At 62.6% G+C, this 57671-nt stretch carries 45 protein-coding genes and 2 pseudogenes (1 of these 47 running past the window's edge); 12 read left to right on the plus strand and 35 right to left on the minus strand.

Features of this window, described 5'->3' with window-relative positions:
* Positions 1-124 (plus strand): annotated as a pseudogene (locus X743_RS1000000173575) (IS630 family transposase); the annotation flags it as partial.
* Between the two features lie 12 nt (positions 125-136).
* On the opposite strand, the gene X743_RS145945 reads toward X743_RS1000000173575, so the two are convergent.
* Complete coding sequence (locus tag X743_RS145945) at positions 137-712, minus strand: hypothetical protein (protein ID WP_031258181.1); 576 nt, start codon at positions 710-712, stop codon at positions 137-139.
* Positions 713-902: 190 nt separating this feature from the next.
* Between X743_RS145945 and X743_RS145940 the strand changes: the two genes are divergently transcribed.
* On the plus strand, positions 903-1439 hold the full coding sequence (locus tag X743_RS145940; RefSeq protein WP_023767722.1) for an OmpA family protein: 537 nt from the start codon (positions 903-905) through the stop codon (positions 1437-1439).
* 12 nt (positions 1440-1451) lie between these two features.
* On the opposite strand, the gene X743_RS145935 is transcribed toward X743_RS145940, so the two are convergent.
* From X743_RS145935 to tagH (X743_RS145900), 8 genes are all read right to left on the minus strand, one after another.
* Positions 1452-3077 carry a caspase family protein gene (locus X743_RS145935; RefSeq protein ID WP_023767723.1) on the minus strand — a complete coding sequence of 542 codons (1626 nt, stop codon included), beginning with the start codon at positions 3075-3077 and terminating at the stop codon, positions 1452-1454.
* A 162-nt stretch (positions 3078-3239) separates the two neighbouring features.
* Positions 3240-5663, minus strand: coding sequence for a M23 family metallopeptidase (locus X743_RS145930; RefSeq protein WP_023767724.1), 2424 nt, complete (start codon positions 5661-5663; stop codon positions 3240-3242).
* Positions 5660-6070 carry a DUF1036 domain-containing protein gene (locus X743_RS145925; RefSeq protein WP_023767725.1) on the minus strand — a complete coding sequence of 137 codons (411 nt, stop codon included), beginning with the start codon at positions 6068-6070 and terminating at the stop codon, positions 5660-5662. The genes X743_RS145930 and X743_RS145925 overlap by 4 nt, the downstream gene beginning before the upstream one ends.
* A gap of 108 nt (positions 6071-6178) precedes the next feature.
* Complete coding sequence (locus tag X743_RS145920; RefSeq protein WP_023767726.1) at positions 6179-8746, minus strand: serine/threonine-protein kinase; 2568 nt, start codon at positions 8744-8746, stop codon at positions 6179-6181.
* Entirely contained in the window at positions 8746-9525 is a 780-nt protein-coding gene (locus X743_RS145915; RefSeq protein WP_023767727.1) for a protein phosphatase 2C domain-containing protein, read from the minus strand. The genes X743_RS145920 and X743_RS145915 overlap by 1 nt, the downstream gene beginning before the upstream one ends.
* A gap of 159 nt (positions 9526-9684) precedes the next feature.
* Complete coding sequence (tssM, locus tag X743_RS145910; protein ID WP_031258185.1) at positions 9685-13233, minus strand: type VI secretion system membrane subunit TssM; 3549 nt, start codon at positions 13231-13233, stop codon at positions 9685-9687.
* A 22-nt stretch (positions 13234-13255) separates the two neighbouring features.
* Positions 13256-14743: a type VI secretion system protein TssL, long form gene (gene tssL / locus X743_RS145905; protein ID WP_023767730.1), complete on the minus strand. Its 1488-nt coding sequence runs from the start codon at positions 14741-14743 to the stop codon at positions 13256-13258.
* Between the two features lie 300 nt (positions 14744-15043).
* Complete coding sequence (gene tagH / locus X743_RS145900) at positions 15044-16096, minus strand: type VI secretion system-associated FHA domain protein TagH (RefSeq protein WP_023767731.1); 1053 nt, start codon at positions 16094-16096, stop codon at positions 15044-15046.
* A gap of 249 nt (positions 16097-16345) precedes the next feature.
* Here tagH (X743_RS145900) and tssI point away from each other — a divergent pair, with 249 nt between their 5' ends.
* The 3 genes from tssI to X743_RS145885 are packed head-to-tail and all read left to right on the plus strand — an operon-like array spanning position 16346 to position 20275.
* Positions 16346-18670, plus strand: coding sequence for a type VI secretion system tip protein TssI/VgrG (tssI, locus tag X743_RS145895; RefSeq protein ID WP_023767732.1), 2325 nt, complete (start codon positions 16346-16348; stop codon positions 18668-18670).
* 7 nt (positions 18671-18677) lie between these two features.
* Positions 18678-19103, plus strand: coding sequence for a DUF6484 domain-containing protein (locus X743_RS145890; RefSeq protein WP_031258186.1), 426 nt, complete (start codon positions 18678-18680; stop codon positions 19101-19103).
* An 11-nt stretch (positions 19104-19114) separates the two neighbouring features.
* Entirely contained in the window at positions 19115-20275 is a 1161-nt protein-coding gene (locus X743_RS145885) for a hypothetical protein (RefSeq protein WP_023767734.1), read from the plus strand.
* Positions 20276-20278: 3 nt separating this feature from the next.
* Here X743_RS145885 and X743_RS145880 read toward each other — a convergent pair whose 3' ends face one another.
* From X743_RS145880 to tssA, 18 genes are read right to left on the minus strand one after another with little or no spacing between them, the layout of a single operon-like run.
* Entirely contained in the window at positions 20279-21322 is a 1044-nt protein-coding gene (locus X743_RS145880) for a hypothetical protein (protein WP_156934489.1), read from the minus strand.
* Positions 21319-22407: a DUF2169 domain-containing protein gene (locus X743_RS145875; protein WP_023767736.1), complete on the minus strand. Its 1089-nt coding sequence runs from the start codon at positions 22405-22407 to the stop codon at positions 21319-21321. Before X743_RS145875 ends, X743_RS145880 begins: the two co-directional genes overlap by 4 nt.
* 3 nt (positions 22408-22410) lie before the next feature.
* Positions 22411-22902 carry a hypothetical protein gene (locus tag X743_RS1000000169935; RefSeq protein ID WP_023767737.1) on the minus strand — a complete coding sequence of 164 codons (492 nt, stop codon included), beginning with the start codon at positions 22900-22902 and terminating at the stop codon, positions 22411-22413.
* A complete protein-coding gene (locus X743_RS145870; protein WP_023767738.1) occupies positions 22903-23331 on the minus strand; it encodes a hypothetical protein in 429 nt (142 codons plus the stop codon).
* A gap of 24 nt (positions 23332-23355) precedes the next feature.
* A complete protein-coding gene (locus tag X743_RS1000000169940) occupies positions 23356-24255 on the minus strand; it encodes a DUF4150 domain-containing protein (protein WP_084555599.1) in 900 nt (299 codons plus the stop codon).
* 3 nt (positions 24256-24258) lie between these two features.
* Positions 24259-24798, minus strand: coding sequence for a type VI secretion system-associated protein TagF (gene tagF / locus X743_RS1000000169945; protein WP_023767740.1), 540 nt, complete (start codon positions 24796-24798; stop codon positions 24259-24261).
* Positions 24780-28316, minus strand: coding sequence for a type VI secretion system membrane subunit TssM (gene tssM, locus X743_RS145865; RefSeq protein WP_023767741.1), 3537 nt, complete (start codon positions 28314-28316; stop codon positions 24780-24782). Before tssM (X743_RS145865) ends, tagF begins: the two co-directional genes overlap by 19 nt.
* Before the next feature lies 1 nt (position 28317).
* Positions 28318-29640, minus strand: a complete 1323-nt coding sequence (gene icmH / locus X743_RS145860) for a type IVB secretion system protein IcmH/DotU (RefSeq protein ID WP_023767742.1) — start codon at positions 29638-29640, stop codon at positions 28318-28320.
* A gap of 4 nt (positions 29641-29644) precedes the next feature.
* A complete protein-coding gene (gene tssK / locus X743_RS145855) occupies positions 29645-30979 on the minus strand; it encodes a type VI secretion system baseplate subunit TssK (protein WP_023767743.1) in 1335 nt (444 codons plus the stop codon).
* A 41-nt stretch (positions 30980-31020) separates the two neighbouring features.
* Positions 31021-31473, minus strand: coding sequence for a type VI secretion system lipoprotein TssJ (gene tssJ, locus X743_RS145850; RefSeq protein ID WP_031258195.1), 453 nt, complete (start codon positions 31471-31473; stop codon positions 31021-31023).
* A gap of 3 nt (positions 31474-31476) precedes the next feature.
* Positions 31477-32949 (minus strand): type VI secretion system-associated FHA domain protein TagH, encoded by a 1473-nt coding sequence (tagH, locus tag X743_RS145845; protein WP_031258196.1) that lies wholly within the window; start codon positions 32947-32949, stop codon positions 31477-31479.
* The gene (gene tssG, locus X743_RS145840) at positions 32946-34034 is read right to left on the minus strand and encodes a type VI secretion system baseplate subunit TssG (RefSeq protein WP_031258197.1); all 1089 of its coding nucleotides are present in this window, start codon (positions 34032-34034) and stop codon (positions 32946-32948) included. Before tssG ends, tagH (X743_RS145845) begins: the two co-directional genes overlap by 4 nt.
* Positions 33998-35872, minus strand: coding sequence for a type VI secretion system baseplate subunit TssF (gene tssF / locus X743_RS145835; RefSeq protein ID WP_023767748.1), 1875 nt, complete (start codon positions 35870-35872; stop codon positions 33998-34000). Before tssF ends, tssG begins: the two co-directional genes overlap by 37 nt.
* A gap of 1 nt (position 35873) precedes the next feature.
* On the minus strand, positions 35874-36629 hold the full coding sequence (tssE, locus tag X743_RS145830) for a type VI secretion system baseplate subunit TssE (RefSeq protein ID WP_023767749.1): 756 nt from the start codon (positions 36627-36629) through the stop codon (positions 35874-35876).
* On the minus strand, positions 36616-37071 hold the full coding sequence (locus X743_RS145825; protein WP_023767750.1) for an Hcp family type VI secretion system effector: 456 nt from the start codon (positions 37069-37071) through the stop codon (positions 36616-36618). The genes tssE and X743_RS145825 overlap by 14 nt, the downstream gene beginning before the upstream one ends.
* Before the next feature lie 48 nt (positions 37072-37119).
* Positions 37120-38625 carry a type VI secretion system contractile sheath large subunit gene (tssC, locus tag X743_RS145820; RefSeq protein ID WP_023767751.1) on the minus strand — a complete coding sequence of 502 codons (1506 nt, stop codon included), beginning with the start codon at positions 38623-38625 and terminating at the stop codon, positions 37120-37122.
* A gap of 3 nt (positions 38626-38628) precedes the next feature.
* On the minus strand, positions 38629-39168 hold the full coding sequence (tssB, locus tag X743_RS145815; RefSeq protein WP_023767752.1) for a type VI secretion system contractile sheath small subunit: 540 nt from the start codon (positions 39166-39168) through the stop codon (positions 38629-38631).
* Between the two features lie 6 nt (positions 39169-39174).
* Positions 39175-40347 (minus strand): type VI secretion system protein TssA, encoded by a 1173-nt coding sequence (gene tssA, locus X743_RS145810; RefSeq protein WP_023767753.1) that lies wholly within the window; start codon positions 40345-40347, stop codon positions 39175-39177.
* A 337-nt stretch (positions 40348-40684) separates the two neighbouring features.
* On the opposite strand from tssA, the gene tssH reads away from it, so the two are divergent.
* On the plus strand, positions 40685-43501 hold the full coding sequence (gene tssH / locus X743_RS145805) for a type VI secretion system ATPase TssH (protein WP_023767754.1): 2817 nt from the start codon (positions 40685-40687) through the stop codon (positions 43499-43501).
* 597 nt (positions 43502-44098) lie between these two features.
* Here tssH and X743_RS145800 read toward each other — a convergent pair.
* The 7 genes and pseudogenes from X743_RS145800 to X743_RS145770 all read right to left on the minus strand — a co-directional run.
* Positions 44099-44377, minus strand: a pseudogene (locus tag X743_RS145800) (SDR family oxidoreductase); the annotation flags it as partial.
* 52 nt (positions 44378-44429) lie between these two features.
* The gene (locus X743_RS145795) at positions 44430-45104 is read right to left on the minus strand and encodes a GntR family transcriptional regulator (protein ID WP_013893750.1); all 675 of its coding nucleotides are present in this window, start codon (positions 45102-45104) and stop codon (positions 44430-44432) included.
* Between the two features lie 323 nt (positions 45105-45427).
* Positions 45428-46624 (minus strand): mandelate racemase/muconate lactonizing enzyme family protein, encoded by a 1197-nt coding sequence (locus X743_RS145790; protein ID WP_023767758.1) that lies wholly within the window; start codon positions 46622-46624, stop codon positions 45428-45430.
* Between the two features lie 8 nt (positions 46625-46632).
* Positions 46633-46959, minus strand: a complete 327-nt coding sequence (locus tag X743_RS145785; protein ID WP_023767759.1) for an NIPSNAP family protein — start codon at positions 46957-46959, stop codon at positions 46633-46635.
* Positions 46960-47004: 45 nt separating this feature from the next.
* Entirely contained in the window at positions 47005-48363 is a 1359-nt protein-coding gene (locus X743_RS145780; RefSeq protein WP_023767760.1) for a mandelate racemase/muconate lactonizing enzyme family protein, read from the minus strand.
* A 60-nt stretch (positions 48364-48423) separates the two neighbouring features.
* Positions 48424-49590: a mandelate racemase/muconate lactonizing enzyme family protein gene (locus tag X743_RS145775; protein WP_023767761.1), complete on the minus strand. Its 1167-nt coding sequence runs from the start codon at positions 49588-49590 to the stop codon at positions 48424-48426.
* A gap of 57 nt (positions 49591-49647) precedes the next feature.
* Positions 49648-50358, minus strand: a complete 711-nt coding sequence (locus tag X743_RS145770; RefSeq protein WP_023767762.1) for a GntR family transcriptional regulator — start codon at positions 50356-50358, stop codon at positions 49648-49650.
* A gap of 185 nt (positions 50359-50543) precedes the next feature.
* Here X743_RS145770 and X743_RS145765 point away from each other — a divergent pair, with 185 nt between their 5' ends.
* From X743_RS145765 to X743_RS145740, 6 genes are all read left to right on the plus strand, one after another.
* Positions 50544-52025: a sugar ABC transporter substrate-binding protein gene (locus tag X743_RS145765; protein WP_023767763.1), complete on the plus strand. Its 1482-nt coding sequence runs from the start codon at positions 50544-50546 to the stop codon at positions 52023-52025.
* Between the two features lie 76 nt (positions 52026-52101).
* Positions 52102-53049 carry a sugar ABC transporter permease gene (locus X743_RS145760; protein WP_013893757.1) on the plus strand — a complete coding sequence of 316 codons (948 nt, stop codon included), beginning with the start codon at positions 52102-52104 and terminating at the stop codon, positions 53047-53049.
* The gene (locus tag X743_RS145755) at positions 53046-53936 is read left to right on the plus strand and encodes a carbohydrate ABC transporter permease (RefSeq protein WP_023767765.1); all 891 of its coding nucleotides are present in this window, start codon (positions 53046-53048) and stop codon (positions 53934-53936) included. The genes X743_RS145760 and X743_RS145755 overlap by 4 nt, the downstream gene beginning before the upstream one ends.
* Before the next feature lie 10 nt (positions 53937-53946).
* A complete protein-coding gene (locus X743_RS145750; RefSeq protein ID WP_023767766.1) occupies positions 53947-55044 on the plus strand; it encodes an ABC transporter ATP-binding protein in 1098 nt (365 codons plus the stop codon).
* Between the two features lie 42 nt (positions 55045-55086).
* Positions 55087-56250 carry a mandelate racemase/muconate lactonizing enzyme family protein gene (locus tag X743_RS145745; RefSeq protein WP_023767767.1) on the plus strand — a complete coding sequence of 388 codons (1164 nt, stop codon included), beginning with the start codon at positions 55087-55089 and terminating at the stop codon, positions 56248-56250.
* Positions 56251-56273: 23 nt separating this feature from the next.
* Positions 56274-57017: a ribonuclease activity regulator RraA gene (locus X743_RS145740; protein WP_023767768.1), complete on the plus strand. Its 744-nt coding sequence runs from the start codon at positions 56274-56276 to the stop codon at positions 57015-57017.
* Positions 57018-57205: 188 nt separating this feature from the next.
* On the opposite strand, the gene X743_RS145735 is transcribed toward X743_RS145740, so the two are convergent.
* Positions 57206-57671 carry the final stretch of an NADH-quinone oxidoreductase subunit D gene (locus X743_RS145735; RefSeq protein ID WP_023767769.1) on the minus strand. It continues 725 nt past the right edge of the window, so 466 of the gene's 1191 nt are visible here — the last part of the coding sequence; the start codon falls outside the window, past its right edge; its stop codon occupies positions 57206-57208.

The following is a 57671-nucleotide window of genomic DNA, read 5'->3' on the forward strand; positions in this document are numbered from 1 at the left end:
CCTGCGAAAGAAGGCGGCCAGAACCTTCGACACGCTTTGCGAGGCTCTCGGCGATATCTGCCACCTGTTCGAGCCGGCCGAATGCAGAAACTTCTTCAAAGCGGCCGGATATGAGGCCAATTAATCGCGACACGCTTTAGTAGGCATCTGCCGATTGGCGCGCCTCGATTTCGGCCATCTGGATGCCCATTTCGACAAATGCGGAAAGAACCGCAAACCGGTCTGCGAGAGCGACACGCGCCAGGCCGGCCAGAATCCCGGCATTGACGGCGTGGGCAGCAGGTAATGGCTGCAAGGCCGGTGTTATCGTCGCGTCCATGGCCGAACCATTGTCCCGCCATCCGGCAGCCAGCAGAATCCAGCCGACCGGCGTTGTTGCTGGTCTCGTCGCGGCCGTGCGGACGGCTGCCTGAAGGCGGGGATTGTCCGGTTCAGCCACCCAGTCGCGAACATGCGCAAGCAATTCCTGATCGGTTCCATCGAACAGCTCCGTCAGATGGCTCAGGCATTCATGCGCCCACCAGACCGCGGCCCGCTCGGCAAGCAGGTAGGCACAGAATGTGATCGCTTCCTCGGGAACGCGCCCGGCGAGCAGGTGGCGGCAAAACGCGATGGAGTTTTGGTCGGTTGGAAGGGTTCTCATGTCCTCGGCAATAGCCGGACAAGCCGTGAAAAGATCTCGTGCCGTCTTGAATCGGAGCCCATTGGACATGACCGCCACGCTTTCATCGAGAAGCCTTGGTCACTCAAGCCTCAGGCGCGGCGCGGGTCAAGTCTCGACCTATGATCCGGCAACAGCCAACGGCACTTTCGTGTCGCCGGCGTTTATCGACAGACAATTGCACTGGAATTTGGTATGATCGCCATCATCGAAATCGGATGCTCAGATAGGAGTAACCGTTATGCAGTGGGGCAGTTCAACTTTTGTCTTGGCGGTCGTGTTTTTCTCGACCCACGCTGTCGCCGATCCTGTTCAGAAATCAGAAGACATCGTGAAGTTTTTTGCCGGCGCGGCCGATCTCGGCAAGTCGCGGGGAATTTGCGTCGGCACCGAGGAGGAATGCAAGAGCAAGACCAAGGCAAAAGACGCGCCGGGAGGAAAGTCCAGTCTCGATATGCTGATCAATTTCGGCCTGGATTCGGCCGCACTCGACACCACTGCGCGCTCTGAACTCGACGAGTTCGCCAAGGCGCTGAAGGACAGCCGGCTGAGCACGTTCAGCTTCGTCGTCGAAGGCTACACCGACGCCACTGGCACGGTGCATTACAATGAGGGCCTTTCGCAACGACGAGCGAAATCGGTGGCAGCCTTCCTGACGGCTAGCGGCGTCGAGGCTTCCCGTATCAACGCGATTGGGATGGGTGAAAAGAATCCGCGCAGCCCCAACCCGTACGATCCCGTCAACCGCCGCGTGGAAATGCGGATAAAGACGCAGTAGCGTGCGTGGCTATCACTGCTTGAGCACGCTACCCACGGCGACACCGGCGCCGAAGATCAGTGCCCTTGTCAGGAAGTCGTTGTTGCGCCGGCGCGGCGGAGGATTATCCAGCCGCACCATGGTCTCGCGGTTGCGCCACTTCGAAACGACCTGCTGCTGCTTGCGGGTTTTCTGTGCCACCAGCCTCATCGTGCGGGCTTTCTGCACCACCTGCTTCTTCGGCTGCGCCGTACGGGCTTGATCGGCGGCATATCCGGCACGCACGGCTTCCATCATCGGATCTGACTGGATCACGAGGAACGCCAGTTGCTCGCGCGTCAGATAGGTGGTTTGCGGCAGTCCGTTGTCGGCTTGCCAGATGCCGATCGCCTCACGGGTTTGAGAGCCCAGGGTTCCGTCGATGTGCCCAATCACGTTGCCCAACGCTTCGAGCCGCAACTGCAGATCGATGCGACCCTGGCGGTCGAGGCCGATCGCACTTTCGGACAATTCGGTGCCCGGCGTCTGCTTCACCTCGTCCGGAACGCTGACAGAGGTGCGCACGGCGGAGCTGGAACTGGCGTTCGCCTGGTTCGTATCCAGTGCCGCGACCTGCCGGTTTTGAGCGTTCGGGCCGTTCAATTCGTCGATGTTCAACCGCGCCACGGTGGCGAAGCGACCGTTCGGAAACTGGTCGAGATAGGCTTGGTAGAACGGCCCGGAATTGTGCTTCGAAGCCTCATCCCAAAGACGTTGCTCGACTTCCCAGGAAGGAGAGACACTGGCGACAGGGGCAGGGGCGGATGGGGCGGATGCGTTCGATGTTTCAGCCGCGGGATTTGTGACCGTCGCCGCGGCGACGGGTTTTCCCAGGAAAACCTCGCGTCCCAGCGATGCGTTGTGCCACGGCCTCTGGCGGCCTTGCGTGGTTTCAGTCACTTCGCCGCGCACGCGCGTCAGCGCGTTCTGGATTTCGACCCCAGTTTCGGTCAGATGCTTGGCTAGCGCGGTGGAGTAAGGACTGTCGGCCCCGTCGCCGTCGAAGGCGATGGCGCCCGGATCCGTTGCATAGGCAATAAGCAGGCCACCAGTACCGACGCCGTCCGATCTTGCTTCGACCGGCGCCAGGCCGGTGCCCAACGAGGTGGATCGGCTTTTCGGCAGCGAGGCCGCCAGCGTCCTTGCCAGCGGATTGTCGCGGCAAGCGTCGAGGATGATGACGCCGATCGCCGGGTCGGGCGGCAGCGCGGCCATGAAGTCGTCGATCTGAATGGTGCGCGTCTTGAGATAGGCCGGCGATGTCAAATCGGCGTCGACCGGTATCAGGTAGTTCTTGCCGTCGACCTGCATGCCGTGACCGGCATAGAAAATGACCGCCAGGTCGGCGTCGTAGGCTTGCTCGGTGAACCGGCTGATGAGGCTGTGCATGCCTGCATTGTCCTGATCGACCCCTTCGATCACCTCGAAGCCGGCATTGCGCAGCGTCGATGCGATAAGGCGGGCATCGTTGGCGGGGTTGGGCAAGGTAACCGCATGGACATAGTTGCTGTTGCCGATCACCAGCGCGACGCGCTTGGCGTCAGGCGCGGCGGCCTCGGCGCCAAAGGCGGCAAGGAAAGCCAGGATAATCCCGCTCAGAAAGACTATGATCGTTTTCATGGACCAGCCCTCTACCCACCAGGGTGCTAATTTCGTCGGCGACTGGGTCGCCTGTGCCAAAAAATGGCTCCTGGACGTGTGTGGTTCTGACCGCTTCTTTGGTTCACAAAGGTCCGACAATAGTGACACCGATAGCCTGAGCGACTGATGCCGCAGGCAGGCTTAAAGCATTTTCTGAATCGAGCTGATGAGGGCGGTGACGGCCTGCTTGTATTTTTCGAACTCCGGCGATGTCTGGCGGATCTCCGTGGTCGTCGGCGGTGGGGTGGCGTCGGTGGCTACGCGGCTCAGCTTCTGGCCCATCTTCCTTTCGGCCCAGTCCACCACATAGCTGGCTGTCTTGCCGGTGAGAAACGGGTTGGCCTGGATGACGGCCGACCCCAGCACGGCGCTCAGTTGCGCCGAACCTGGCGCCGACAGCACCTGATGGGCGCCTTCCATTCCCAGGAAATGACAGAGATAGAGCCGGCCGGCCGTGATCTGGTGACCGCGCGCGCGAAGATACGCTTCGCCCTCGCGCGCCAGGTTGCGCACCATCTCACGCGAGATCGTGGCGTCATAGCGCAGGGCGAGCAGGTCGGCGGTCGACAGCGAGCGCGCGAGGTCCGGACGGTAGGTATTCATCATCCGAATCCAGGTCTTCGTTATGAACTGGCCGGCGCCGGTCGCCGAGGAATTCGGGTTCTTGGCGCGGGCGCTGCCGCCACTCTCGACATGAACGATCCGCTCGGTCAGGGTTTCGACGGCGACATCGCCGGAATTGCCAGAATTGCCGGAATTGCCAGTCTCGTAGGTGGCGACCGTGGTGATCGTCCCTAGCGGATCGATCGCCTCGCCGTTCTGGTAGAGCTCGAAATGCAGATGCGGGCCGGTCGAAAGCCCAGTGGTGCCGATGTAGCCAATGATGTCGCCGGCCTTCACCTTGGTGCCGACGCCGCTCGCGATGGCAAATTTTTGCATATGCGCGTAGCGCGTCTCGCGCCCGTTCGCATGCGAGATCTTCACCAGATTGCCATAGCTGCCGCCATCGCCCTGGAAGCTGATCTCGCCGTCGAAGGCCGCCATGATCGGCGTGCCGACAGGGGCTGCCCAATCGACACCCTTGTGGATACGAACGACGCCCAGGATCGGGTGCTTGCGTGGGCCGAAGGTCGAGGTCATGACCCCGTTCACCGGCATGACCATGCCGTTGGCGACATTCAGCGAGCGCACCTCGTCATTGCCGGTAACGCAGGCGAACTGGCCGTCGCTTTGCTGGAAGACGAAACAGTCGATGGTCTTCTCACCGCCCTGGACGCCGACATAAAGGACCCGCCCGGACGTTTCTTCTTTGCCGCGCGGCGTCTGCGAGTAGATCAGCACCAGGCGCTGGTCCTCGCTGGCGAAAGCGTCGAGGTCCTGTCCTCGCGACAGGTACATGATCGCCTCGCCGATGACGCCGGTCGGAACCTTGTTGCGCGCAGCCGTCGAATAGATCGCATCGAGCAGGCGGTATTGACGCTTGGGCCCGCCTTGATCGGCACCGGAGTAGTTGAACAGGTCCTCACGCACCCAGGGATCGACACCCGACACGAAGGCGCCCGCGGCGTTGCGCGTCAGCGTGCCGACAAAGACATTCTTGGCGTAGATCGAGACCTGCATGAGCGACATTGTCGTCGTCTCGCGGTTCGGCCGGAATCCGCGCATGGCGACGACATAACCCGCTTCCAGGCCGTCCCGGTTGAAGAGCGCCTTCAAGGCTTCGCCCGCCAGCTTGGCATCGTCGGCGGAGAAATGCGCATCGAGCGCAACGCTGTCCAGGCTGCGGTCGTTGAGGATTTTCACGAAGGTGTCTTCGGTCGCCTCGAAGCGCTGGTACTCGCTGGTCGCGGTTGCGACGGTCGTATTGTTCTCGATCTGGGTCTTCTTGAAGGCGGGCAGCGCTGCCTCGCCCTGATCGATGGTCTCTCCCCAGCCCGCCTCCGGGTCGTCGGCATCGGCCTTGGGCGCCGAACCGGCCGGGGCTTCGCTCTCATCAGGTACCGCCAGGTCATTTTCCAGGTCGCCCTGCTGGTCGTTCGGTGCCACCGGCGGGGCAGGCGGAGCGGCCTCCTCGGTGGGTGCGGCAGCCGGCGATGTCGGTGCGGTCCGCCGCTGTGCCTGGAAGAAGGCGAAGTCCTCCTGCGTCGACGGGATCGTCGTCATGAACTTTTCGCTGGCACTCAGCATGACGTCGGAGAGGATCTCGATCTGCGGTGAGGCGCCGGAACTGTCGAGCTCGGCCGGGCGCGCCACCGCATGACCCTTGCTTGCCGTGTCGGCATCGGGCGCTAGCGTAATCCACATCGGGTCTCCGGCCAGGTCGATAATGGCAGGCACATAGACGGATGCATCGGCCGGCACATCGTCGGCGCCTTCGACCGCGTGCAGCTCCTCGTCTTCGTCGCCGAACGACCAATAGTCCGCGGTGAGATAGAAGCCGGCGGCGATCGACAGCAGGACAATTACGGCGAGGCCGGCAATGAGCCGGCGCCAAAGCGTGCGCCTGCGCAGCGCGGCGCGCGCCTGCTTTTTCTCCCTGAAGCTGGTGTCGATACTGTGCGTCACGGATTGCTTCCGGTCAGGAAGAAGGTCCACCGCGCCTGTTCAAGCGTATCGACTTCGAGAAATTGCGCCGCGATATGGCCGCGCTGCCAGCACTCATCGATGCCGCGGATCGAAAAACGCCGCCGCTCGATGCACATCTCGGTCGACCCGGCCAGGATTGCATGGCCAAAGACATCCGTCGCATAGATGTAGATGTAGCGGTTCGTCAGTTCCTCGCGGATGACGTTCACGCATTGATTTGCGCCGATGGTCCACCAGCCGTCAGTCTGGTCCGCATTGTCGACCTTCTGGCCGACCGCGAGATTGACAACGTCGAGCGTCTGGTTGCAGACCGTGAATTCGGCGCGCGCTTCGCTGGACGACAGCACAGCCAGCAGTGCCGCTCCTGCCATGACCGCAAGCTTCATGCGGCCTGTCAGGGCAACCAGGGCTCGAGCCGGCTCACGCTGCCCCGAGGGCTGGTCGGCGGAGGAGTTGGGCAAACACGAGCGGCAGCGTTCCATCGGGCGCCCATGCTATCCGCCGAGCCGGAAATATTTGGCAGTGGCTGAAAATTGCGATCCATCGGTCTCGATCTCTTCGAGAATCTTGGGCAGCAGCACCGAGGCCGGCGTCGGCGTCGCGAAGGCTGCCGCCTGGATATCCTGCGGGCCAGTGATCACCATTATGATCTGCGGCACGGCCTTCCCGGCTGCCTTGTCGGCGGCGCCGAGGCCAATCGGAATGCTGAAGGTGGCCTTGTCGGATTGTGCGACGATGCGGTCGTCGAGATTAAACACCATGCCCTTGTGATCGATCAGCAGGACGCTGGAAATGAGCCCGCCATGCGTCACCAGCGTGCCGCTGATCGGCGTACCATCAGGCACCGAAGTCCGGTCGAGAACAAGCTGCGGCTTGTCGGTTCCAGTCTGCCCGAGAAAGCGCAGAAAGTTGGTGACCTCGCATTGGCTCGGCTCGATGAGGCGAACGCTGATGTCCGGCTCGACATGGAATTCTGCCTGGAAATCGCCCAGCATCCGTTCGAATGGCTGGACCGCTGTGCCAAAGCCCTCGATCACGGCGGCCTTGTCGGTCGATGACGTCATGGCCGCATAGAAACAGTCGCCACCACCGAAGTCGCGAACCCAGGAGACACGTTGCGCGCTATCGTCAAGGACCGGGGGGATCGCCGGTTTGGGCACGTTCAACGCGACGACTGGTAGGTCAGGCTGTTTGGCCGGCGGTGGCGAAGCGTCTTGGTCCTCGGCGTTCGCGGCATCCGTCTGGCTCGCGGTGGGCGCCGGCACCCTCGTCTTGGGCGCTGGCGGCTGGCTGATCCGCGGCTCGGGCTTTGGGGTCTCGACAACCCTTGGCGCGACCGGCGGCGGTATTGCGGTCTTCTCGGCAGGTGGGGCCGGAGTTGTCGCCTCAGGCGCTGGAACTGCCGTTTGACTGTTGCTGGCCATCGTATCTGGCTGGGTTGCCGGCGATGCCGTTTCGGACGGCTGCTTCACCTTCGTTACGGATGGCTTCGATGGTTCATCAGTTTGCGCGGAGGCAGTGGGCCTCACCGGCTCCGGCGCTTGCACAGCCTTGGCATCTGCCTGGCTTTCAGCTGGCGGCGCGCTCGCCTCTGTTTGTGGTTGCGCTGCCATTGCCGGCGGCTTCACGGGTTCCTCGGCCTGCGCGGGGATTTCGGCGGGCTTGGCCGGCAGAGGCTTTTGAGCCGCCGCGGCATCTGGCTGTTTTTCGGCCGGCGCGACGCTGGCCTCCGGCTGCGCGGGCGGAACCGTCTTTGCCGGTTCCGGGGCGTTCGCGACCTTGTCCGTCGGGGTCGGCTTCGACGTTTCCGCTACAGGCTTTGACGGTTCGGGCGAAAGCGACGTCTTGCCGGCAGTCGGCTTCGCCGGGGTCATGAAGCCACTCAGATACAGGCCCGTGCCCGAAGCGACGGCCAGCGCCGCCAGGGCAGCGATCGCGATGGTTCGGCTCTTCGCGGATTTTCCGGGGGGATTGCTCCCGGCTGTGCGCGGCGGGCTGGGGACGGCCTGAGGCTGCGGCTCCGACAAATGCGCGGGCCGGACATGCGGGACGAAGCGCTGTTCGCCCGGACCCGTTGCCGCCGGCGCGTCGTGCCCCGCGACATTGGAGGGCTGGGGCTGGGGATCAGGAACAAGGGTATGTCCCGCCGCTGGCAAAGCCGGACGGTCGCGGGGTGTCCTGGATGGCGGCGGTGTTGTCGCTTCGTCTTCGCCGCGCGTCATCCTGGCGATGTCAGCCATGCTGACTGGCCGGTCTTGCGGATCCGGCTGCAGCATGGCTTCGACGATGCCCCGAAAGTCGTCGCTGATATCGGAGAGATCAGGCACGGTCCGGCGCTTTTCGATGATCTCGTACTGTGATCCGCTCATGTCGATCGGCTTGCCGCGCAGGGCGGCAGCCAGCACCAGCCCAAGGCTGTAGATGTCGGATTGCTCGCTGACGTCGCCGCTGTACAGCCCGAGCTGTTCGGGTGAAACGTAGTTGTATTTTCCCGCGAACTTGCCGCCGATCAGGGTCTCGCCACCTACGGTCGCCGATCGCGCGATGCCGAAATCGATGATCTTTGCGCGGTCGACCCGGCCCCCCGGCAGGATGATATTATCGGGCGAGAGGTCGCGATGGATCGCGCCGGCCTGATGCACGGCGGCCAGGCCGGATGCGAGGCGATGACAGAGCTTGCGCACCTCTTCCGTCGGCATCGGCCCACGCCGCATGATGTCGAACAGCGACTCGCCATCGACGAATTCCATGGCGAGGTAGGGACGGCCGATCCCGGGATCGATGGTGAAGACGTGGTATCGCACGACCGCGTCATGCGACAAATGATTAAGGATCGAGGCCTCCTTGCGGAACAAGGACAGGATCGTCTGGTCGCGGGCAAACTCGGGCAGCACGATCTTGATCGCGACGTGGTCTCCGGTCTGGATGTTGTGGCCGCGGTAGACCTCGCCCATGCCGCCGAATGCGATCCGCTCGTCCAGTTCGTAGATGCCGCTGAGCTGCGTTCCGACTGCGGTGTTGGCCACCTGCGGCGATATTCGCGTCTTGTCGTCGGCGCTCATTAGCCTCGGCCCTCCGCTCTGGACAGATCAGGGTGAAGCGATTGTCCATTGCGCCCGTTTCCGATCTTTACCAGCACAATGGTGACATTGTCCGTTCCGCCCCGCGTCAGCACCGTTTGCAAAAGATTTTCGCAGGCCGCCTGAGGCGTTGCCGACACCACCGCGGCCTCGATCTCCGCATCGGTGACATGTGCCGTTAGCCCATCGGTGGCTAGCACGAAAATGTCCCCCGGCATCAGTTCGCCCTGCTGGAAATCGATGACGAAGTCGTCGCTGACGCCGACCGCGTGCGTGATGACGTTGCGGCGCGGCCAGGTCAGCGCCTCGGCCGCGCTGATCATCCCTCGATCCAATAGTTCCTGCACTTCGGTGTGGTCTTTCGAAATCTGCGAGATCGCGGCGTTGCGGATCAGATAGACCCGGCTGTCGCCAGCCCACAGGCAGGCAAACCGTCCGTCCATCGCCAACAGGGCGGCGACAGTGGAGCCGATGGTGATGCCGCGCGATTCCGATATGCTGCGGATCTCGGCATTGGCCCGGCTCAGCCTGTCCTCGAAGCGCGCCCGCAGGTCCGGAGCGGAGCTTGCGATGCCCATCGTGGCCAGGTGGTCGACAATGCTGGCCGAGGCGACCTCGCCGGCCTCATGCCCGCCCATTCCGTCGGCCACCACCCAAAGCCCGGTTCGTGGCTCGAGCAGGTAGTTGTCCTCATTGTGCTCGCGGACACAGCCCTTGTGGCTCACGCCGAAACTGTCAAAGGGAAGGGCGACATCGCTCACCTTGCCACCAAACGCTTCTCAAGCGTCCTCTGCGGCGCACTCCCGGGCGCCCGCTCACGACAGTCTGCCACAGGCTCGACCATTAAAGTATCGAAATTAAGGTCCGGGCGCCTGAGGCTCCCAAAGGGAGTCACCGCATTGAAAAGTTCGAAGCCCATCTCAAAACGCCTTCGGACAGCTGAATCCGGAAAGTGCCGGAAGCAGGAACGGGTTGGGGCCGGAGCCGGTCTGGATCGTATAGGTGACGTCGCGCCCACCAATGACGAAGCGCGCTTCGACATTGCTGTCGGTGCCGGTGATGGTCGCCTTGTCCATGAGCCGCCTCAGCGCCCACGGCCCTTCGAACTTGATGCTGGAGTCGCGACCCGGCATTTCCGGCGACAGGCTCAGGCTGGCGGATCCGGAAGCCGCGCCGCTCGGCCAGGTCACGATGCTCGGCGCGTTGCCCGCCTGGTTGCTTTGGACGGTCTGACCGTCGACATCGAGCACCGCCGCATCGGCATCGCCATGCAGTGAGAACGGCGTGAAGGTGACGCTGATCGAAGGCGTCGAACCGCCCTGGGGAAAGAAGGCGCTACGGATTTCGGCCGCCAACTGGAAGTTTTTCAGCGTCGATTTCGACAGGTCGCGGCCGAAACGCGCATCCTGTTTCCAGCTCCAGTCCTGGCCACTCATGTCAATCAGCGATGCGAGGTTTTGCGCGAAGAACCGGTCAAGCAGCCCGCCCGGCGCGAACAGTTTCGTGAAATCCGCCATCGCCATGTCCTCGGTGCCATCGCTGGAGAAAGGATAACGGCCGTTGATCGCCGCCTCGCAAGGAGCCGTGACCGCCTGGTCGAGCATCTGGTTCAAGTTCGCCACCGAGGTCTCCGTCGCGTTGCTTTCGAACTCGTCCGCCGTCGCATTGACCATTTTGGCGAGTTGCTTTGGCAGTCGCGAGGAATTGGCGCGAAGGGTGGCTATCTGCAGCTGCAGATTGGCGTTGACGCGTTCCGTCTGCGACGGCACGTCGGTCGCCAGTTGCAGGCTCTGGTAGATGTCGCGGAAATTCTGGGTCAAGGCATCGATCGGTCGGCGTCCGGCAGGGCCGCTCACCAAGGCCTGGAACGACCTGAACTGCGCTTCGATATTCGTCCCGGGATTCTGGTTTGTTGCGGATCCTGCGCCGGCACGGCTTTGCGATTTTCCGGTGGCGATTTGTATGCCGATGCGAGCCAGCCCCTTGGCCATCTTTGCTGCTTCCTGCGGCTGGCCTTGAACGGTGCCGGCCTCAACCCCGGTGCCTGAGTCTCTGGCGTCCCGCGTCAGGGCTGTTTCGTCGGCGATCGCCGTAAACAGCTGTTCGATCGGCGAGGTTGGCGATGCGACGGCGGAAAGCGCGATATAGTGCGGCTTGTCCTTCAGCATCGCTTTGAGTTTCAACCCATCGAGAACGCTGTTCCACGCGGTTGCGAACTCCTTGCCATAGCGATCGAGGAGCTCGGGGCCGAGCTTCAGCAACTCCTGATCGATGCCGCCCTGTTCGCCGCCGCCGCCAAGCACCCACTGGTCGTCGACGAGCATCTGCGCAATGCGCGAGAGCTGTCCGAGATAAAAACGGTTGAAGCCGGCATAGGTATAGAGGCCGGGAACACGAAGGCCTGACAGGTCGCCGCCGTCGACACGCTCGAATACCAGCGGCGTTTCCGGTCCGCCCTTCGCTGAAGCGGAGAAATCGTCCAGCGCCGCCGCGTATACGGCAGACCTGATCAGCGCGGAGGCACGGTCGGCAAGGCTCATCCGCCCAAGCGAGCGTTGAGCCGCCTCGACGAGTGGTTGGTTGAGTTGGAAAACCGGATCATAGGCGTCGTCCAGCGCAAGCATGGCGCGCAAGTGCTTTTCAAGTTGCTCACGTCCTGCGCGGTTGCTTTCGCCTGGATACCGGTTCTGCTCCCAATCCTGCTTCATCCAGGAGACGATCAACGCGTCGTCGACCTTCGGCGCCTTGCCGCCCAGCATCAGATAGATTTTCAACGGCTCGTAGAGCGCGGCGGGATCGGCCATCTTGGCCTGGATCGTCCGCTCGGCCTGGATCAGCAGGCGCGATCGGAACATTCGTTCGAGCGCTTGTCGGTAGGCCGTCCTGGACGCCGAAAGCAGTCTGTCCCGCTGGCTGAGGCCGAACGTCTCTTCGATCGGTGTCGGCACGTCGCCGGTTTCGAACCCAGCCGGCAGATCGCGCAACTGGTCGAGCGGGCCAATGACGTTCTCGAGGTCGACATCGGTCACCTCGGTGCTTTTGAGCAGCGCGTCCGCCGTCGTACGATACTGGCCCATGGCCTGCGTGGTGGAGGCGATGAGCGACCTGTTGGCGGTGAAGCTCAAGGCAAGGGTGCCGAAGGCCGCCGCGGCGATCAACCCGATGGCGCAAACCCCGGCAAATCTGGCGATCGCCGCACGCCTTGCAGCCGATTTGTCGTACGAGACCCATCCGGATTCGGCAAAAATGACGCCCGTCAGCAGATCATGCAAAAAGAAGCTTTTGCCGGTTCCCGACAGATGGGCGCGGGCATTGCTGCCGAAGCTGCGACCGATCGCAGCCAACACCTGATCGATGGGCGTCCCCTCTTGCGTGCCTGACGAGAAATAGAGTCCACGCAGGCTGACATTCACTTGGCTGCGAGCCGGATCGAACAGGCCGGCGACAAAATTCGCAATTCGACCCTTTAGCGCGCCAAACTGCGCCGGAAAACCAAAGACGGATATGCGCGCGACCGGGTCAGCCTCTTCCTGAAGGCGGTCAGGCATCTCTTCGACCAGCCGTCTTGCCAAGGCATCGAACTCAGCCGGAGCCTCGGCGGCCATGTTCTTCGTGCGATCGCTGGTCTGGAATGTCGCGCCCCAGACCTTGCGCCGGCGCGTCTCGTCGAAACCGCCGAAATAGTCCATGAACCCGACAACAAGATCGGCCTTGGTGAAAAGCAGATACACCGGAAACTGGATTTTCAGCGTCTCGTGGATTTCGCGCAGACGGCTGCGTATCTCGACGACGTGAGCGTCAAGCTGCTGGTCGTCGAGGCCGATGAGATCGGCAAGGCTGATCGCCAGGATGACGCCGTTTATCGGCTGCCGTGTGCGGTATTTCTTAAGCAGCGACAGGAAGGAGAGCCAGCTCTTCTTGTCGTTCTTGGCATTGGAATCCTGTGTCGTGTAACGTCCGGCGGTGTCGATCAGCACGGCCTCGTCGGTAAACCACCAGTCGCAGGCGCGTGTTCCGCCAACACCGGCGATTGGCTGGGCATTACCCGAACCGGCCAGCGGAAAATTCAGGCCCGAATTGACCAGTGCCGTTGTCTTGCCTGCGCCCGGCGGACCGATGATGATGTACCAGGGGATCTCATAGAGGAAGTTACGCTTGCCGCTCGACCGTTTGAGCGCGGCGATCGCCTCGTTCATGCGCGCCTCGAGCACTTGCGAGTCGTCATCCCTGTCGTCGTTGCGGGCAACGGCCGTCTCCAGCGCCTTTTGCGCCTTGCGCATCCGCCAGAAACGCAATCCGTAGAAGAGCGCTACGGCCGCCACGATCACGCCGACGATTGCCGTACGCAGCCAGACAGGCCCGAGAGGACGGCTATCGGCGAAGCGGATCAATGGTCCGGCAAACCACACCGCCGCCGAAAAACCGGCCAGCGCGATCATGCTGAAGATCCGCAGCAGCCAACGCGTCATCGGCGCTTCCAACCGGCCGTGCTCACAATGTTTCCTCCTTCGCGATCATCACATCGACACGGCGGTTCGTGGCGCGGCCTTCCGGTGTTGCATTGTCGGCGATCGGCTCGTCCTCGCCCTTGCCGTCGACGGTCAGTCGCGAAGGATCGCTGAACTTCGGCGCCATCATCGTTTCGACGGCCTTCGCCCTGGCGACGGACAGGTCGAAGTTGGACTTGAACGGGCTTGATTTTCGCGGCTTCACATTGTCCGTATGGCCGACGATCCTGATTGGCCCGCGCTCGGGTTCCAGGGCGGCTGCGATATCAGCGGCTATTGGCTGGAACTCCGGTTTCGCATCGGCTCGGCCGGACTGGAACAGCAGGAGATTGTTGATTTCCACGACGATGAAGTCGCCCTTCGTGCCGATGGTCAGCCCGCCGGCTTCGACTTCCTTGGCCAGCGCCGAGCGGATGCGATCGATCTGCGTGGTTGTGGCAGGAGGCGGGGTGACTTTAGCCGGCTCGGCCAACGGCGCCACGCTGGCCCGTTCGATGGCGATCGGCGTCGATGGGTTGAGTGCCAGCAATTCACCCGCGGCGGCGTCGGCTTCATTGGTGATGAAGACCCGCAACGCGAAGAATGCGGCAGTCACCAGCGCTGATGCCGCTGCCGCAACGACCCAGAGCGGCAGGCGTGTCGACGACTGCGTCACCGTCGCCGCCAGGCCCTGCCAGCGGGGCGAGATGTCTTCGTTCGCGCGGGGCTTGAAATAGCGAAGCGTTTCGAAGACGTCGCGCCGAACACGTTCGAAATTGGTGTCCTCGCGTGTCAGACCGCGATACTGGCCCTCGAACCCCAGCGACAGGCAGACATGCATCAGTTCGAGCAGATCGTAATGTGCCTCCGGGCTGGCCAGGATCTTGTTCAGCGCTTCGAAAAAGCCCGTACCGTTGGGCTCGACGTGGAAGAACTGCAACAGCATGCTGTGCTGCGCCCAGGTGTCTTTGTGTGGCCAGGGCAGGTTGCCGATGAGATCGTCGGCTGTTTCGCACAGCACAAATTTCGCAATCCGCGCATCCTCTTCGGGAATGCCTGATTTCTCCAGTGCCCTGTCGAATTTATCAATCGTCTCAGCGACATGTTCGGCCAACGGCTCCGCCTGTCTCTCGACGGGAACAAGCCTGAGCTGGCCGAACAGCATCAGCAACGGTGCGGCCGCGGCAAGGATCGGGTTTGCCGCGGAATATCGGACACTGTCGGTGACGTTAAGCAGGATCTCCTGCCGCAGGGCCGGCGCCGGCGCGGCCGCGGGAGCCGTTCCCTGATAGATCACCGTCCCGGATGTCCAACCCACCGGCGTATGCCGGCCGACGCCGGGGTCGAACACGGTCGAGTCCTTGACCTGCGACGGTTGCCCGCCATCCTTGGCGGGCTCCTGAGGGGGCGGCGCCGGCTTTCGCTCACGCCGTGGCGTGGCGCGAATGACGGTCTTGCCCGCCGGTCCGAAAGGATCGTCTTTCGAGCTCATGGCCAATCGTCCGTCCGCGCCTGACGCTCGCACTCCTGCCGGACAGGCGCAAAGCTTTTCGCGGTCAGGCAAAGCAAAGGCAGGCCCTGCAGGGCAGGGCTCTGTCTTGAGGAAGGTTGGCTATATCTTGCTATCCCGCCGTAAGAAGACATTTGCCGTAGACACCCAGGTCGATCAGCCTTACCCGCTTGGCGAATTGTCGTATGCGATCGTAATCTCGGAAACTCTCGATTGGAACCGGATGCCACGCACCGAAGAGTTGTCTTCGTTGGCTGCAACGCCGCGGCTCCCCTGAAACGCCTATTTCTGCTTGTCGGCTTTTGCATAGGCTTCGCTGAAATAGGCCAGGAATATGTCCAGCATGCCGTTCTCGTGTGCTTCCTCCATGGTTCGCCAGGTCGCGACAAAAGCGTCCCATGCCTGTCTCTTCTTCGACGAGAACGATGTCGGCGGAAGCTTTCTTCCGATCGCCTCCGGAGACAGGTCGTCAAGCAGCCGCGACAGCGCGGCCTGCATGGCGGCATAGGTGGCGAATTCGTGGGTCTTGAGATCGCGGAATGCATCTTCGATGCTGCGCCTGGCATCGAGATAGCCGGCCCGGCGCCGTGCGAACATGATTTCGAGGATGTCGTCGGTTCCCGGAACGAACTTCAGCGGGTTGTTGTCGGCGGCACTGATCATCGTTCGCTGTGTGCTCTTGGCCAGCATCTTCGCCGCCGCGCGTGCCTTCAGCAGCAAGGTCAGCTCCTCGACCACCGTTCGCAGCACCGCACCGATTTCGGCGGCAACCTCATGCGGGTCGCGCGATTGCAGCAATTCCGGCGAAATGCCGGCTCCGATGGCGATTTCCCTCAGCACTTCATCCCTGGTCGAGGGCAGGGGCGGTTGCGACGGGAACGTCGACACCGCAACGCGCTGACCGGACCGTTGCTCCGAGGAATCGAAAAACGGCCCATCTCCGAATTCCAGCGAGCGGCCTGTCGCGACCGGCATTTCGCGCTGCGTCGAACTTTGGCTGGGGTGACCGGTCGCAGCGCGCTCCTCATCGATCGACACGAAGACGACATAGCGGCCGATGAGCATCTGGTCGCCGTTGGCCAGCCGATGCGGACCGGTCATGCGCTGGGTTGAACCGTTGATGTAGGTTCCGTTGCGCGAGACGTCGTGCAGCCAGAACGCGCCTGCCTCGTAGCGGATCTCGCAATGCCGGCCCGAGATGAACTTGTCGGGGTCCGACAAGGTCCAGTCGCAAGCATCGCGTCCGATTTCGAAGCTGCGATCCCGCGCCGCGTAGCCGGTCGAGATGCCCTGAGCCAAGGCGTCGACATTGTTGATTTGGAGACTGATGTACATCCAGGATCGCCATCGAACACTGACCGATACTCCACATTCTAGCAGTTTGCACATACAACAGCACAGCAGCGTTTCGAGGGGATGCATCGACAGGGTCAGGTTTTCCGCCGTGTGTCCTCTTTGGTCGGCGGGACAACATGTGGTAGGCTCAACATGGCCTGGTGCGGCGGGTCCTGACAAGTTCCTGGGTAGATGGCGGGAACTTCAAATCCACCGCGCCGGCGGCCGCGTCCAGGAGGGGCACGACCCATGCCGAACGAACGTGCCACGGTTGTGCAGACACCGGTCGGCGCCGAGCTGACCTTCACGCATCTTGTCGGGCGCGACGAGATCAGCCGCTGCTTTGCCTATACGGTCGGGTTCGTCGGGCCCAGTTCCGAGATCGATCCGCTTAAGATGCTGGGTGGCATGGTTTCGGTCGAAGGCGAATCCGATCCGAAACGGTGGTTCAGCGGCTTGGTGTCCGAATTTCGCCTGACCCGCATCGAGGATCGGCTGGCCTACTACGAAGCGGTCGTCAGGCCGTGGCTCTGGTTCCTCGGCAATGCGACCGATTGCCGGATCTTTCAAAACATGACCGCCGTCGAGATCGTCGAAAAGATCTTCTCGAAATACGGAACGGCGAAATTCGAGAAGCGGCTGCAGGGCTCGTACCCCTCGCGTGAATATTGCGTGCAGTACGACGAGAGCGATCTGGATTTCGTGCAACGCCTGCTCGAGCACGAAGGCATCTTCTATTTCTTCGAGCATGACGAGGGCAAGCACACGCTCGTGCTGTGCGACGCGATGAGCAAGCTGAAGCCGGCGCCGGGCTACGAGAAGATACCCTATAATTTCGAGGGACAGGGCTCGCGGCGCGACGTCGAATATATCACCGAATGGATTCCGGGCAGTTCGGTGCGGCCGGGGGCCTATGCCCACACCGACTATGATTTCCAGAAGCCTGGCGCCGATCTGATGGCGAAGTCCGCCCAGCCGTTCAGCCACAAGGAAGCCTCCGGCGAGAATTATCGCCAGCCCGGCGCGCACCTTGATGTCGGGCGCGGCGACACCCTGGCCGGTATCCGGCGCGAGGAACTCCAGGCCCTGCACCAGCGCATTACTGCGGTCGGAACCGTGCGCGGCCTCCATTCCGGCTGTACTTTCAAGCTGGAGAGCTTTCCGCGCGATGACCAGAACCAAGAGTATCTGGTCATCAGCGCCGAATACAGATTGTTCGATCCGGGCTACCGAACCCAGAACGAGGCCCACAGCGAGAATTACAAGATCGTGCTGGGCGTCGCGCCGACTGCCTTGCCCTATCGACCGCTGCGGATCACGGCGCGGCCGATCATGCGCGGGCCGCAGACGGCGACGGTGGTCGGCCCTTCCGGCGAGGAGATATTCACCGACAAATATGCCCGTGTGAAGGTGCAGTTCCACTGGGACCGCCTGGGCAAGAAGAACGAAAACAGTTCCTGCTTCGTCCGTGTTTCGCAGACCTGGGCCGGCAGCGGCTGGGGCTTCATCCAGATACCGCGCATTGGCCAGGAAGTGATCGTCGACTTTCTCGAAGGCGACCCCGACCTGCCGATCATCACCGGCAGGGTCTACAATGCCTCGCAGATGCCGCCCTACGGCTTGCCGGGCAACGCAACGCAATCGGGCTGGAAATCCAACTCGTCGAAAGGCGGCGGCGGTTACAACGAGCTGATGTTCGAGGACAAGGCCGGCTCCGAACTGGTCAACTTCCAGGCGCAGAAGGATCATAACCTTCTCATCAAGCACGACCGCACCAAGTTGGTGCAGCACGACCAGTCCGACCGCATCGACCACGACGCCAAGCACTCCGTCGGCCACAACCTCGACGAGGACGTCGGCAACAACAAGACGGTCAAGGTCGGCGTCGACCAGACCACGAATATCGGCTCGAACGACACCGAGACGGTGGGCAAGAACCGCTCACTGACGGTGGGGGCGAATGAGACGATCGGCATCGGTTCGAATTCGACGGAGACGATCGGCTCCAACCACTCGCAGACCGTGGGGATTGTCCAGACGGTGACTGTTGGCGCTGCCCGTATCGACACGGTCGGGGCGTCCGAGACACGAAGCGTTGGCGGGCCGCAGACAAACACCATTGGCGCGACACGGTCGGTCACGGTTGGGGCTGGGCAGAGCCACGACATTGGCGCAGCGGACAGCTGGAATATCGCGGCGGCGCAGACCGTCAATGTCGGCGCCGATCAGAGTTTCTCTGTCGGCGGGGCGCTGTCGTCGTCGATAGGCAAGGCACGGACCGCCAATATCAGCGACGACGACGCCACTGAAATCGGCGGGGGCCATGCTCTTAAGGTCGGCAAGGGCAGCGGCATCGACATTGCCGAAGATAGTTCAATCAAGGTCGGCAAGAACCTGATGATCGAAGCCGGTGACTCTATCACACTCAAATGCGGCGATGCTTCGATCACGCTGAAAAAGGACGGCACCATCACTGCCGACGGCAAGGACATCACGATCAAGGGCAGCGGCAAGATCACCGTCAAGGCCGACAGCGATGTGATTATCAAGGGCAGCACGATCAACAACAATTGAGGACGTCATCATGGAAGTGCTGGAGCGTATCGACGGCGTTGTGATCGGACTCCTGATCGGTTTCGAAGGCGGAGCGCCGTTGGTTGTCTTCGTCGGCAATCCGCGTGAAACGGCGATTGCCGCACGCAGTTTGACCGAGTTGGATACTTCGGCGATCGGATCCGAACTGGCCCTGCTGTTCGAGGGTGGCAACCCGATGCGTCCGCTGGTGGTTGGGCGCATCGTCGATCCGGCGGCCCGCAATAGGAACCTTGAAGTCATCCGCGACGGCGACCGTGTCGTGATCACCGGCAATGAACGCATGGAACTGCGCTGCGGGCTTGCATCAATCATTCTGGAGAAGAATGGCCGGGTGGTAATTCGCGGCACCCAGCTGACCAGTCAGGCCAGTGGCACCAACCGCATTCGCGGCGGGGCGGTGCATCTGAACTGAGGCGTTGCCGAATGCACAGCATCGCGACCATCGCGACCATCGTGGACCAGCACGCAGAGGACGCCGCGTTCCTATGGCTTCGTCGACGTCGGGAGATCGACGGTCCCATTCTCGATGAAACCGACATCGGTCGTATCGATCAGCGCCTTGAAGCCAATCTCGAGGGCCTCATGGCGGCCGGCAAAGCGGGTTGGGAGGCTGCTTATGCCCGTTTTGCGGACTACGCCGAACCAGGCGAACTTTTCGTGCTCGGCACTCTGGCAATGCGTTGGAGCGATGCCAAACTGGTGACCGCCGCAATGGACGCCGGCGCTGGCCTGGGCGAAGCCGGCATTTCGAGCCTGTCCGCCGCGATCGCGCGAACGCCGCGCGAAAACCTCCGGCCGTTTGTGGCGCAATGGCTCGACACCCGCGATGCGCGACTTCGCTGCCTTGGGCTGTCTGCGCTCTGGCACCATCGCGTCGATCCTGGACAGCGCCTGAATGACCTGATCAGTCATTCCGACTGGAACGTACGCTGGCGTGCGGTTCGGCTCGCCGGCGCGCTCAGGCGGCGCGACCTCCTGCCGGCCGTGTTGTCCGGCCTGGATGGCGAGATCACGAAAGAACGCCTTGCGGCCGTTTTCGCCGCTTGCCTGCTCGGCGACGCGCGGTCCGCGCATCCCGTGATCGACAAGATAGTGCTGACGGAAACGGACCAGGCGGCGGCGATCGAGTTGCGTCTACTGACGACGCCGTCGAAATCCGGCAAGGCCTGGCTGCAATCTGGTCTTGGACGGCCAGCCTCGCGTGTCGCGGCCACGGCATCAGTCGGCCTCTTCGGCGACCGTGCGGTGTTGCCGTGGTTGATCGAGAAGATGCGCGAGCCGGAGTTGGCCTCCGCTGCCGGTGCGGCACTTCGCGATCTCTTCGAGGTGGATTTTGGTGACACTGACCTCTTCGTCACCGATCCTGCCGTCCTTGGAGAGGACTTTGCCCATCTCGACGACAGCTCGTTGCCGGCGGCCGATCGCGTCGAAGCGTGGTGGAACGAAGGGCGTGGCGGCCGCAACCATCGTCCGTTCCGCTCGATGCGCCGGCTGCGGCTCGATGCCTTGCGCAAGGCGATGACCACGCCCGACGCTCCGTTGGTCGATTGGCGCACCACACGCCGCTTTCCGGCCTGGATGTGATTTTCAGCGCCGTGTCATGCGAGCCATCACCGCAGCAGCGCGCAGGCCGTTTTCGGAGGTTAGTTCGCATACAGCGGTCGGCCCGGGGGCGTAGCCCCTGAGAAGACTATCGGCGGTCAGCATCAGCGCCAAGCCCCCACCGGCAGCTCCGATATCGCCGATCGTCATGGCAGGATAGGCGGTGGGCAGCTTTTCGCGGCGCGTGCGATAAAAGCGTGGCCGCGCAATCAACTCCTCCCAGCCGCTGTAGCGCTCGCCATTGCTGTTGCTGACGACGAAATCGATGTCGGCTTCGGAGGGGCCCGATCCGGTCACCGCCTCTCGCAGGGCGCCGAGCAAAGCACGGCCCTGGCTGTAGCGGTCCGAGAGAACGCTGTCCGGTTCCTGTCCGGTTCCGACCCCGTGGATGGCGGCATGGACCGGTGCATCACCTTCCGGTTCGCGAGTTAGCCGTACGAAAGCCGCCGCCTCGCCCGGAACAAGCCCTTGCGCATTGTCTGCGGATTTCAGTCGTCGAGCCTTGCCGAGGCGGCCCAGGTCGGTGTCGTTGACGAGGCTGTCGACGCCACCGAGCAGTACCTGTCGGACCCCATGCTGCTCCATCACGTCGAGCGCGCGTTCCAGCCCCGCGATGCTCGCGGCCGCGCCGCCGTCGATCGCCCTCGATGTGGCGTGGAATTTCTGGCCGGTAGCCTTGATCACCTCGGCGACGAACTCCGGCGGTGCGATATCGCGATAGGCGGGGTGATTGCGAAAGCCTTCAGGCGGGGCAACCAGGATCGCGGTCGCCTCGGCAGCAATCGTTCCTGTCCGCAGCGCCTCGCCTATGGCGCGTGCCGCCATGTTGATCAGCCATTCGCCCTCGCTGCGGCGGAGTTGATAGTGCGTGGGAATGCGCGCGACGATCTGGACGGCGCCAAAGGGCTCGGCCAGAATCTTTTCCTCGAAGGCTGAAAGGCTCGCCCTGATCGCTGCAATGGTTTGCGGCGCATTGAGCCCGGCGGCGGTCACCGCGCCGGCACCGGCAACGAAGAGTGGCCGCCTCACGGCAGCCACACGGGCTGATTTCGCAAAGTACCGTCACCACCTCTTTGGCTGAAATAGACCTTGCGTTTGCGCCTCGCCACCAGAACGGCCGGTGAAACGTGGCCGAAAACGATTTCGCGCAGGGCCGGGGCATTGCGCTTTGTCACAAAGGAAAGGCGCGCCTTAAGCGTTACACGCCAGGTATCGGGCTCGATGATCACGGTATCGGCGCGAAAGGCGCTATCCTCGATGCGGTCTTCGTAGATCAGCCGCAAGGGCGCCACGATATGCGGCAATCGAAAATCCCAACGGCCGCTTGGGGTGAGACCGACCAACGACACTTGTTCGCGACCGCTGAACTGCACCAATTGCTGGTCCGCAGGAGCACATAGACGATATCGGGGATCGAAATCCTTTGGCGGCAACGGCCACTGCGTGTCGATCCATCCTTGGTCGTAGGTCCCGGCATAGCCGATGCGCGGCTGCCAGCTGCGGCCGAGCGCACCAAAACCGGCAGGCTTCGGCCGATCGGAAGGGCTGAGAAAAGGTTCGCCCGGATACGTGATGTTGGGTGCCTGCGTCCTGACGGCCGGATCGGCCGATCGCGCATGATGGAAGCCGACGCCAACGGGATTTCGCGGGTCCATCCTGCCGTCCGCCGTGGTGCCGCCAAAGGCGCGCTCATAGACGACAGGCATGGTCATGAAGGGATGCGGCGCGCTGTAGTTGCCGGCGTCATAGATGCGGTCACCGGCGACGTTGAGCACCTTGCGAACGCTGCCGATGCCCAGGCCGACCTGCATTTCGCGAACCGGCTTGCCGTTCGGCGCATAAGCGGTCCCGTTGACGATCACTTCGGCGGCTGGCTTTTCCGCGACGATGTCGGCTTCGTAGCGGTTCGACGACAAAGCCGGATCGCCGAAAGGCACGTCACCAAAAGTGATCGGCAGTTGCTCATCGGCTGGCCTCAACTCGGCGCTTTGCTCAGGAGCCTCGAAGCTTGCCGAGAACATGGCGACGAGCACCTCCTGCCCTTCCGCGTCTGGCTGCACATGCGTGGCGGCTGCGAAAGGAGTACGGTTTTCGAGCCAGACATCGAATGCCATGGTTCAGCACCAATTGCCGTTCTCGTCGAGCCCGATAGGCCAATAGGGCATGCAAGCGATCAAACGGACAAGTTCCGTCTCGCCGGCGTCGACCAGCCATTGAAGCAGCAGGTACTCTGGCCGAATTTTCTCCTTGTCCGGCATCATCGCGTTGCGATTTGCGCATTCCAGCCAGATAACACGAACGATCCACACGACGCGCGGATCCGATGCCGGGCCGGCCATCCGGTTGTTGAAAGCTGCTTCTAAGGCGTCTTCCTGCGAAAGCCCTTTGTTCCGCTCTGCCTCGACCGTGCCCTCCCACCAGGGCGCGGCTTCGTTGTACGCTTGTTGAATGAGCTGGCGATAAGCGTCGAACAACTGCCGATAGTCGGCGGCGGCTTCGTCATGCGGTTTGTCCGCTGTGTACCAGCTGGAATGCCCGCCCACATCGAGCATCGCGGTGAGCAGGCGCCTGATGCCGGTCTGGGGATCGTGAAGCGTGAGCAGAGCCATCTAGACCGCCTCCTCGAACTGATTGAGGCCAACAGGGATATAGACGATGCCGGCGACCAACTTGTGCAGGTCGGGGGCCTTGGTCTTGATGTCCAAGATCAGCAGATCGACCGGGCGGCGATAGTCGATCGGCTCGCCATTGTCATGGGTTCCCCAAAGCTCCTCCGGAGGTTTCTCGAGAGCCGGCTGTTCGGCGGTTTTAAGAGCGTCGTGGTTGAGATCGTCGATTTCCAGATAATAGTTTCGAAAGACCGCCAGTACGCGCGGATGACCCGAATAACCGGTCGGCCACCGGCCAGAAACCTCGGCCGGAACCGGATCGCCCAACTTTTCGATGCTGGCCACCTTCTTCCACCATTCCACCAGTTCCGGTTGCAGAAGCCTGAGCTCCTCGATGTAAGCCTGTTGGATCTCCTCAAAGGATCGCATCACATCTCCTTTTGATCGGCTTGCCTATGCCCCGGGATATTTCGACCGGGCATAGGCATCGGCTTGGCTGCCCTGGCTTTGCGCATGCTTGCGGCAATGGGGTTTAACGCGATCTGTTTCGCCCATGTGCTTGAGAAACGCATCCGGCGACTTTTCCATATGGCACCCGCCCATCGCCCAGGCGACGGACAATGGAGGCTGATGGTCTGGTGTAAAGGCTTCTTGTTCCACACTGCCATCTTCGGCGATTTTTGATTCCTGATGCACCCTGCCACGCTTGCGGTCCACGACGATCAACGTGCCGTTGGAGTACTGGTTCGCGCCGTTGACCTTGGAGATCAACGTATCCCAGACCCCGGGATTGCTCGGAAGCTTAGCGCATTCCCAGCAAGGCCCGCCCATGGTCTTGTCATAGTGTGGCTTGTTCAGCGGCGCCCGGTGTTTCTCCTGGTCGTAGGGTACCGTGCAAGGTACCCCGGCCTTGTCCCCCAGCACCTTGTTGAAATCCACGATTGCCTGCGCATCGACGCAGTTTGGCGGGTCGCTCATCTCGTTCTGACCCATCGTGTCGCCATGCCGTGCGACGCCCTTGCCTTCAACTTTGACGACAAACGACCAAAGCTTGAACGTGCCCTTGCCTTTTGTCTTGTGCGTGATGACGCCTCCACCCTGAGTGCCGGCTTCGTCGCCGGTGCTGGTGGCGACTTCGGAGGCATTCTCGAGTGCCGTAGGATTGCCTTCTATCTTGACGCTCTTGCTGCCTTTGGTCAGATCGCTGGCAGAAAGCATGTTGACATAAGGGACGGGCACAGGACCGGTTGGCGGGGGCGGCGGACTGAGACAAACGTCGCCAGGCGCGACGCCTTGACCGCCGCTTCCCTTGTGGAAAAATCCCATACCTTCCGCATAGACGCTGTTGCCCATCGCCTAGTGCGCCTCAGTTTCGCGTCTTGCAGCGCGCATTGACTGCAATCCGTTCGCGGCCAGGTCGTGAATATCGGCAAATCTGAACTCGTTGACCTCCCAATCCTCGCACCAGAAGACTATTTCGTTCGGAATGGCTCCGGTAATTGGCTGCGTCACATCGGCAAGACGCTCAAGCAGCCGCGCCTGAAGCCATTGCCTTTCCACGCATCCGTCTATGAGATTGACCAGTGCATCGAACCAAGCATCGCCGGGATCGGGCGCCAGGCCCAGGCGCACGATGGCGAACGGGTAGCGGCGCCCGACGCGGTCCTCGCTCATGCGCCATACGCCAGCGCAAGGCTGTTCACAGAAAATCGCCGCCGGCACGGTGAAACGCCAGACGCGCGAGTCCAACTCGCCTTCGTCCGGCCGCGCGCGCAGCTCCATCGACATCCAGCGGTCCCAGCGGTCGATGAAAGTCCGCGGCAGGTTGGCGGCGACGAAATCTCCGGTCGCCGGGATCTTGCCGAAGAATCCGATGTTTATATCTGCGGCGGACATGAGAATTTCTTGAACATCTGCAGATTGTAGGGGTTCTCGACGCTGGCAGCCTTGAGCTCGAAATCGGCCCACATTCCCTTCGTGCCCAGGCGCAGGCTGTAGACATCGGACAGTGACGTGCCGGCGAAACGGCCGTTGCGCAGCATCCTCAGCCACGCCCAGCTGCCAGTCTCGTTGAGCATGATTTCGGGCGAACCGTCGATCGGCTGGAAGGCGAGCGAAATGACCCCGGTGCCGTCCTTGCCCGGCCAGGTCATCGGTTGCGGCCGCGTCGCATTGTTGAAATAGACGAGGGTCTGACCATCGAGATTGAGCGTGACGCGCGTGACGTTGGGAGACAGGTCCTTCGGTTCGAGCGTGAAGCTCATCACCGGTCCGGTGCCTCCGGGAAAGAGATCGTCGCGGATATGCCTGGCCTGCTCGAACGCCGCCAGCGCCGAAGGATCGAGGCCGAAATCGGCGCGCCATTTCCACGGCTGGCTGGTGGTGTCGACATAGTTGATCAAATGGTCGTTGATGAAACCGTCGATCAGTCCGGCCGGTCCGAATAGGCGGGCGAAATCACGCACATTGACGTCCACCGCGCTGTCGGCGCTGAACGGATAGCGGTCGTTGAGCGCGGCCTGGCAGAAGGGCAGTATGTCCGCCCTCCAGATGGCGTTGAGCTCCGAAGTGACCGCCTTCTGCGTCAGATTGCTGGTGTCCCCGGCAATGCCGCCGAGCCAGCTGTTGATCGGGTCGGGCAGGATCTGCGCCTGCCTGGCCACCGCGCCGGTCAGTTCGGCAAGGCCGCCTTGCTTCTTGATGGCATCCTGCGGACTGGGGTTGGCGCTGACCGTCTGCAGCACGTTCGACAGCGCGGTCAGCGCGACAACGGCGGCATCCAGTGCCGGCGGCTGGCCGTCGACCTCGGCAATGGTGCTCTTCAGCGGTTTGAAATGTTCGGCCACCAGATTGCCGGTCAGGTCCACCTCGCTGGCTGACCCGGCGCGGGGCAGCAGCTTCGCACCGCTCGTCGCCAGCTTGCCGAGCTTGCCGAGCTTGCCGAGCAGTTTCGAGGCGCCCTTGGCCGCCGCCTTGTCGTCGGCGGGCGCGTCGTCGGAACGCGTCAGTTCTGTTTCCTGAACGACTGCGGTCAGCAGCCGCTTCAGCGCTGAATCGGCACTCGATAGGTCCTTCAGGTTTTCGCTGGCGACATTGAGATCGGTCAATGGCGCGAGCCGCATGTCGCGTAGGAAGCTGTCCCATTGCGCGATGTAGTCGTCATAGTAGAGCTTCAGAATATCCTCGGACAGAGCCGAGACCGAGGTCTCGGAATTCTCCGAGCAGCCGCCGGCGAAAACCGCACGATCGAGCGCCGCCTGGGCAGCGACATCGTCGATGCGGTCGAGAATGGCGTCGTGGAAGCCGGCATAGGTGAAGGCTCCGGAAATGCCGACGCGAAGTGTCTTGTCGGACCGCCGCGCAAACACCTTGCCACCATTGGGGCCGGCGAAATTGGCCGGGATCCACTCCTTGAGCCCGGCCACCTCCGGATCGGCCAGCAACTGCTTGTAGGCCCGCGCCGGCAACGAGATCGTGCACACTGTTTTCAGTGCTTCGGCAACCAGCGCCTGGTCGGGCGCGACATAGCTTTCGTCGACCGCCATGCGGCGGATGGCGGCAAGTTGATGCTCTTCGGCATCGGCGGTCGGAAAGGGTGCCGCGGCCGCGAATTCCGGCAGGCTGTTCACCCACCAGTTCTGGGCGAAGTCGGGGTCCATCTGCGACAGGCCCGTCATCATGCGATAGGTCTTCAGCGCTCCGAGCATAAAATCCGGATCACGGATCTGCCGCCACATGGTCGCCTCGAGCAACGCGACCATTCGCGGCTCGAGTACGTTGCGCAGGGCGTGGTCATAAGTGTCGGTCTGTGCCCGTACCAGTTCGGCTGAGGCCGACGGTCCCAGCAGATCCTGGGGCGCGCCTTGCGGTGCTGTCCGGGCGCTTGCGACCGCGTCCATCGCCTCGAGCGCGCCATCGATGGCAGGCTGCCGCACCGACGCCGGATTTGCGGCGGTAGCGGTCAGCGGCGCTTGCAGCGCTTCGAACTGGCCTGCCTGGGCCGTGATCGCGTTGCGGTTGTCAAAATAGGACCAGGTAAACAGCCCGCCGGCCAGCAAGGCTGCCGCCGCGCATGCAGCCGCAGCACCGCGCCAGATCCAGGCGCGGCGGCGCTGCGCCAGCGGATCGAACGTTCCGAGGCCGGCTTCCCTGAAGATGACCTCGGTGAGCAGGTTCTTCAGGAAGAAGCTGCGTTTCTCGACCCTCGGTGCGGGCAGGGCCCGCCGTGGTGGCAGGCCGAAGGACGACGACAGCGCCGCGGTCAGCCGGTCGATGGGCGCCCCTTCCTGCGTCGCCGACGTCAGATAGAGGCCACGCAGCCAGGCGGCCTCTTCATACCGGCTTTCGCCGAACATCGCTTCGATCAGCACCTGGATCGGTTCGGACAGGCTGGACAGCTGGGCGGGAAACCTGAAGATCTCGGCACGGGCGGCCAGTTTGTCCTCATCCTCCAGGCGCGGCACCAGCCGCCGCTCGAGTTCCGTCGAGAGCGTCGAAATTTCGCGTTCAATGGTCTTGGCGTCCACACGCGCATCCAGCGCGAAGGTCGTTCCCCAGACCTGCTCGCGCGCGGCGGTGGACAGGCTGCCGAAGAAAGCCTCGAAACCCTTGATCAGATCGGCCTTGGTCAGCATCAGATAGACCGGAAGGCGGATTTCGAGCCGGTCGTTGAGCTCGGCCAGCCGGCGGCGGATCTTGCGGCCGTGTGCCTTGACCGCTTCGTCGCCCTCCGAAAGCACGTCGATCGAAAGCGCGACGATCACGCCGTTGAGCGCGCGGCGGCCGCGATGCTTTTTCAAAAGGTCGAGGAAGCCCAGCCATTCCGCCGCGTCGACGTCGGGCTGGCTCTCTTGCTGGACATAGCGGCCGGCGGTGTCGATCAGTACCGCGTTCTCGGAAAAGAACCAGTCGCAATTGCGCGTGCCACCGACCCCTTGCAGATCGTCCGTGAGGTCGATCGGAAAATTCAGCCCGGACTGCCGCAAGGCCGTGGTCTTACCGGTGGCCGGCGGCCCAACGATCACATACCATGGTATCTCGCGCAGGAACTTGCGTCCGCCGAGCTTGCGGCGCTTCAGTTCGGCCATCACCTCGGCGAACTTGGCACCGACGGCCGCGACGTTCTCTTCGCCAGGGCTGAGCGGCTTTTCCGCCACGGGTGCTGCGATCTCGGCGACGAACATGCGGTTGGCGCGGATCGCCCGGCGCTGGGCGACGATCAGCCAGATCAGCCAGAAGATGACCAGCAGCGCGATGATGACGATGCGCACATTTTCCGAGGCGAAGGGTTCGTAGGGTCCGACCCTGACGATCGGACCGAACACCCAGATGACCAGGGAAAGCAGCGTGATGCCGATCAGCGTCCACAGCCAACGCGACGTCAGGACCGCCCAGAGGAAGCGCAGGATGAACATCTCACAGCCTCTTTTCGACGAGCACCTCGACGCGGCGGTTCAAGGCTCGCCCCTCGCGCGTGCTGTCGCTGGCCACCGGGTCGGTGGCCGCACGGCCTTCGGAATGAACGCGGTCCTGCGGCACCCCGTTCTGCACCAGCATGTCGGCGATCGTCTGGGCTCGCGCCTCCGACAGTCGCTGGTTGGTCGACAGAGGATTGCTCTTTTGCAGGGGAACGCCGTCCGTATGACCGATCACGGTGATGTTTCCGATCAGCTCCTGATTGGCGAGGATCACCTTGGCCATCGAACCGATCAGCGGCTCGAAGCCGTCGCTCAGTTGGGGCCGCGACGACTGGAACAGTTCGGGGTTGGAGGCCTGGATGATCAGCTTGGCCAGCGAAACGCTCTCAGTGCCGCTGAGCGCCGATTTGAGGTCGGCTGGCGCTCCCGCCTGGAATTCCGGCAACAGCGCAAAATCCACTTTTTCAGGGGGCGGGGCATCGACCTTGGGCGACGTACGGCTGATATCGCCGCGTGTGGGCGGCGGCAGAGCGCGCACAAGCGCGGATAGTTCGACCGCCTGGCTGCTCAGTCCCATCGACAGCCCGATATGGATGGCCGTGGCAACGACCGCCGCGCTGAGCGCCATGACCCAAATCGGCACAATGAAGCGTTGCGGCTCGTCGGATGCGATGACGCCCTTCCAGTTTGGCGACAGTGGCGCGCCTTCGGCGTCGGCGTCGCGCAGGAAGCGTGCCGCCGCCACGCGAACCGCATTGAGCGAGCGGTCGCCTGAGCGGCCGGGCACGCGATATTTGCCGCGGAAGCCGAGGGCCATGCAATTATACTGCAGCTCCAGCAACTCGCGGTCACGGTTGGGATGGCGCTCGAGTTCGTCGAGACGCGTGAAGAACTGCGTGCCGGCATCGACATCACCGCGCAGCATAACTACGAGCGGCTGGCGCGGCCAGGCGCTGGCCCCGCCCCAGGGCGTGTTCAAAGCGAGATCGTCGAGCAACGCCGCCACCACCCAGGCTGCCTGATCGGCCCGCTCAAGCGAGGACCCCGTCGCCATTGCCGTGTCGCGTGCCCGAACCAGTTCCTCAAGCAGCCGGGTGCGCAGCGTTTCCGGGTTCTCCGGCGCCAGTGCGCTTTCAAGCTCGGGTGCGAATTCGAGCAAGGGCGCGAATGCGTTGACAAGTGCGTTCGGGTGGGTGCGAGACCGCTTTACCGCCGCGCCCGCCAACAGCGGCGCCATCGGCCGCGGCATCGGCGCGCCGGTCAGCCTTATGCGGGTGCGCTCGCGATCCTCCGACAGTCCGAAAGGATCATCGCGGCTCATCATCTCACCTGTTCACCGAGTAGCAGTCCACCTGCGGCTCGCTTGGCAACACGCCCGAAACGCCGATGACGAAGCCGGGGGCATCGAGCAACGATGTCCAGTGCTCGCTTTTCTGGTCCAGCTCGAGACACAGCCGATCGCCGTCGTAAGGGATTTCGCGCGGCTGGGAATGCAGCGGTTTCAACGGAATGCCGGGCAAGCGCGATTTCCACAGGCCTTCGAACTGATCGGCCGAGCCGACAGTCGCCTGATTGACGAAAATCTTGCGCAGCGCGTCTTCCGACAGCTCCGAACCAACCCGGATGACGATGCGGCTGGCCACCAGCAGCTTCGGATTGTCGATGCGGATTTTCCAGACATTGGTCGAATGTCGCATGACCGGCAGCGCCCGCGATTTCGGCTCGATGTAGCGCAGGCTGAGGATGAGCGAGCGCAGCGCATCCGCCAGCGCCATGTAGGCTGGGCCTGGCGCCATGTGGTCGTAAGCCGGCAACTCACCCAGCCGCCGCGCGCTCGATCCGTAAGTTGCCATCGACCCGGCCAGCCCGGCAAGTTCCAGGTAGAGCTCGGCCGGATGGAAGACATCCTGCGCCAGCATGTGGGCCAGCCGTGGCCGCGCCGCATTGGCGAGGTTCAGCATCAGCAGGTCTTCGACGCTGCGGCCCGGTCCGCCCATGACCATCTTGCCATGCGCCTCGGCGATCTGCTCGAGCCCCGTGACGACTTCCTGCAGCAATTGCCGGTACCAGGCCACCGCCCCGGTCACCAGGGTCGGCGGCAGGAAGGTCTCGTCCAGCGACACGCCGCCATCGGCTCGAATCCCCTTGAGGTCGGCGATCGGCAAGGCGGTGTAGCCGCCGACCGACTTGCCAGGTCCGAGCAGCAGCGCCTGCGGACGGGCGATTTCGATTTCTTCAGGGTCTGAACCGCCCTGGACGGAGTCACGGACGGAGACGATCCGCCCATGATAGCGTGCTCCCGAGGAGGCAGCATGTGCCGGATCGAAGCCGACACCGCCGGCCGACTCGAGCGGCAAGGCGACCAGCACCAGTCCGGCGCCCGTGTCCGGGGTGACCGGCAAGGGTCGCGGTGCGTCCATCATCTCGGGGATGGCGAACGGTGTCCCGTCCGGGAAGATGCCGCGAGCCGACAGGATCGAGATCTGGCCGGCCTCGAGCAACGCCTGGTCCAGCGTCAGCTGTTGAAAGCCGAACGTGTGCAACTGCCCGGCCTGCAAAGCGCCGCGCACCGTCGCCTCGAAAAAGCGATCCTGCTGCTGGAAATGCTGGGTCCGCAGGAAAAGCCCTTCGGACCACAGCACTCTGTTTGCATCGCTCATGCCGCTACTCTCTGCATCGAGCTCCCCTTGCCCCCTGGCCGCTAGGCGGAAATGCCGCCGCTGCCAAGCGAGACATTGATCGTGAATTTTGATCCCGGCGACACGGACTTGGTCGTACGCCAGTTCCTGCCGGTCGGCTCACGGATCAGCGCAACGAAGCCCAGCGCCGCCGCGTCCGGCTCGACGGTGATGGTTTTCGACGCGGATTTTCCGGGCCCGACGGCGATCTGGTCGGATCCGATGAGATCGCCTGCAAGCGCCGAGCCGGCATCGCCCTGCAGGGCAAAGTAGTCGGCGGAATTGAATTTGCCGGTGCTGCGCAGCCGCATGACGAGAACTGTCACCGGCCGGTCGCCGCCGCCTGGTCCCGGGTTCATGCCGGCCCCGCCGGACACGTTGACGGTGATCACCGAAGGTTTCGGCGGACCACTCTGGCAAGCCGCAAGCAGTCCAGTCGCGCCCAGGGTAACAACGAATTGACGTCGATCAATCATGTCTCACTCCTCCTCATAGGCATCCCGAAAATCAGCGCCGATTTCGCCAAGGAAGCTTTTCTCGGCGCTCTCGGCGATTTCACGATGGCGTTTCTGGTAAAGCTCCCACAGCTTGGCGCTGCGCCCGCCTGCAAGCAGGTTGCCGAGCGCCGAATTCGACTTCAGCTCCTGCTCGATCGCAGCCGGCTCAAAACGGTCGACCATACGTCGCAAAGCGGCCTGCACGCCGCGCCAGGCGCGTACGTGATGCTGCGCGAGATCGCGAACCGCGTCGGCGATGGCCGCTTCGCCGGCCAGAAATCCGGGGCTGCGCTCGGTGATGAGCGTGGCGATGGCATCGTCGATCGTCGGCAGGAACTTGAGCGGATTGACTTCGGAAGCCCCGACCATGGTCTGGGCGACGCGAGCATTGCCCTTTTCCTCGGCCCGCTTGCGCAGAAGCTGCATCAGGCCCTCCATCATCAGCCGGTATTCGCGGCCGAACTTCTCCATTTCCGCGACGCTGTCGCGCCCTGGGAAATCGGCTTCCTCGACACCCATGCCGCGCAGGAACGCGGAGCGGAGCGCCATGTCCCCCTGTTGCGCCGCTGGCGGCACGCGAGCCGGTGTGGCAGCAGCACCAGTGCGCGGTGGAGGCGGGGCATCAGCCGCTTGCACAGGCAGATCCCAGGGCTTGGCGGATTGTGGTCGTGGGGTAACGCGCTCACGCTGTCCGTTCGAGCCGACGCCGTTTGCCGCACTTGGAGCGGCCGCTGGTCCGAAACCAAAGTCATCATTGAATTCGGACGGCTTTCCGGCGGCGGGTTCAGTTGGGCGGTTAAGAGAAGGCACCGGGTCGAGGCTGAACGGATCCGCGAAGCTTGGCGCACTGCCGGTTTCGGGATGAGGACCAACGCCCGTCGACCCAGCCGTCGAAACCGGATCGAGGCTGAACGGGTCATCGAAAGCAGGCGAACTGCGCTGGCTGGAGGCGGCACGCTCGAACGCGCCCGCAACCGGCTGCTCGAACGGGTTCGGCAGGTCGGCCGGCCGTGGCCGTCGCGGCTCTTCCTCGACCTTGGCGGAAAAGAAGTCGTCATTGCCGATGCTCAACGGCGCCCGCGATGCCGGCGGCAAGCGTTCCGCAACCGACTGACTGGCGGCAGGTGCCTGGGCGGTTGGCGCCTGCAGGTCGACATGGACGACATAGTCGCCAAGCCTCAGCCGCATGCCGCTTTGAAGGCGCGTCGACTGGCCGGCACCGAGCGGGCTGTCGGAGTCGTTTATGTACAGCCCGCTGCTCGACGTGTCGGTGACGAAATAGCCGTCTCGCCCGCCCCTGATCCTGCAATGGGCGCGGGAAACGAACATGTCGGGATCGTTGATCTGCCAGCCTGCGTCGGCGCTGCGGCCGATCACCAGCTCGCCTTCGTCCAGCCGGGTCTGCCGTACCGCCTGGGTGCGTGGCCCTTGCTCCAGCGTCAGCAGCAGGCTCATGCCGCGCCCCCCGCCATTTCCGGCCGCCATCCTACAATTGTCCGCAGCCGCAGATCGTCAGCATCGCCCCTTTCGGCAGGCCGCGCAAGCCAGGCGGTCCGGCCGAGCTGGACAGTTCCGATACGCGGCGGCGGCACGGCTTCACGCGCCAGCACGATGCGCAGGTCGACGTCGAGCGTCTCCCCGACCATATCTCGGACGGCCTGCTTGAACAGTTTGAGGCGCGAGCCTCCCGGCAAGAACGCCTTGAACTCGTCGAAGGCGAGCGGGCCGACACGCAGCTCGATCCTGCTTTGGCGGTTGAAAACGCGCGGGCCGATCGTCGCCCCCCGGCCGAGCCCTGCAAAGGCTCTGGCGAGGCGGGTCTGCAGCCCGGTCGGAATGGTTATCCAGGCGGCGATGAATTCTTTGATTTGAACCGGCACCCCGAACGCTTCCGCCAGAAACAGTGTCAGCCGTTCCGGGCCGTCGACCTGGCTGGCGAGTGAAGCGGCTTGGCGGAGCTTGACTGTGTCGAGATCAGGGTTCTGGGTGCCGGGAAGCCCGATCCCCGCCATCGCTTCAAGCATGGCGCGGACGCGGCCGCCGACCGCGCGCTCGACCTGGACCGCCGGATGCGCATCCGCCCAGGCCCGGTAGTAGAGGGCGATCATGCGGTGCTGAAGGATGTTGACGAAGTCCACGAAGGTCGTGTCGCTGGTCTGCTGTGCGTCGGCGCCGGCGAACCAGCGCTGCGACAGGCGGTCGAGCACCCAGCGCGTCAGATGCAGCGGCATCGGGCCCTCAGGGCCCAACAGACCGAGATTTGCAACCGTGACCCGGGCCGGCGCCTTGTCGCTGGCTTCGCGGAATTGAACCAGATCCCGTGCGGAGAAGGCGAGTCGCACATGCTGGCCAAGCCTTGCCGGCTCGCGGTCGGGGCGTCCGGAATGGCCGAACAGACCGCTCCGCTGTTCGAGACGGCGCAGCAGTTCGAAAAAGTCGAACGCTTCCGACAGAGCTTCGGCCCGGTCCGGACCAGGCTTGTCTAGATCAGGTGGTGTCTTGTCTAGATCAGGTAGCGATTGCCGGGCGTCATCGGCCATGGCACATCCTCCTGCTTCTGCAGCAGCCGCGTGCGGGTTCGCACGAAGCCATTTATTCCGGCATGACGGGCAAACAGCCGCGCCAGCAAGGCCGAAAGCAGCAAGGTGCTTTGCCCCGCCAGCACCGACTGATCGACATGCAACGTCACTTCAGTGCCGCGCCCGAAGCACATTGGCCCGTCGATCTGCAGTCGCTCGACCACCGACCGCGAATCGATACGCACGATCGAATGCACGTTGCGGGCAAGGCTCGGATCGCCGCGGTCGGCATAAAGATCGAGCAGCGCATGCAGCGGATCGACGCCGCGGCCGTCCTCGGCGAGGCTCAAGAAATTGAGCGCCAGCTGCGCCACCAGCCGCCAGGCGAGATCGTCGGCCCGGGATTCGCCGTCGGCCCCTGTGGGCAGTGCCGCGGGGATGGCCGGCTGCGGCGGACGCAAGGCGCCGAGCAGCCGTACGGATTCGACCGGGTCGCCGGCCTCGAGCGTCAAGGTCGGATTGTCATCGAGGATCGGCAGGTCACGGTTGGTGCAAAGGGCCATGATGTCGAGACGCTTCAACGGCCGGTTCGCAGGACTCCCGGGCGGCCTGGATACAGCCAGGAAAACGTCGTCCCCGGTGTATGAGGTTCGGGTCAGACCGTCGCGCCGTTCATCCTCGGTTGCCCGGCGTGGGCGCCGTTCCGTCGAATAGACCCAGCCACTGCCGCGGTTCTGCCCGAGGCTGAACAGCTCCGGTATCTCGGCGTCACTGCCCTCACTGTCGGCATCCTCGACGCGCAGGACACGATAGATCTCGAAGTCGCGCGCCCGCGTGCGGTCGGCGTGCAGTACCTGTCGCGTCTTGCGCTGATCGAGCTCGACGACATTGCACTCACGTTCGAAGAGATTAATGATCGGCGTCGCGAAAAGCTCGAAATCCGCCGGCGTGAGGTCCGCGAGTTCGGGCGCCGGGCGGCCGAACAGGAAGATGATCTCCAGTCCGGCCTCGCATTTGCGCACCACCGGCTGCAGCCCCAGGACCCGCGCATAGTGAAAACGCTCCGGCATGACGAAATATTCGCGCAGCAGGCGGTAGCCTTCGAATGTCGGGCGGGTGCGCGGCATCAAGGCCTCGTCGTCACTGATGCCGACCATTTCGGGTGCCGGCAGGGGCGACAGCCGGTTGGTCTTGCCTTCCGGTCGTGCGCCGACGGCCACACAAGCGCCGAAAATCGCGTCGAACAGCAGCGGTGCCTTGGTGCGTCCGGCAAAATAGAGGTCGAGCTGGTCGAGCGCTAATTCGTCAAGCTTGCCTTTCCCGGCCCGCGTCAGCGCGAGGCGCAGCGCCGCCTCGCCGCCGGTACCGCCGATCGGTCCTATGCCGGCCGCCGCCAGCGCGCTGCGATCCTGAAAATAGCTGACCGAAGTGATCGCTATCGGCCACAAGGTCATGTCCTGTGCGGTCGAGAAAGTGCAGCGCGTCGACAGGCCGGGCTGCAGGCTGGAGACCAGCCGCGTGTTGCGCTTGACGACGTGGCCGGCCGGCATGATCTGCACCTGCTGACCGGGTTTCAGCACGGCCATCGCCGTTGCGGGCGCCGGCGTGACCAGATCGGGATAGAGGACGTCGAGCACGCTTCGCGAAAATCGCGAGCGCTCGGCGTCGACTTTCAGCCGGGTGCGCGCGGCGAGGAAGGCGACGCCGTCCAGCAGTCGTTCGACATAAGGATCGGGGCAGGGGACCGTATCGAGGGAGAGGTTGCGCGCCACCGCCGGATGCATGTCGGCGAATTCCGCCGCAAGACCGCGGATATGGGTCAGTTCCTCCTCATAATATTCGACGAAAACCCGATCCATCTCAGGCGTCCCTAATTTCGGTCCGCGCCAAGCCGTTGTCGAGATTGATCGTGGTGCGCAGGCGCATGCGTTCCGGTGTGGGCGTCATGATCAGCACGGCATCGATCTCGATCTTCAACCCCACGGTCTTGTCGCCCAGGGTAACGCTAACCTTCGTCGCGCTTTCCTTGAGCCGGGGCTCGAAGGTGGCGAGCACCGAGCGGATTTCGCGCGCCAGCACGTCGCGGTCAAAGTCGCGGGACGACCGGCCCGAGAAGGACGGCACGCCGTAATTGACCACGCTTCGGCGGACCTCCGGAAAGTCGGCGAGCGACGGTGGACTGTCCGCCATCTGCTCGTCTTCCAGGTCGGAAAACAGCGACGTGGCCTCGAAGCGCTCGGTGTTGAACAAAGCCTCGATGTCGCGCCGAACTGCTTCTCTGAGCACCCGGGCCGATACCACCACGCCACGGCTTTCGATCTCGACGCGGTGCTGGGTTTGAAAGGTCAGGCGATGCAGACGCCGTTTCTGATCGGGCGTCAGCTCCGCATCGGCGTCGATGGTCCGTGCACTGCCGGCAACGAGCGTTTCGAGACGGTCCGCGCCAAGCTCGTCCAGCAGGACATGGCGCAGCCCGTCTATCTCCGAGGTCAGGCCCGGCAGGTCATTGACGAGGCGATCCCATAGCGACGGCTGGACAGCCTCGCTTTTTGCCCGCAAGCCGCCGGCTATTTGCTGCTTGCTCGCGCCGGGCCGCCGAACCTCACTTGCCGACATAGACATCCATTTCGGCTTCATCATTGCCGTCATAGACGAACTTGATCTTCTTGTAGGCGAAGCTGACCTCTTCCTGGATCAGATCGGCCTCATCCTCGGCCTGTGACATGTCGTATTCCATGATCGAGGCGTCGGTGAGCGTGACGACCAGGTAATCCTTGGTCTCGCCATCGATGGTCCGGCGGGCCGAGAACACCACTTCATCCAGGGCCTTGTTCTCGAACAAAGCCTTTTTCAGGTAGGGCGAGGATTTGTCATAGTGTTTGATGAACTTGATCATGCCCATCGAGACGCGGCCACGGCGTGACAGCGAATTCGGGTCATAGGGTGCGACCATCTTGTAGTCGACGCCATGGATTTCAATCTCGTCATCGTGGCCGTCGCGGGTGCTGGGGCCTTTGATATCCGGAACCTTCAGAAAACCATCAATCTTGACTGGCATTGTCTTTCTCCACCGCTTTTAAACAACACAAGGTCTGGTTGCTGCAAATCAGGTCTTCACGGACGGCAGTTCCGATACCAGCCGCAGCGAGGCGTTGATGCCTTCCAACTGGTAATGCGGGCGCAGGTAGAAGCGGGCGTTGTAGTAGCCCGGCCGTCCTTCCACGCTGTCCACCTGGACTTCAGCCGCCGCAAGCGGGCGTTTGGCGCGCGCCTTGTCGTCGGCAAAGGCCGGGTTGGCCAGCACGTAGCGGTTGATCCACTCGGTCAGCCAGATCTGCATGTCGGAGCGCTCCTTGAACGAGCCGACCTTGTCGCGCGCAATGGCCTTGAGGTAGTGCGCGAAGCGCGAGACCGGGAAGAGATAGGGCAGGTTGGCGCTCAGCCTTTCGTTCGACTGTGCATCGGGGTCGACCAGCCGGCCTGCGCGCGTCTCGTCGTCCTGCAGCGAATGGGCGCCGATGAAGGCGGCCAGATCCGTATTCTTTCGATGCAGGATCGGCATCAGGCCGAGCTTGGCCAGTTCGGCCTCGCGCCGATCGTCGATGGCGACTTCGGTCGGACATTTCATCGCGATCGAGCCATCATCGGTCGGGAAGCTGTGCACCGGCAAATTGAGCACCGTGCCGCCATTTTCGACACCGCGGATTTGCGTGCCCCAACCAAACAGCTTGTGGCTGCGGTTGATGTTGACGCCCATCGGGAAGGCGGCGTTCATCCAGACATATTTGTTGTGATCGCCCTCTACCTCTTCCTCGAAGGTGAAGCCCTTCACCGGAACGGTGTCCGTGCCATAGGGCAGCCGCGCCAGGACACGCGGCATGGTCAGGCCGATATACCGGGCGTCCTCGCTCTCGCGCAGCGACTGCCACGAGGCATAGGCCGGGTTGGAGACGATCTGCTGCAGGTCTTGCGGGTTCGGCAATTCCTGCCAGCTGTCCATGCGGAACAGGCGCGGCGAGGCGGCTGCGATAAACGGCGTGTGCGCCGAGGCGCAGATGCCAGAGATGTTGCGCAGAAGACCGACGTCGCGAGGGTGGTTGGAGAATTCGTAGGCGCCGATCACGCAGCCGATCGGCTCGCCGCCCAGCATCGAATACTCGTCCGTGTAGACTTTCTTGAAGATCGGGCTCTGGTCCCACATCTGGCCTTCATAGTCCTCGAGCGTGTCGGCCAGCTGCTCCTTGGAGATGTTCATCACCCGGATCTTCAGCTTCTGATCCGTCTCGGTGTTGTTGACGAGATACCAGAGGCCGCGCCATGTGCCTTCCATCTCACGCACTTCTGGCGCGTGCAGGATCTCGTTGACCTGTGTCGTCAGCATCTTGTCGATGCCCGCGATCAGCGACTTGATCGACTTGATCGCATTGGACGAGATGGTCGTGGTGTCGGAACGCGATTGCGCCGCGAGCGCGAGATTGCGCACGAGTTGCTGCAGCTTCTCGCTGTCGTCCTTCTTGACCTTGAAGTCTTTCTCGAGGAGTCCGCTGAATTCGTCGAGGTTTATGGCTTCGGCCTCGGCGGTGACGGCGGCGGTCTTTTGCTGTTCGGCCATGGTTTACTCCCCTGCCTTGTCGTCGTCGGCCAGTGCCTGGCTGGCGATCTTGCCAAGCAGCGGCTCGTTGTTCAGCAGCTGCGCGATGCGTTTTTCGGCGTCGACGCGGCCGTCCATGAAGCCAAGCAGTTCCTCGAGTTGGCGGCGCATCTTGAGGATCTCGGCCAGTTGCGGCACCTGCTCTGCGACCTTGTCGGGAGCGAAATCACCCATCTTGGTGAAGGTGAGATCGAGCGCCAGTTCCTCGTCGCGCTCCTGGCCTTCGGCTTGCGGCAGCGTGTTCTTCACCCGGGCTTTGACGCGGGGCCCGAGCGCTTCCATGAATTTGGGGAAGCGGTTCGCGTCGGTCTCGACGAAGGACCGGTCCAGCACTGATTTTGACGCTTCCTTGGTCTGCGAAGCGCCGGAAAGGTCGGCCATCACGGCCATGACGAACGGCAATTCGATCGTCGTCGGACTACCGTAGGTTTCCACGTCGTAGGCGATCTGCACCCGCGGCGCGCGATTTCGTTCGATGACCTTCGCTTTGCTTTCGGCTGGCATGTGCTGTTACCTTTCATCCTTCTGAGCCGTCTTCTTGACATCGGGAACGCCGGCAAGGAGCCGGAATTCCTTCAGCCCAGACGGGGCGAGATCTTCCATCAGTTCAACGAAATCCATGTGCACCATGCGGCGCACACGCCGCGCCAGATGCGGGATCGGGCTCGACGGTTCGGTGCGGTCATAGAAGGCGACGACCAGGTCGAGGCATTTGACCACGTCGTCGCGCGAGGAGATCCGGTCGGGAAGCCCCGTGCTCGAATCCGTGTAGTTTGCCGCACTTGCCATAGTCTCGGCTCCGTGACCGTTTCGAGCAGGCGTTGCCGGTTCTGCCGGGTTGGGCGTCTTGGCCGCGCCATTGGCCACCGCACCGGCTGCCGAGTTCCGTTCCAGGGTCGTCAGCAAACGCTGCAGAAACCGCTTTAAGTCCGGAACTGGAGCGCCGCCGCCCTCGAGGCGGGCGCTCAGCGCGGTTTCGACCGCGCCTAGGGCTGCGATCGCCGCCCGGGCGTCAGCGACGAGCGAGATCATCTCCGCACCGACCTGATCAATCTGTGCCGCACATCCGGCGCGCACCCGGTTCAATAACTGTCCGTGCGCGCTGACCAGCGCGGCCTTTTCCGCCGTGTTCAATCCCGAGGCAGCTTCCTGGAGCATGACACGGTCGTCGAGCGCGCTCTGTTCCAGGTCGCGTCCGCTGATCGGCCCGATCGAACGTGGCGCAAAGAAAATCATCTGCCTGAGGTTCGCCAACAACCCGTCCTGACCATTCTGCAGGTCGAGCAGCGCGTTGATACGGCGCAAGGCGGCATCGCGAGGTGAAGCGTTTGGCCGCAGTGCCGGATGCATGGTTTCCCAGTGCTGATCGAACGTTTGGGCGATGAGCGTCAGACCCTGCGCGAGCCCGGCCAGTCCGTCTTCATTGGCCAGCGCACGCGTGACGATGACGAGCAGGCGCAGGTCTCGGCCATGCGCGCGCAAGTCCGCCGCCTTTGCCAGCACCGCGGACCAGTCGACCGGAATGGTGCTTTGCGAAGTGGGCTTGTTATTGCCGTCGTGGACAACCTTGACCTCGGGCTCGGTCAGGCGCTCAAGCTCATGGAAAGCCGGGTCGTTGCGCAAATCCTCCCCTGACGGGTTTCCACCGTCGAGCGGGCTAAGCCAGAGCGCGACATCAATCACTCAAACCCCCAGCGACCGACCTCAAACCGTACGTGACGCAACGTTATCACACGGTTGCACTTTACCACAATTCAAGGACGGCTCAAAAATTAACAGAAGCTAAACGCGACCGCCGCCAGAGTGCCGGAATCTTTGGTGTGGTTGCCGAAACTGGAGGTGAACCGCATCGCGGAGCGGTGCCCAAGCCCGTGGCTGTTTACAGCCGGTGTTGTGGGACCTTCCACAGATAGAAGTGAGCCGGCTAGACCGGATAGCGCGAAAGCGGCCCATCAGACGCTTTGTCAAGTGACGGCTTATGTGGCAGTTTATCGGTTGTCAGATCGCAGGAGCACGTTCGATGGAACAGCGCCGGTCATCGCAGACTTTCAAGCGCAAGGAACTGGTCGGCAAGCTCAATCCTGTGGGTGTCCGCGCCTTCAAAGCAGCTGCCGACACCGCCAAACTGCGCGGTAATCCTTATGTCGAACTCGTCCATTTCATTGAGCAACTGGTGCTGTCCGACCGCTCCGATGTGCAGATGATCATCGCCGATGCAGGCGTGGACGCGAGCCGGCTCACTGCCGATATGACCCGCGCTGTCGACAAGCTGCCTTATGGCGCCACCTCGATCGAGGAATTCTCCGACCATATCTTTCATGCCATCCAGGAAGCTTGGAATTTGGCGACGCTCGAGTTCGGCGTCGAGGAAGTCCGCAGCGCCCATATTCTGCTTGCCTGTCTGAAGACGCCGGTGCTGGAAGGCTTGCTGTCGAAGATCAGCGGCGAGTTCGACAAGATCGGCGCCGACGCGGTCATCGCGCGGTTCGCCGATGTCGTGGAGGGCTCACTCGAAGCCGGTGCCTCGACCACCGTCTCCACCCCGGAGGCGCCGAAGCGGGCTCCGGGCGGCGATTCAGCGCTGGCGAAATACGCCACCGACCTGACCCAGCGCGCCCGCGACGGCAAGATCGATCCAGTCGTCGGCCGCGATCCGGAGATCCGGCAGATCGTCGATATCCTGATGCGGCGCCGGCAGAACAACCCGATCCTGACCGGGGAGGCCGGGGTTGGCAAGACCGCGGTCGTCGAGGGCTTTGCCTTGCGTGTCGCCGCAGAAGACGTCCCGCCGGCACTGCAAGGCGTCAGCGTGCGCATGCTCGATGTCGGCTTGATGCAGGCGGGCGCCAGCGTGAAGGGCGAATTCGAAAAGCGGCTGAAGGCAGTCGTCGATGAGGTGCAATCGTCCGAAAAGCCGGTCATCCTGTTCATCGACGAAGCCCATACCTTGATCGGCGCCGGGGGTGCTGCTGGAACCGGCGACGCCGCCAATCTCCTTAAGCCTGCGCTGGCGCGGGGCGAACTTCGCACCATCGCGGCAACGACCTGGGCCGAATACAAGCAGCACATCGAGAAGGACCCGGCGCTGACCCGCCGTTTCCAGGTGGTCAAGATCGACGAGCCGTCGGAGGCGGTGGCTGTTCTGATGTTGCGCGGCGTGGCCGGCGTCCTGGAGCAGCACCACAAGGTGCAGATACTGGATGAGGCGATCGAGGCGGCGGTCGGCCTGTCGCATCGCTATATCCCGGCAAGGCAACTGCCTGATAAGGCGGTGAGCCTTCTCGACACCGCTTGCGCCCGTGTCGCCATATCGCAGCACGCCACGCCGGCCGAGGTCGAGGACATCATGCGCCGCCGCCATGCGCTGGAGGTTGAGCGCGGCATCATCGGCCGCGAGGCCGCGATCGGCATCGAAGTCGCCGACCGGCAGGCGCGCGTCGAGACCGGGCTTGCCGAAACCGAAGTCACGCTGGCCGTAGCGCAGCAGCGCTGGGATCGTGAAAAGGCACTTGTCGCCGAAATCCTCGAATTACGCGCCAGGCTGCGCGGCGAAGGAGTCCCGCTCGATGCGGCGGCTGCCGCTGAGGCCGATACCGAAACGGCAGGGGCGGACGCAGAAAAGACCAAGGTGCCCAAGGCTGAAACGGCGAAGACTGAAACGGCGAAGCCGGAAACCACGAAGACAAAAACAGCTGAAACCAAAGCCGCCAAGACCGATGCGGAGACACCGGCCGCTGCCGATCCATCTGATACCGCTGATCTTGCGCGCTTACGCGAACTGATGGCAGAACTGGCCGAGGCACAAGGCGAAACACCGTTGATTCTGCCGTCGGTAGACCGCAACGCCGTGGCGGCAGTGGTCCAGGACTGGACGGGAATCCCGACCGGGCGGATGCTGTCGAGTCAGACCGAAAAGGCGCTCAAGCTCGCCACCACGCTTTCGGAGCGCGTCGTCGGCCAGGATCACGCTATGGAGATGATCGCTAAACGCGTGCAGACCAGCCGCGCCGGGCTCGGCGCGCCGGAAAAACCGGTGGGGGTCTTCCTGCTCTGTGGTCCCTCGGGCGTCGGCAAGACCGAGACCGCGCTGGCGCTGGCCGAGACGCTCTATGGCGGCGAGCAGAACCTGATTTCGATCAACATGTCCGAGTTCCAGGAGGCGCATACGGTCTCGACGCTCAAAGGCGCGCCGCCCGGTTATGTCGGTTACGGCAAGGGCGGTATCCTAACCGAGGCCGTGCGCAGAAAACCCTATTCGGTGATCCTGCTCGACGAGGTCGAGAAGGCGCATCCGGATGTGCACGAAATCTTCTTCCAGGTCTTTGACAAAGGCATGATGGACGACAGCGAGGGCCGCCGGATCGACTTCAAGAACACGCTGATCCTGCTCACCTCGAATGTCGGCTCGGAAGTCATCATGGACCGCACCAGGAACGGCACGATGCGGGCCGGGCTCCCTGATCTGGACACTGCCTTGCGCCGCCCGTTGCTGAAGGTCTTCCCGGCGGCCTTTCTCGGCCGGGTGGTGACCATTCCTTACTATCCGCTCTCGGATTCGATGATCGAAGCGATCACCCGTCATCAGTTCGCCAAGATCGCCCGCCGGTTGCGGACAACCAACGATGCGGAATTGGTGATCGGCGACGGTGTCATGGATCTGGTCAAGGCCCGCTGCACCGAGATCGAATCCGGCGGGCGGATGATCGATGCCATCCTGACCAACACGCTGCTGCCGGAATTGAGCCGCGGCGTGCTGAACCGCTCGCTCGAGGGCGAAAAGATGACAAGGGTAACCGTCGGCGCCTCCAAGGAGGGCTTCACCTATTCCTTCGAGTAGGGAATGTTGAGTACGATTTGCTTCGGCTTCTTCGTGCATAGGCAAGCTGAGCCGACTGGGCTGGAGCGGCCGGTGGCGGTGAATTCGTATGACGCAATTGGTTAGAAGAATGACGGTGTTCTTTTACCTGCCACGAGACCCGATCTGCGCGTGGCTTTGGTCAAACGCGCTGCGGCCGCTGTGGCCGAAGGCTCCAAGGGCGCGGAGAAGGTGCCACATATTGTGATACCTATTGTGATACAAATCGGATATTGGAGCAACAAAAACATAAATGAAAACAATAGAGTAATGCAGGGATAGATCCCAGCCAACGGTACCATCGGCTTTCTCACAAGGCCTTGATCTTCTTCGGGCGAACTCAATCGCTCCCGGAAACTGTCGCACCCATGTGATGCGGCACATTGCCGGCATCGCGGTCGCCGTGCCCGACGGCGAGCTCCAGATCGTGCCGAGGCAGGTATGCGCCATCAATCTGCCGGCCGGCCATTGACGGAGTGCCGGCGTCCGCCGGACAGGCCGTGCTTCCGGCATGCCGCACCGCAGAATGCGGCATGCCGGTGTGCGGCTAATGCATGTCGTCCAAAAGTGACCCGGTTTTCAGCGCGACGCGCTTTTGTGGGTTGTCCGCCCGCCCGACAGATCGAAGGTCGAGGCCGTGGTGAAGCTGTTCTCCTTGGAGATGAGCCAGGCGACCATGGTCGCGGCCTCGTCGACCTCCAGCAGGCGGCCGCGCGGGATACGCGAGTGCATGTATTCAATGCGCTCGGCCGTCAGTTGTTCGAGGATGCGCGTCTGCGCGGTGGCCGGCGAGATGCAGTTGACCGCGATGTCGTACTGGGCCAGTTCCTTGCCGAGCGACTTGGTCATGCCGATGACGGCGGCCATAACCGAGCGCTTCCGACTTGGTGCACCCGCCGGGCGGGCCGCCTCAACCGAGTAGGTCGGCCGCGACTTCGAGCGTGTTGCGGAACGACGTCTCGATATGGTGTTCCATCGCTTGCGCTGCCCCCTCGGCGTCATGGCGCTTGAGCGCATCGAGAATGGCCTCGTGCTGCTCGATCGTCTGTTCGCCATAGCCGGGCTTGGGAATGGCGAGGTAACGGCCGCGATCCATCTGCGCCTTGGAGATGTCGACGGCGCGCCAGATCATCGGCAGGCCGCAGATCTCGGCGATGGTGCGGTGGAAGACATCGTCGAGTTGTATCGCGGTGGCATATCGGCCGCGCGATATGGCAAGCCGATGCGCCGCCATATTGTCTTCAAGCAGTTCGGCCGATGCCGGTGTCAGCTTGACGGCCGCGCGCCGCGCGCTCTCCATCTCCAGCGCCCGACGGATGACATAGGCTTCTTCTAGGTCGGCGCGGCTGATCGGTGCGACATAGGTTCCGGTCTGCGCCAGGATCTTGACGAGACCCTCATCGCTGATGCGCTTGACGGCCTCCCGCACCGGTGTGCGCGAGACGCCGAGGGCTTCGGCGATCGCCACCTCGTTGATCACTTCCCCCGGCTTCATCTGCCCGACGACGATCAGGTTGCGGATCTTCTGATAAATCTGATCGCGGAGCGGCAGAGCCCGATTGAGGGTCGAAGGATCCAGGTCCATGGCAAAATCCGTGGCTTCGTTCACCAGAAATGATCAGATTATACTAGAATGTAAATCGCGATGCATCCAATGCGAGCCGTGGTTCGTCGACGATGGAAGGGCTTGCGCAGTCGCAATTGTCGGTATCCGCAGTGTGAGGAATTCGACCCGCAAGTGAAGGCTTGAACGGAGCCGCATGCCGAGAGGCGAGGATTCGGGCCGAAGGCGGATCGTGCTCAGTCGGGCCGCCGGCGACTTGCGTGATTTGGCTGCTTAGCCGGGTGTGGCGGATCCAGGATGCAGCCGACGAGGGTCGCATCTGCAGAGGTTCGCGCTGCGGGCATTCAATCGAAGAAGCCGGCGTCCTCTTCCTTGAGATGCCTCTTCGCGCCCGCGGCATCGATGTCGAGGCCCAATCCGGGGGCATCGAGCAGGTCGATCATCGAATCCTCTACGATCCGCGTCGGCAGGCCAACAACGATATCCTCCCACCAGGGATCGGAGGCGCTGGGATATTCGAAGGCGATATAGTTGGCGGGCAGTGTGGCGCAGACGTTGATCAGCGCGCCGAGGCCCAGCAGACCGTTTGCCGTGCCATGCGGCGCCATCATGATCGAATGCATGTAGGCATGCTCGGCCACCCATTTGAGCTCGGCGATGCCGCCGATATCGGCGGGGTCCGGGCCGATGACGCGGACCGCCTGTGTTTCGATCAGTTCCTTGAAATTATGGCGCAGGTAGATCTGCTCTCCCGTGTGGATGGGGGTGGAAGTGGATGTCGTGAGTTCGCGGTAGGCCTGCGGATTGACCCATGGCACGTAGTCGCCCGTCAGCATGTCCTCGATCCACATCAGATTGTATTTCTCCACCGCTTGCGCGAAGCGGATTGCGTCCGGCAGGAACCAGCCGGGGCCGCAATCCAGGGCAAGGGAGACCTTGTCGCCGAGCACCTCTTTCATGGCGATGACGCATTCGACCATGTGCGCCATGCCGCGCTCGCTGATCTGGCCCTGGTCCATCGCGCCGTGATAGGTCGGCGGCTGGCGCACGCCATAGTGGAAGTCGGGCACGCTGGTCTTCATGTTGGAGTGGAAGGAGATGCCTTGCTTGACCATGAAGAAGTTTTCCGGCCGCTCCATCATCCATTTGACGTCGGCCGCGTAGTCCTCGGGTCTGTCCCCGGTGCGCTTCTTGCGGATGGAGCCGTTATAGACCCGGACCTTGTCACGCACCTTGCCACCGAGCAGCTTGTAGACCGGAACGCCTGCCGCCTTGCCGGCGATGTCCCAGAGCGCGTGCTCGATGGCGCTGACGGCGGCGCCGTAGGGCTTGAACGAACCGCGCTGGCGGATCTTCAGCATGCAGCGTTCGACATCGGTCGGGTCTTCACCGATCAGCGCCTCGCGAAAATGCAGGACCCAGGGTTTGAGATAGGGCTTGGTGTATTCAGCCTCGCCCAGGCCATAGAGGCCTTCGTCGGTCACGATGCGGACGATGGGGTGCTTGCCGATGACGGCGCACCGGAGATCGGTGATCTTCATGACGTCCTCTATTTCACCGACGAGAAGGCGGTTGGCGCGAGAAACTGGCTGGAAATATTGGCCAGGATCGGGCCATCGCGCTCGGACTCGTCGCGGACCTTGAGCCATGCCGGATCGGTGGTGAAGGCCTTCCATTTCACTTCGCGCTCAGCAAGGGATTCCCAGGCGACGAAATAGGTCAGTCGATTGCTGCTTTCGCCGACCACCGTGGTGAAAAACCCGGCCTGGCGGATGCCGTGCTTATCCCACAGCGCCAAGGTATGGTCGTTGAAACGCTTGAGCAGCGCCGGCAACTGGCCCGGCAGGCAGTCGTAAATGCGAAGTTCGTAGATCATGGTCGATCCTTGTGTTCATCTCTCCCTCCTGGAAGAGGTGTAGAGTCAGCTCCAGGTCCGATCCCAGGAGTATTCGTCATCCCAGTGATCGGTCGGCTGCCAGATACCTTTGATGCCTTCCTGCAGGTGCTGGCTGATGACTTCATCGACCACGTCGTCGATGCCCAGCCCCGGCTTGTCCGGCACGGTGATGAACCCGTCCTTGACCAGCGGCTTGGGCAAGCCCGTGACGATATCGTCCCACCAGTCCACTTCGACGCTGTGATATTCGAGCGCCATGAAGTTTTCCGTGGCCACCGCGACATGCGCGGCGGCCATTGCGGCGATCGGGCTTTCCGCCATGTGGATGGCCATGGCGACGCCATGGTCCTGCGCCGCGTCGCCGATCTTCTTGGTCTCGAGGATGCCACCCGAGGTAAGCAGGTCCGGATGGATGACCGAGATGCCGGTCTTGAGCAGCGGCTCGAAACCCTCCTTGAGGTAGATGTCCTCGCCCGTGCAGATCGGCACCGAAGTCGCCTGCTGCAGCTGCCGATACTGCTCGGTGTACTGCCAGGGGATCACGTCCTCGAGCCAGGCTGGGGCATATTTCTCGATCCGCCGGGCGAGGCGGATGCCGTCCTGCAGCGAAATGTGGCCGACATGGTCGATGGCGAGCGGGATTTCGTAGCCGATCACCTCGCGAACCTCGTGGATATATCGGTCGAGCAGGTCGATGCCCTTTTCGGTGAAATGGAGGCCGGTGAAGGGATGCGGCACGTTCTGCGCGTCATAGGCGGCGTTGCGCGCCCGGCGCTCGTCCAGCGTGCGTGCCCGGCCGCGAGCGGCGTGCCCGCGGAAACCATCGAGCACGCCAGCCGGCGCGACCACCGCGCCAGGGATGTGGGAGATCTGCGTCAGCCCGAGGTCCATCTTGAGGAAGGTAAAACCGAGATCCATCCGCGCCTTGAGCCGCTTGCCGGTCTCGGTGCCGCTGGGCTTCTCCGCGTCGGTATCGCAATAGACACGCACCTTGTCGCGGAACCGTCCCCCGAGCATCTGGTAGATCGGCACGCCATAGGCCTTGCCGGCAAGGTCCCAAAGCGCGATCTCGACCGCCGAGACACCGCCACCCTGCCGCCCGTGGCCGCCAAATTGCTTGATGCGGCGGAACAGCCGGTCGACGTCGCAAGGGTTCTCGCCCAGCAGCCGGCTCTTGAGCATCAGCGCATAGGTCGCGCTGGCGCCGTCGCGCACTTCGCCCAGGCCGACAATACCCTGATTGGTGTAGATCTTGATGAGCGCCGAAGTGAACGGCGCGCCGACGATCTCGGCGACGCGCAGGTCGGTGATGCGCAGGTCGGAGGGTTTGGAGTTCGTGTTGACCCAATTGAGAGCCTCGCCGGCTCGGTCCGTCTTTGGCATGACTTGTCCTCATTCTGGTCGGGGCTTGTCGCCCCAAACGCTGGCCGGCATGAAGCCTTGCTAGCTCAGCTCAATCTCATGGGCCTGCAAGTAGTCGCGGTTCATCTCGACACCGAGGCCAGGCTTCGCCGTCAGCTTGAGGCTGCCGTTCGAAACGTCGAGCGGTCTGTCGATGAGATGATCGTATTTGCCCAGGTTCCACTCCGACGTTTCGAGCTTATAGAAATTGGGAACGGTCATCATCACCTGCGCTCCCGCGACCACGTTGATCGGGCCCGCGGCGTCATGTGGCGAGACCGGGATGTAGTAGGCCTCGCAGAGGGCTGAAATCTTTTTGAGCTCGGTAATGCCGCCAGTCCAGGTGACATCCGGCATGATGTAGTCGGCGAGCCTGTTCTCGAGTACCGGCACGAAATCCCATTTCGTGTGGCCGCGCTCGCCCCATGAGATAGCAGCACTGACCTTCTCACGCACCTGCTTGAGGGCGTTCAGGCTCTCGGGCGGGCAAGGCTCCTCAAACCAGTCGATCTGGCCGGCTTCCTCGAGGCTCCGACACAGGCGAATGGCGGTGGGGACATCGAAGCGGCCATGCGCATCGATGAGGATGTCGACGTCAGGACCGGCCGTTTCGCGGATCAGCGCCGTAAGTTCGGCCGCTTCGCGCTCGTCCTTGCGGGTCATGCTGCCGTCGAGATAGCCGTCCCGCTGTTCACGCGCCAAGCCATCGGCGGTCCGACCCTGGTGGGGGAATGGATCGAACTTTAGCCCGGTATGTCCGGATTCGACGATGTCCAGGATTTCGCGGACCACCGCGTCCTTGCTGGTGAACTTGGCCTGGTTGGGATGAGTGTAGAGAGCGATTTCATCACGCACCGGCCCGCCCAGCAACTCGTAGATCGGTTTGCCCAAGACTTTGCCCCGGATGTCCCATAGCGCTATGTCGATGGCGCTCACGCATTCGACGGCGGCGCCGCGGCTGCCCATATAGGTGAAGCTGCGGAAAATCCTGTGCCAGAGATGCTCGATACGCGCAGGATCCTCACCTGTCATGGCGACACCGATCTGCCGCAGGATCGTGCAAAGAGCGCGGTTGGCGAGTCTGGTCGTGGTGGTGATTTCTCCCCAGCCGCTTACCCCTTCGTCGGTCGTGACCTCGACGAACAGGTACTCTCCCCAATAGGAAGCATCGGACTTGATCAGCCACGGCCGAACGCTGGTGATTTTCATCTCAACTCCCTTTGTCTGAAATGTCGGGGCACGACGTTCTGGACTTGAGCTCTCGTCCTATCCGGCCCGAGCGGCGTTGCGCGCACGCATCTGTTCGAGAACATGCCGGCCGGAACCCTCGACATGGCGGGAGACGAGTTCGGCCGCCTTGTCGGCTTCTCCTGCCTTCACCAGCGCAATGAGTTCGCGGTGCTCGCGCATGATTGCGGCCCGCCGGGCGAGCGTGAAATTGAAACGCCTGCTCACGGCTCGCAGCACTTCGCGGTGCTTCCACCAAAGCTCGGCGGCATGGCGGTTATAGTGCCGCTGGTACATCACGGTGTGAAAGGCGGTATCCAGCTCGCTGTGCCTGAACGTGTCGGCGAAGTTGTTCTCTTCGATCAGGCCCTGGAGACGTTCGAGTTCGGCGATGTCCTCACCGGTGGCCATATTCACAAACCATCGCGTCAGCGCCGGCTCGATCAAGACACCGATCTCGTAGATATCGCGGACAAAATCCTGATCTATGGGTCGCACGCGCGCCCCGCGGTTGGCGACAAAGGTGACAAAGCCCTCTCCACGCAACAGCTGCAGCGCCTCGCGCACGGGATTGGTCGAAGTGCCGTGGCGCCGGGCGAGATCGGTGACCACCAGCCGCTCGTTGGCGGCGAGCCGTCCCTCGATGATGTCTTCCCTGATCCGCTCATAAAGCGAGGCGCCCTCGCTGGAGGCCCCGATGGGATCGATCCCATCGGGTGGCATGGCTTTGAAATCAGCTATTTCGGCCAAGGCCGGCTCCTCAGGTCAATACATTCTTTGCCGGATATCACACACGGCTTTCACAAACAATGTACGATCCTGTGCGTTGACAGACAATCAACGATCTGAAAACGTACTAAATGGTCGAGAGGGTACACCCGTGCCGAAAAAGGGCATCCTCGCGATCGCAGGGCGGAGAACCAGGGAGGATACCTATGACGAGAATTACGCTCGGCAGTGCGGTCCTGCGCGGCACTGTCGTCGGTGTTTTGACGGCATCGCTGATGTCCACATCGGCGCTTGGTGCGCCGCCGGTCGACCTGAGCAAGTGGTCGCCGGAGTATGTGCGCTCGATTGCAGGCACACAGGAGTTCGACACCGCCGCCGATTGCGGCAAGGTCACCCCGCTCGATTACAAGGGACGACTGACGTTCTGGTATCAGGGCGTCTTCGAGGGCGACCCCGACCTTCTGCGCCAGTACTACAAGGATTTCTTCGCGACCTTCCGCAAGACCTACCCGAACATCCAGCTTGAGGATCAGGCGCTCACCTATAACGATCTCCTGGACAAGTTCCGCACGGCGCTCCTTGGCAATGCAGCGCCAATGGCGGTCCGCTTGCAGATCCTGGGTGGCACCGAGTTCGCCTCGAAGGGCTATCTGGAGCCGCTCAAGCCCGAGGATGTCGGATATTCGACCGAGGATTTCTGGCCCGGCGCCATGAAAGCCGTGACCTGGGACGGCGTGACCTACGGCATCCCAACCAACAATGAAACCATGGCGTTCATCTGGAATGCCGACATTTTCAAGCGCGCGGGTCTCGATCCGGACAAGGCTCCGGCAACCTGGGACGACGTCGTGAAGTATTCCAAGCAGATCCACGACAAGCTCGGCATCGCCGGTTACGGCCTCGTGGCTCGCAAGAATGCCGGCAATACCCCGTACCGCTTCATGCCTCAGTTGTGGGCCTATGGCGGCGGCGTATTCGACGAAACCTCGCCGAACCCGACCTATAAGCAGATCGAACTCGACAGCCCGCAGAGCAAGGCCGCGCTGCAAGCCTCTTACGACATGTATGTCCGCGACAAGTCGGTTCCGGTTTCGGCGCTCACCAACCAACAGGCCGACAACCAGCCGCTGTTCCTCGCCGGCCAGCTCGGCATGATGATCTCGCACCCGTCCGATTACAATGTCATGCTCGATCTGCAGGCGAAGGCGACGGGCGCCGACAAGGACAAGGCGCAGACCGTCATCGACAATATGCGCTACGGGCTGATTCCGACCGGCCCCGACGGCAAGCGCGCCGTCGTGTTCGGCGGCTCGAACATCCACATCCTGAAGCCCGAATATGTCGAGGGCGGCAAGGTGGACGAACCGGCTGCGAAGGCCATCATCTGCATGTGGACCAGCCCTGAATGGTCACTGAAAATGGCCTATGCGGGTTCGAACCCGGGCAACCTTAACGGCTTCAAGACCAAATGGATGAAGGAGCGTCTGGACAGCATCAAGTTCCTCGACGTCACGACCTCCATGCTGCCATACGGCATCCCGTTCCCGGCGCTGCCGCAATCTCCCGAGATCATGAACATCATCGTCCCGGACATGCTCCAAAATGCCCTCACCGGAGCAATGACCGTCGACCAGGCAGCCGACGACGCGGCCAAGAAGGTGAAAGACCTGATGGGCGGCGGACTCTAGCCGAAGCCTGACCTGCGATCTTGCCGGTTGCGCCCGGAGCGCAACCGGTTCTTTCCGAAAACAAGGGCCCGCCAAAGTGACGATCGTGACCGGCAAGACCGGGGCTCGCGGGAGATTGCGACCCCTGCTGCGCAAGATTTGGGAGCATCGCGCCGACTACGCGTACGTGCTTCCCGCGATTGCCGTCATGCTGATCGTCATCGCCTATCCGATCTACTACACGATCGAACTGTCGTTCTTCAACACGCCGCCTGGCCTGCAGCTCCGCGACAAGATCTTCATCGGCGTCGACAACTACACCGCCATCCTCACCAGCCCGGTGTTCTGGAAGGTCACCTCGAACACCCTTATCTGGACACTGGCATCCACCTTCCTCTCCTTTGTCCTGGGATTTGGCTGCGCGCTGGCCCTCCATCGCGACTTCATCGGTCGGGGTGTGCTGCGCGCTATCCTGATCATTCCCTGGGTCATCAGCGCCGTCGCCGCGTCCTACATCTGGAAGTGGATCTACCATTCGGACTTTGGGATCATCGGCGCCGTGCTGGTCGGCCTCGGATGGGCCGACCGGCCGCCGAATTTCATCGACAGCGTCAGCACGGTGCTGCCCTCCCTGATCGTCGTCAATATCTGGCGGGAGTTCCCGTTCGCCATGATCATGATGATGGCCGGTCTGCAGACCGTCCCGGACCAGTTGCTGCGGGCTGCAAAGGTCGACGGAGCCAGCGCATGGCAGCGCTTCTGGCACGTCACCTTCCCGCACCTTAGAAACGTCTCGACGGTGACGATCCTTCTGCTGGCAGTCGCCAACTTCAATTCCTTCATCATCCCCTGGATCATGACCGGCGGCGGGCCGTCGAACGCGTCGCACATCTGGATCACGCACATTTATGAGCTCGCCTTCGGCCGGCAGCGCTGGGGCGTCGCATCGGCCTACTCAGTGCTCCTGTTCTTCATTCTGATGACGCTCGGCTACTTTTACGTCCGCGCGCTAAGCGGAAACGACCGGAAGGATGAGAGCGCATGAGCACGATTGCCGAGACAGCCGCTCGAGGCCAGACCCGTCGCCGCATACGCGTCGACGGATGGCGGTGGAGCGGGCGCATCTTCCTCGTGTTCATGCTGCTCTACACCGCATTGCCGATGATCTGGATGCTGATCACCTCGATCAAGTCCGGCTTCGCCGCGATGCAATTCCCGCCGCAATGGTGGCCGGACGAGCCTACCCTCGCCAGCTACCAGAAATTGCTCGATCCGCAGAACAGTGTCGGCCAGGACTTCCTCCGCTTCTTCTGGAACAGCCTTTACGTCTCCACTGCCACGACCGTCCTTTCGGTGATCGTGGCGGTTCCCGCGGCCTACGCCTTTTCGCGCTTCACCTTCCCGGGCCGGAACTTCCTGTTCTTCGCCGTCTTGCTTCGCAACATGTTCCCGGCGGTTATCTTTCTGGTGCCGCTCTTCATCCTGATGCGCGCGATCGGGCTGGTGAACACGCATGGCTCGCTCATCCTCACCTACCTCACATTCGGACTGCCGTTGGCGATCTGGCTGCTCAAGGGCTTCTACGACAACATTCCGGTGCAGCTCGAGCAGGCGGCGCGTATCGACGGAGCGACGCGGTTCCAGGCCTTCATCCTGATCGTGATGCCCCTCTCGGCACCAGGGATCATCGCCACCGCGATCTATTCCTTCATCGGCGCGTGGAACGAGTACATTTACGCCTACACCTTCCTCTCCAAGAACGAGCAGTTGACCCTGCCGGTCGGCATCCAGCGCTTCTTCTCCGAGAACACGACGGACTTTCCGGGTCTGATGGCGGCCAGCTTCATGATGAGTGTGCCCGTCGTGGTGCTGTTCCTCGTCCTGCAACGATACTTCGTACGCGCCCTTACAGAAGGCGCCGTCAAGCACTAGGGAGTTGCCGATGGCCCACGTGGTCCTCAAAGATCTCGTCAAGACTTATGGCAGCTTCAAAGCCGTCAACGATGTTTCGCTGACGGTCAATGACGGCGAGTTCGTTGCACTCGTCGGCCCCTCAGGCTGCGGCAAGACGACCACGCTCAATCTCGTCGCCGGGCTGATCCCGGTCACATCCGGCGACATCGTCATAGGGGACCGGGTGGTCAACGACCTCGACCCCAAGGACCGGGACATCGCGATGGTGTTCCAGAACTACGCGCTCTATCCGCAGAAATCGGTCTACAAGAACCTGGCGTTCCCGCTGCAGATGCGCAGATTGCCCAAGGACGAGATCGACAGGAAGGTCAAGGAAGCCGCGCGCGTGCTCGACATGACCCAGTTGCTCGAGCGCAAGCCGCGCGAACTTTCAGGCGGGCAACAGCAGCGCGTGGCCCTGGGCCGCGCCCTGGTTCGAGATCCGGCGGTGTTCCTGATGGACGAACCGCTCTCCAACCTCGACGCCAAGCTGCGCGTGCAGATGCGGTCGGAGATCAAGCGCTTCCACCAGGATCTCAAGGCGACGATCGTCTATGTGACGCACGACCAGCTCGAGGCCGTGACCATGGCAGACAGGATGGCGGTGATGAACGGCGGATACCTGCAACAATACGATTCACCGGCGCAAGTTTTCGCACATCCAGCCAACATGTTCGTCGCGAGCTTCGTTGGCAGCCCTGCGATGAGCCTTATTCCACTGCAGGCGTCGACGGCCAACGGCGACACCGTCCTTTCGAGCGCTGAGGGCTGGAGCCTTGAGCTGTCGCAACCCAACGCGCGCAAGGTCCAGGGAGCGACTAGCAGGAAGGTCGTTCTCGGTGCGCGACACTCGACCATCAAGCTGCACAAGAGCGCGGTCCACGGAGCCATTCCGGCCAAGGCCTATACGGTGGAACCAACCGGAGACATCACCTTCGTGCAGGCGTTTCTCTCCGGTGCCATCGTCAACATCAGCGTGTCGCCCAATATCGCCGTCACACCCGACGAGCAGATCTGGCTCGAGTTCGATCAGGAGCGCATTCACCTGTTCGATGGCGAAACGGAGATGGCCCTCGAGGGCAACTGAGAGGGCGGGTTCATTGGGTGGGCTGCATTGGGGGTGGGCTGGATGACCGAGAAGTTTAAGATCACCGCGATCAAGCCCTATCCAGTGTGGGTCGGGACGCGCAACCAGATGCTGGTCAAGGTCGAGACCGATCAAGGCATCTTCGGTTGGGGTGAGAGCGGCTTGAGCGGTCGCGAGAAGGCAGTGGCCGGCGCGATCGAGCACTATCGCGAGTTTCTCATCGGCCGCGACCCCATGCAGGTCGGGCGGATCTGGCAGGAGGTTTATCGCAGCCAGTACTTCGAAGGCGGCCGCGTTCTGCAGGCAGCGATTTCCGCTATCGACATCGCCCTTCACGACATCAAGGGCAAGGCGCTGGGGGTGCCGGTCTACGAGCTGCTGGGCGGCAAGCAGCGCGACCGCGTCCCCACCTTCGCATCGACCGGTGACGAGGCCGAGGGCGATGCTGCCATCGAGCGAGCCCACGAACTGTGCGCACAGGGTTGGCAGGCGATCCGCTTCTTCCCCGTAGGGCAAAGCAGCAAGGATATCTTCGAGCCGCGCGAGTCGATCGGGGCAACCGCGACCATGCTGAATAGAGCGCGCGAGGCGCTGGGCAGCGATGTCGTCCTCGGCATCGACTATCACCATCGGCTGTCGGTGGCCGAGGCGGCGAGCTTCTGCAACAAGCTCGGCCGCGGCGTGCTTGATTTTCTCGAGGAGCCGATACGGGCCGAGACACCGGAGGCCTACGAATCCCTTCGCAAGATGACCGATATCCCCTTTGCCATCGGCGAGGAATTTGCCAGCAAATGGGATTTCCTGCCCTACATCGAGCGCGGCATCCACCAGTTCAACCGGATCGATGTCTGCAATGTCGGCGGGCTCACCGAGGCGATGAAAGTCGCCGGCTGGAGCGAGGCGCATTATGTGGACCTGATGCCGCACAATCCGCTTGGTCCGGTGTGCACTGCCGCGACCGTGCATCTCGCCGCCGCCGTGCCTAACTTCGCATGGCTCGAGACCAGGGCGCCCGAAAGAAAGCTGGGCTTCGACAATTCCGATTTCTTCCCCGTGCAACCACGGCTCGACGGCCCGGATTACCCGGTCGGCGATCTGCCGGGGCTCGGCATCGAAGTCAACGAAGCGGCGGTCCAGGCGCAGAGCCTGCGCTTCTGGGAAGCGCCTCACCTCAAGCGCCGCGATGGTTCTGTTACGAACTGGTAATTCCCTGCAAACGGAGTCCGACAATGACGCATACTCCCGACATCACGAGGCCGCCCAAGGACCTGATCGACGCGCTAAGGGAGATCGGCGCCGCGACGGTTGCCGGCACGCTTGGCCACATGGGCTTCCGCAATCCGCACATGGTCGGTCCGGTGGCGCAGAACCACGGGAAGTCGATCGTCGGGCCGGCGCTGACGCTGCAATTCCTGCCGCAGCGGCCGGACCTTTTCAACGAGGGAGAATATGCCGATCCGGAGACGCAATTGCACCGGCACGTGCTCTATCACGCGCAGGAGGGTGATGTGGTCGTGGTCGACGCGCGTGGCGACATGAGTTCGGGCGTCTTCGGCGATATGATGTCGACCTATTTCAAGGGCAGGGGCGGCGCCGGCATTGTCATAGACGGATGCATGCGCGACCGCCCCAATGTCGAGAAGCTCGATCTGCCCCTCTGGCTGCGCGGCTGGACGCCCAATTATCATGTTCAGACCAGCATCTATCCGAACGCCGTCAATGTTCCGATTGCCTGCGGCGGCGTCACGGTGCTCCCCGGCGACATCATCATCGCCGACGATGACGGGGCGGTGGTGCTTCCTGTCGCAATGGCCGCAAAAGTGATCGAAGAATCACGGAAGCATCACGACTGGGAGGAGTTCTCCAGAATGAAGCTCATGGAGGGCGCACCGCTGCAGCGCTACTACCCACTGCATGACGATGCCCAAGGCGAATATGAGGAGTGGCGCAAAACCAATCGCCCGGCGGATTGACCTTGGAATCCCGCATGGGCAGCTATCGGCCGTGCCGCTCGACGAGAACCACGAGCGCCCGGTCCGCGCCACCGGATCGAGATGTGATCGCAGGCGCGTGATCGCAAGTTGAAGCAACCGGACAATTGACGACCTTCATAGAGGGGCTGGGCACTATGACGAGCCAATGTACATGATCCCCGCACCGGTCAGCGATCGATCTCCCCAAACACGATGTCCAGCGATCCGATGATCGCTGCAACGTCGGCGATCATGTGTCCGCGGGACAGGAAATCCATCGCCTGCAGATGCGCAAAGGACGGCGCGCGGATCTTGCACCGATAGGGAACATTGCTGCCGTTCGAAACCAGGTAGACGCCGAACTCGCCTTTCGGAGCCTCGACCGCGGCGTAGACTTCTCCGGCCGGCACATGAAGCCCTTCAGTATAAAGTTTGAAATGCTGGATGGTCGCTTCCATCGACCGTTTCATCGTGGCGCGCCGCGGCGGCGTGATCTTCCGGTTCGGGACGGCCACGGGCCCTTGGCCTTCCGGTGACCGCAATTTATCCAGGCATTGTTTCATGATCCGGACCGACTGACGCATTTCCTCCATGCGAACGAGGTAGCGGTCATAGCAGTCTCCATTCTTGCCGACGGGAATGTCGAAATCCATT

Source organism: Mesorhizobium sp. LNHC232B00 (assembly GCF_000502435.1).
Taxonomy (GTDB): domain Bacteria; phylum Pseudomonadota; class Alphaproteobacteria; order Rhizobiales; family Rhizobiaceae; genus Mesorhizobium; species Mesorhizobium opportunistum.

Excerpts from the sequence above, each read along its gene's own strand:
- X743_RS145945 (WP_031258181.1), bottom strand. The coding sequence starts at position 712 with ATGTCCAATGGGCTCCGATTCAAGACGGCACGAGATCTTTTCACGGCT.
- X743_RS145940 (WP_023767722.1), top strand. The coding sequence starts at position 903 with ATGCAGTGGGGCAGTTCAACTTTTGTCTTGGCGGTCGTGTTTTTCTCG.
- X743_RS145935 (WP_023767723.1), bottom strand. The coding sequence starts at position 3,077 with ATGAAAACGATCATAGTCTTTCTGAGCGGGATTATCCTGGCTTTCCTT.
- X743_RS145925 (WP_023767725.1), bottom strand. The coding sequence starts at position 6,070 with ATGAAGCTTGCGGTCATGGCAGGAGCGGCACTGCTGGCTGTGCTGTCG.
- X743_RS145920 (WP_023767726.1), bottom strand. The coding sequence starts at position 8,746 with ATGAGCGCCGACGACAAGACGCGAATATCGCCGCAGGTGGCCAACACC.
- tssM (WP_031258185.1), bottom strand. The coding sequence starts at position 13,233 with ATGACGCGTTGGCTGCTGCGGATCTTCAGCATGATCGCGCTGGCCGGT.
- tssL (WP_023767730.1), bottom strand. The coding sequence starts at position 14,743 with ATGAGCTCGAAAGACGATCCTTTCGGACCGGCGGGCAAGACCGTCATT.
- tagH (WP_023767731.1), bottom strand. The coding sequence starts at position 16,096 with ATGTACATCAGTCTCCAAATCAACAATGTCGACGCCTTGGCTCAGGGC.
- tssI (WP_023767732.1), top strand. The coding sequence starts at position 16,346 with ATGCCGAACGAACGTGCCACGGTTGTGCAGACACCGGTCGGCGCCGAG.
- X743_RS145885 (WP_023767734.1), top strand. The coding sequence starts at position 19,115 with ATGCACAGCATCGCGACCATCGCGACCATCGTGGACCAGCACGCAGAG.
- X743_RS145875 (WP_023767736.1), bottom strand. The coding sequence starts at position 22,407 with ATGGCATTCGATGTCTGGCTCGAAAACCGTACTCCTTTCGCAGCCGCC.
- X743_RS1000000169935 (WP_023767737.1), bottom strand. The coding sequence starts at position 22,902 with ATGGCTCTGCTCACGCTTCACGATCCCCAGACCGGCATCAGGCGCCTG.
- X743_RS145870 (WP_023767738.1), bottom strand. The coding sequence starts at position 23,331 with ATGCGATCCTTTGAGGAGATCCAACAGGCTTACATCGAGGAGCTCAGG.
- X743_RS1000000169940 (WP_084555599.1), bottom strand. The coding sequence starts at position 24,255 with ATGGGCAACAGCGTCTATGCGGAAGGTATGGGATTTTTCCACAAGGGA.
- tagF (WP_023767740.1), bottom strand. The coding sequence starts at position 24,798 with ATGTCCGCCGCAGATATAAACATCGGATTCTTCGGCAAGATCCCGGCG.
- tssM (WP_023767741.1), bottom strand. The coding sequence starts at position 28,316 with ATGTTCATCCTGCGCTTCCTCTGGGCGGTCCTGACGTCGCGTTGGCTG.
- icmH (WP_023767742.1), bottom strand. The coding sequence starts at position 29,640 with ATGAGCCGCGATGATCCTTTCGGACTGTCGGAGGATCGCGAGCGCACC.
- tssK (WP_023767743.1), bottom strand. The coding sequence starts at position 30,979 with ATGAGCGATGCAAACAGAGTGCTGTGGTCCGAAGGGCTTTTCCTGCGG.
- tssJ (WP_031258195.1), bottom strand. The coding sequence starts at position 31,473 with ATGATTGATCGACGTCAATTCGTTGTTACCCTGGGCGCGACTGGACTG.
- tagH (WP_031258196.1), bottom strand. The coding sequence starts at position 32,949 with ATGAGCCTGCTGCTGACGCTGGAGCAAGGGCCACGCACCCAGGCGGTA.
- tssG (WP_031258197.1), bottom strand. The coding sequence starts at position 34,034 with ATGGCCGATGACGCCCGGCAATCGCTACCTGATCTAGACAAGACACCA.
- tssF (WP_023767748.1), bottom strand. The coding sequence starts at position 35,872 with ATGGATCGGGTTTTCGTCGAATATTATGAGGAGGAACTGACCCATATC.
- tssE (WP_023767749.1), bottom strand. The coding sequence starts at position 36,629 with ATGTCGGCAAGTGAGGTTCGGCGGCCCGGCGCGAGCAAGCAGCAAATA.
- X743_RS145825 (WP_023767750.1), bottom strand. The coding sequence starts at position 37,071 with ATGCCAGTCAAGATTGATGGTTTTCTGAAGGTTCCGGATATCAAAGGC.
- tssC (WP_023767751.1), bottom strand. The coding sequence starts at position 38,625 with ATGGCCGAACAGCAAAAGACCGCCGCCGTCACCGCCGAGGCCGAAGCC.
- tssB (WP_023767752.1), bottom strand. The coding sequence starts at position 39,168 with ATGCCAGCCGAAAGCAAAGCGAAGGTCATCGAACGAAATCGCGCGCCG.
- tssH (WP_023767754.1), top strand. The coding sequence starts at position 40,685 with ATGGAACAGCGCCGGTCATCGCAGACTTTCAAGCGCAAGGAACTGGTC.
- X743_RS145795 (WP_013893750.1), bottom strand. The coding sequence starts at position 45,104 with ATGGACCTGGATCCTTCGACCCTCAATCGGGCTCTGCCGCTCCGCGAT.
- X743_RS145790 (WP_023767758.1), bottom strand. The coding sequence starts at position 46,624 with ATGAAGATCACCGATCTCCGGTGCGCCGTCATCGGCAAGCACCCCATC.
- X743_RS145785 (WP_023767759.1), bottom strand. The coding sequence starts at position 46,959 with ATGATCTACGAACTTCGCATTTACGACTGCCTGCCGGGCCAGTTGCCG.
- X743_RS145780 (WP_023767760.1), bottom strand. The coding sequence starts at position 48,363 with ATGCCAAAGACGGACCGAGCCGGCGAGGCTCTCAATTGGGTCAACACG.
- X743_RS145775 (WP_023767761.1), bottom strand. The coding sequence starts at position 49,590 with ATGAAAATCACCAGCGTTCGGCCGTGGCTGATCAAGTCCGATGCTTCC.
- X743_RS145765 (WP_023767763.1), top strand. The coding sequence starts at position 50,544 with ATGACGAGAATTACGCTCGGCAGTGCGGTCCTGCGCGGCACTGTCGTC.
- X743_RS145755 (WP_023767765.1), top strand. The coding sequence starts at position 53,046 with ATGAGCACGATTGCCGAGACAGCCGCTCGAGGCCAGACCCGTCGCCGC.
- X743_RS145750 (WP_023767766.1), top strand. The coding sequence starts at position 53,947 with ATGGCCCACGTGGTCCTCAAAGATCTCGTCAAGACTTATGGCAGCTTC.
- X743_RS145745 (WP_023767767.1), top strand. The coding sequence starts at position 55,087 with ATGACCGAGAAGTTTAAGATCACCGCGATCAAGCCCTATCCAGTGTGG.
- X743_RS145740 (WP_023767768.1), top strand. The coding sequence starts at position 56,274 with ATGACGCATACTCCCGACATCACGAGGCCGCCCAAGGACCTGATCGAC.